At 64.5% G+C, this 52,255-nt stretch carries 49 protein-coding genes; 26 read left to right on the top strand and 23 right to left on the bottom strand.

Annotated elements, in window-relative coordinates; translation table 11 throughout:
* Positions 1–868: MFS transporter (locus JV551A3_RS12540; RefSeq protein WP_133978739.1), on the top strand; the 868-nt coding region annotated here is incomplete at its 5' end.
* A 331-nt stretch (positions 869–1,199) separates the two neighbouring features.
* On the opposite strand, the gene JV551A3_RS12535 is transcribed toward JV551A3_RS12540, so the two are convergent.
* The 5 genes from JV551A3_RS12535 to JV551A3_RS12515 all read right to left on the bottom strand — a co-directional run bounded on the left by JV551A3_RS12535 (position 1,200) and on the right by JV551A3_RS12515 (position 7,556).
* On the bottom strand, positions 1,200–2,612 hold the full coding sequence (locus tag JV551A3_RS12535; RefSeq protein ID WP_133971524.1) for a DOPA decarboxylase: 1,413 nt from the start codon (positions 2,610–2,612) through the stop codon (positions 1,200–1,202).
* A 201-nt stretch (positions 2,613–2,813) separates the two neighbouring features.
* A complete protein-coding gene (locus JV551A3_RS12530; protein ID WP_133971522.1) occupies positions 2,814–3,758 on the bottom strand; it encodes a LysR family transcriptional regulator in 945 nt (314 codons plus the stop codon).
* A 138-nt stretch (positions 3,759–3,896) separates the two neighbouring features.
* Positions 3,897–4,607 carry a YebC/PmpR family DNA-binding transcriptional regulator gene (locus tag JV551A3_RS12525; protein ID WP_013972055.1) on the bottom strand — a complete coding sequence of 237 codons (711 nt, stop codon included), beginning with the start codon at positions 4,605–4,607 and terminating at the stop codon, positions 3,897–3,899.
* Positions 4,608–4,832: 225 nt separating this feature from the next.
* Positions 4,833–6,224, bottom strand: a complete 1,392-nt coding sequence (locus JV551A3_RS12520; RefSeq protein WP_112252239.1) for an FAD-dependent oxidoreductase — start codon at positions 6,222–6,224, stop codon at positions 4,833–4,835.
* A 15-nt stretch (positions 6,225–6,239) separates the two neighbouring features.
* Positions 6,240–7,556 (bottom strand): MFS transporter, encoded by a 1,317-nt coding sequence (locus tag JV551A3_RS12515; RefSeq protein WP_112252240.1) that lies wholly within the window; start codon positions 7,554–7,556, stop codon positions 6,240–6,242.
* A gap of 243 nt (positions 7,557–7,799) precedes the next feature.
* Here JV551A3_RS12515 and JV551A3_RS12510 point away from each other — a divergent pair, with 243 nt between their 5' ends.
* Together JV551A3_RS12510 and JV551A3_RS12505 are read left to right on the top strand one after the other, a co-directional pair.
* Complete coding sequence (locus tag JV551A3_RS12510) at positions 7,800–8,669, top strand: LysR substrate-binding domain-containing protein (protein ID WP_013972053.1); 870 nt, start codon at positions 7,800–7,802, stop codon at positions 8,667–8,669.
* 155 nt (positions 8,670–8,824) lie between these two features.
* Positions 8,825–9,196: a DUF2784 domain-containing protein gene (locus JV551A3_RS12505; RefSeq protein WP_133971520.1), complete on the top strand. Its 372-nt coding sequence runs from the start codon at positions 8,825–8,827 to the stop codon at positions 9,194–9,196.
* On the opposite strand, the gene tam is transcribed toward JV551A3_RS12505, so the two are convergent.
* The 3 genes from tam to JV551A3_RS12490 all read right to left on the bottom strand — a co-directional run bounded on the left by tam (position 9,186) and on the right by JV551A3_RS12490 (position 11,906).
* Entirely contained in the window at positions 9,186–9,962 is a 777-nt protein-coding gene (gene tam / locus JV551A3_RS12500; protein ID WP_133971518.1) for a trans-aconitate 2-methyltransferase, read from the bottom strand. The two genes, JV551A3_RS12505 and tam, sit on opposite strands and share 11 nt — an antisense overlap.
* 259 nt (positions 9,963–10,221) lie before the next feature.
* The gene (locus JV551A3_RS12495) at positions 10,222–11,631 is read right to left on the bottom strand and encodes an amino acid permease (RefSeq protein ID WP_133971517.1); all 1,410 of its coding nucleotides are present in this window, start codon (positions 11,629–11,631) and stop codon (positions 10,222–10,224) included.
* Positions 11,631–11,906, bottom strand: coding sequence for a hypothetical protein (locus tag JV551A3_RS12490; protein ID WP_133971515.1), 276 nt, complete (start codon positions 11,904–11,906; stop codon positions 11,631–11,633). Before JV551A3_RS12490 ends, JV551A3_RS12495 begins: the two co-directional genes overlap by 1 nt.
* A 48-nt stretch (positions 11,907–11,954) precedes the next feature.
* On the opposite strand from JV551A3_RS12490, the gene JV551A3_RS12485 reads away from it, so the two are divergent.
* Positions 11,955–13,379, top strand: coding sequence for an aminotransferase-like domain-containing protein (locus JV551A3_RS12485; RefSeq protein ID WP_133971513.1), 1,425 nt, complete (start codon positions 11,955–11,957; stop codon positions 13,377–13,379).
* Positions 13,380–13,722: 343 nt separating this feature from the next.
* Here the strand turns inward: JV551A3_RS12485 and JV551A3_RS12480 are convergent, their stop codons facing one another.
* The 3 genes from JV551A3_RS12480 to JV551A3_RS12470 are packed head-to-tail and all read right to left on the bottom strand — an operon-like array spanning position 13,723 to position 17,321.
* A complete protein-coding gene (locus tag JV551A3_RS12480; RefSeq protein WP_133971511.1) occupies positions 13,723–14,745 on the bottom strand; it encodes a histone deacetylase family protein in 1,023 nt (340 codons plus the stop codon).
* Complete coding sequence (locus JV551A3_RS12475; protein ID WP_133971509.1) at positions 14,745–15,986, bottom strand: Zn-dependent hydrolase; 1,242 nt, start codon at positions 15,984–15,986, stop codon at positions 14,745–14,747. Before JV551A3_RS12475 ends, JV551A3_RS12480 begins: the two co-directional genes overlap by 1 nt.
* Before the next feature lie 30 nt (positions 15,987–16,016).
* Positions 16,017–17,321 (bottom strand): MFS transporter, encoded by a 1,305-nt coding sequence (locus tag JV551A3_RS12470; RefSeq protein ID WP_133971507.1) that lies wholly within the window; start codon positions 17,319–17,321, stop codon positions 16,017–16,019.
* Between the two features lie 292 nt (positions 17,322–17,613).
* Between JV551A3_RS12470 and JV551A3_RS12465 the strand changes: the two genes are divergently transcribed.
* Positions 17,614–18,519, top strand: coding sequence for a LysR family transcriptional regulator (locus tag JV551A3_RS12465; RefSeq protein ID WP_133971505.1), 906 nt, complete (start codon positions 17,614–17,616; stop codon positions 18,517–18,519).
* 90 nt (positions 18,520–18,609) lie between these two features.
* Positions 18,610–19,002 carry a hypothetical protein gene (locus JV551A3_RS12460; RefSeq protein ID WP_133971503.1) on the top strand — a complete coding sequence of 131 codons (393 nt, stop codon included), beginning with the start codon at positions 18,610–18,612 and terminating at the stop codon, positions 19,000–19,002.
* 409 nt (positions 19,003–19,411) lie between these two features.
* On the opposite strand, the gene JV551A3_RS12455 is transcribed toward JV551A3_RS12460, so the two are convergent.
* Positions 19,412–20,518, bottom strand: a complete 1,107-nt coding sequence (locus JV551A3_RS12455; RefSeq protein WP_133971501.1) for an alkene reductase — start codon at positions 20,516–20,518, stop codon at positions 19,412–19,414.
* 30 nt (positions 20,519–20,548) lie between these two features.
* Positions 20,549–21,742, bottom strand: a complete 1,194-nt coding sequence (locus JV551A3_RS12450; RefSeq protein WP_046614019.1) for an MFS transporter — start codon at positions 21,740–21,742, stop codon at positions 20,549–20,551.
* Between the two features lie 379 nt (positions 21,743–22,121).
* On the opposite strand from JV551A3_RS12450, the gene JV551A3_RS12440 reads away from it, so the two are divergent.
* The 5 genes from JV551A3_RS12440 to JV551A3_RS12420 all read left to right on the top strand — a co-directional run bounded on the left by JV551A3_RS12440 (position 22,122) and on the right by JV551A3_RS12420 (position 26,816).
* Entirely contained in the window at positions 22,122–23,045 is a 924-nt protein-coding gene (locus JV551A3_RS12440) for a LysR family transcriptional regulator (RefSeq protein WP_133971497.1), read from the top strand.
* A gap of 86 nt (positions 23,046–23,131) precedes the next feature.
* On the top strand, positions 23,132–23,929 hold the full coding sequence (locus JV551A3_RS12435; RefSeq protein ID WP_133971495.1) for an SDR family NAD(P)-dependent oxidoreductase: 798 nt from the start codon (positions 23,132–23,134) through the stop codon (positions 23,927–23,929).
* A gap of 217 nt (positions 23,930–24,146) precedes the next feature.
* The gene (locus JV551A3_RS12430) at positions 24,147–25,133 is read left to right on the top strand and encodes a zinc-binding dehydrogenase (RefSeq protein ID WP_133971493.1); all 987 of its coding nucleotides are present in this window, start codon (positions 24,147–24,149) and stop codon (positions 25,131–25,133) included.
* A gap of 106 nt (positions 25,134–25,239) precedes the next feature.
* Positions 25,240–25,782, top strand: coding sequence for a WYL domain-containing protein (locus tag JV551A3_RS12425; RefSeq protein WP_133971490.1), 543 nt, complete (start codon positions 25,240–25,242; stop codon positions 25,780–25,782).
* 98 nt (positions 25,783–25,880) lie between these two features.
* Positions 25,881–26,816 (top strand): cyclase family protein, encoded by a 936-nt coding sequence (locus tag JV551A3_RS12420; RefSeq protein ID WP_133978738.1) that lies wholly within the window; start codon positions 25,881–25,883, stop codon positions 26,814–26,816.
* Positions 26,817–26,954: 138 nt separating this feature from the next.
* On the opposite strand, the gene JV551A3_RS12415 is transcribed toward JV551A3_RS12420, so the two are convergent.
* From JV551A3_RS12415 to JV551A3_RS12405, 3 genes are read right to left on the bottom strand one after another with little or no spacing between them, the layout of a single operon-like run.
* Positions 26,955–27,731 carry an SDR family oxidoreductase gene (locus JV551A3_RS12415; protein WP_133978737.1) on the bottom strand — a complete coding sequence of 259 codons (777 nt, stop codon included), beginning with the start codon at positions 27,729–27,731 and terminating at the stop codon, positions 26,955–26,957.
* 33 nt (positions 27,732–27,764) lie between these two features.
* Positions 27,765–28,079 (bottom strand): NIPSNAP family protein, encoded by a 315-nt coding sequence (locus JV551A3_RS12410; RefSeq protein ID WP_013972037.1) that lies wholly within the window; start codon positions 28,077–28,079, stop codon positions 27,765–27,767.
* Positions 28,080–28,099: 20 nt separating this feature from the next.
* Positions 28,100–29,263, bottom strand: a complete 1,164-nt coding sequence (locus tag JV551A3_RS12405) for an iron-containing alcohol dehydrogenase (protein ID WP_133971484.1) — start codon at positions 29,261–29,263, stop codon at positions 28,100–28,102.
* Positions 29,264–29,529: 266 nt separating this feature from the next.
* On the opposite strand from JV551A3_RS12405, the gene JV551A3_RS12400 reads away from it, so the two are divergent.
* Positions 29,530–30,834 carry an MFS transporter gene (locus JV551A3_RS12400; protein ID WP_013972035.1) on the top strand — a complete coding sequence of 435 codons (1,305 nt, stop codon included), beginning with the start codon at positions 29,530–29,532 and terminating at the stop codon, positions 30,832–30,834.
* A gap of 234 nt (positions 30,835–31,068) precedes the next feature.
* On the opposite strand, the gene JV551A3_RS12390 is transcribed toward JV551A3_RS12400, so the two are convergent.
* Positions 31,069–31,989 carry a LysR family transcriptional regulator gene (locus JV551A3_RS12390; RefSeq protein ID WP_133971480.1) on the bottom strand — a complete coding sequence of 307 codons (921 nt, stop codon included), beginning with the start codon at positions 31,987–31,989 and terminating at the stop codon, positions 31,069–31,071.
* Between the two features lie 307 nt (positions 31,990–32,296).
* Here JV551A3_RS12390 and JV551A3_RS12385 point away from each other — a divergent pair, with 307 nt between their 5' ends.
* The gene (locus JV551A3_RS12385) at positions 32,297–32,776 is read left to right on the top strand and encodes an REP-associated tyrosine transposase (RefSeq protein WP_133971478.1); all 480 of its coding nucleotides are present in this window, start codon (positions 32,297–32,299) and stop codon (positions 32,774–32,776) included.
* A gap of 99 nt (positions 32,777–32,875) precedes the next feature.
* Here the strand turns inward: JV551A3_RS12385 and JV551A3_RS12380 are convergent, their stop codons facing one another.
* Both JV551A3_RS12380 and JV551A3_RS12375 read right to left on the bottom strand, forming a co-directional pair.
* Positions 32,876–33,598, bottom strand: coding sequence for a hypothetical protein (locus JV551A3_RS12380; protein ID WP_133971476.1), 723 nt, complete (start codon positions 33,596–33,598; stop codon positions 32,876–32,878).
* Positions 33,599–33,677: 79 nt separating this feature from the next.
* Positions 33,678–33,980, bottom strand: coding sequence for a DUF3077 domain-containing protein (locus tag JV551A3_RS12375; protein WP_133971474.1), 303 nt, complete (start codon positions 33,978–33,980; stop codon positions 33,678–33,680).
* Positions 33,981–34,183: 203 nt separating this feature from the next.
* Between JV551A3_RS12375 and JV551A3_RS12370 the strand changes: the two genes are divergently transcribed.
* Complete coding sequence (locus JV551A3_RS12370; RefSeq protein WP_133971472.1) at positions 34,184–34,807, top strand: glutathione S-transferase family protein; 624 nt, start codon at positions 34,184–34,186, stop codon at positions 34,805–34,807.
* Positions 34,808–34,940: 133 nt separating this feature from the next.
* On the opposite strand, the gene JV551A3_RS12365 is transcribed toward JV551A3_RS12370, so the two are convergent.
* Complete coding sequence (locus tag JV551A3_RS12365; protein ID WP_133971470.1) at positions 34,941–36,116, bottom strand: MFS transporter; 1,176 nt, start codon at positions 36,114–36,116, stop codon at positions 34,941–34,943.
* A gap of 94 nt (positions 36,117–36,210) precedes the next feature.
* Here JV551A3_RS12365 and JV551A3_RS12360 point away from each other — a divergent pair, with 94 nt between their 5' ends.
* Together JV551A3_RS12360 and JV551A3_RS12355 are read left to right on the top strand one after the other, a co-directional pair.
* Entirely contained in the window at positions 36,211–37,119 is a 909-nt protein-coding gene (locus tag JV551A3_RS12360) for a LysR family transcriptional regulator (protein ID WP_133971468.1), read from the top strand.
* A gap of 143 nt (positions 37,120–37,262) precedes the next feature.
* Positions 37,263–38,309, top strand: a complete 1,047-nt coding sequence (locus JV551A3_RS12355) for a 5'-nucleotidase (RefSeq protein WP_235874568.1) — start codon at positions 37,263–37,265, stop codon at positions 38,307–38,309.
* 128 nt (positions 38,310–38,437) lie between these two features.
* On the opposite strand, the gene JV551A3_RS12350 is transcribed toward JV551A3_RS12355, so the two are convergent.
* A complete protein-coding gene (locus JV551A3_RS12350) occupies positions 38,438–39,079 on the bottom strand; it encodes an HD domain-containing protein (protein WP_133971466.1) in 642 nt (213 codons plus the stop codon).
* 130 nt (positions 39,080–39,209) lie between these two features.
* Between JV551A3_RS12350 and JV551A3_RS12345 the strand changes: the two genes are divergently transcribed.
* The 9 genes from JV551A3_RS12345 (at position 39,210) to JV551A3_RS12305 (ending at position 50,103) form a co-directional block, all read left to right on the top strand.
* Positions 39,210–40,181 carry a GlxA family transcriptional regulator gene (locus JV551A3_RS12345; protein ID WP_133971463.1) on the top strand — a complete coding sequence of 324 codons (972 nt, stop codon included), beginning with the start codon at positions 39,210–39,212 and terminating at the stop codon, positions 40,179–40,181.
* Between the two features lie 229 nt (positions 40,182–40,410).
* Entirely contained in the window at positions 40,411–42,168 is a 1,758-nt protein-coding gene (locus JV551A3_RS12340; protein ID WP_133978735.1) for an OPT family oligopeptide transporter, read from the top strand.
* 138 nt (positions 42,169–42,306) lie between these two features.
* Entirely contained in the window at positions 42,307–44,565 is a 2,259-nt protein-coding gene (locus tag JV551A3_RS12335) for a sigma-54-dependent transcriptional regulator (RefSeq protein ID WP_133971459.1), read from the top strand.
* 30 nt (positions 44,566–44,595) lie between these two features.
* Positions 44,596–45,792, top strand: a complete 1,197-nt coding sequence (locus JV551A3_RS12330) for an S-methyl thiohydantoin desulfurase domain-containing protein (protein WP_133971457.1) — start codon at positions 44,596–44,598, stop codon at positions 45,790–45,792.
* Positions 45,789–46,505, top strand: coding sequence for an aspartate/glutamate racemase family protein (locus tag JV551A3_RS12325; protein WP_133971455.1), 717 nt, complete (start codon positions 45,789–45,791; stop codon positions 46,503–46,505). The genes JV551A3_RS12330 and JV551A3_RS12325 overlap by 4 nt, the downstream gene beginning before the upstream one ends.
* 180 nt (positions 46,506–46,685) lie before the next feature.
* Complete coding sequence (locus JV551A3_RS12320; protein ID WP_133971453.1) at positions 46,686–47,375, top strand: hypothetical protein; 690 nt, start codon at positions 46,686–46,688, stop codon at positions 47,373–47,375.
* A 63-nt stretch (positions 47,376–47,438) separates the two neighbouring features.
* Positions 47,439–47,876, top strand: coding sequence for a hypothetical protein (locus JV551A3_RS12315; protein WP_133971451.1), 438 nt, complete (start codon positions 47,439–47,441; stop codon positions 47,874–47,876).
* A 117-nt stretch (positions 47,877–47,993) separates the two neighbouring features.
* Complete coding sequence (locus JV551A3_RS12310) at positions 47,994–49,271, top strand: bifunctional O-acetylhomoserine aminocarboxypropyltransferase/cysteine synthase (RefSeq protein ID WP_133971449.1); 1,278 nt, start codon at positions 47,994–47,996, stop codon at positions 49,269–49,271.
* Between the two features lie 64 nt (positions 49,272–49,335).
* Positions 49,336–50,103: a hypothetical protein gene (locus JV551A3_RS12305; protein WP_133971447.1), complete on the top strand. Its 768-nt coding sequence runs from the start codon at positions 49,336–49,338 to the stop codon at positions 50,101–50,103.
* A gap of 491 nt (positions 50,104–50,594) precedes the next feature.
* On the opposite strand, the gene JV551A3_RS12295 is transcribed toward JV551A3_RS12305, so the two are convergent.
* Both JV551A3_RS12295 and JV551A3_RS12290 read right to left on the bottom strand, forming a co-directional pair.
* Positions 50,595–50,774 carry a hypothetical protein gene (locus JV551A3_RS12295; protein WP_170978830.1) on the bottom strand — a complete coding sequence of 60 codons (180 nt, stop codon included), beginning with the start codon at positions 50,772–50,774 and terminating at the stop codon, positions 50,595–50,597.
* Positions 50,775–50,870: 96 nt separating this feature from the next.
* Positions 50,871–51,146 (bottom strand): hypothetical protein, encoded by a 276-nt coding sequence (locus tag JV551A3_RS12290; protein WP_133978733.1) that lies wholly within the window; start codon positions 51,144–51,146, stop codon positions 50,871–50,873.
* A 245-nt stretch (positions 51,147–51,391) separates the two neighbouring features.
* Here JV551A3_RS12290 and JV551A3_RS12285 point away from each other — a divergent pair.
* Positions 51,392–52,255, top strand: an 864-nt coding sequence (locus JV551A3_RS12285; protein WP_328592097.1) for a T6SS effector BTH_I2691 family protein, incomplete at its 3' end; no start/stop codon positions are given.

The raw sequence follows: 52,255 nt of genomic DNA, 5'->3' as shown, positions 1-52,255 counted from the left end.
CCTGCCTCTGGCCTACTTCATGCCCAGCGAAGCCTTCAACGACTGGGGCTGGCGCATTCCGTTCCTGATGAGTGCCATCGTGCTGATCGCCGGTTTCATCATCCGGAAGGAAGTGCACGAAACCCCGGCATTCGTGAAGGAAGAGAAGCAGGACAAAGTCGCCAGGTCGCCGATCAGCGAGGCCTTCCGCCACAGCTGGAAGCACATGGTGCTGGTGATGTTCATGGCCTTGATGAACGTGATTCCGGTGGTGGCCACCATCTTCGGCGCGGCCTATGCAGTGCAACCGGCCTATGGCATCGGCTTCGACAAGAGCGTGTACCTGTGGATTCCGGTAGTCGGCAACATCGTCGCGGTGCTGGTGATCCCGTTTGTCGGCAACCTGTCCGACAAGATCGGCCGTCGCCCGACCATGATCGCCGGCTGCCTGGGCTCGGGCCTGCTGGCCTTCGTCTATCTGTACGCGATCAGCATCCAGAACGTACCGCTGGCGTTCGCCTCGTCGATCGTGATGTGGGGCATGGTGTACCAGGGTTACAACGCGGTGTTCCCAAGCTTCTACCCAGAGCTGTTCCAAACCCGTTATCGCGTTTCCGCCATGGCCATCGCACAGAACATCGGCACCATGCTGACCGCCATGCTGCCGGCACTGTTCGCCCTGGTTGCCCCGCCAGGCTCGGACAACATCCCGCTGGTGGTCGGTGGCCTGGCGTTCTTCATCACCTGCGTGTGCGCCCTGGCAGCGTACATTGCCCCGGAAACCCATCGCCTGGCGATGGAAGACCTGGGTAACCCGAATGCCAAGCCGATGGACAAGACCGCGTATGAGGCTAGCCGTAAAGGGAGCTTTCAGGCGGTGAGCCACTGATCGATTCAGGGGGCTGCTCTGCAGCCCTATCGCCGGCAAGCCGGGGCACACCTCGACCACACCGGCCTCAAGCCATGTGCAAATACCTGTAGGAGCGGCCTTGTGTCGCGATGGGGCGCGCAGCGGCCCCAGGTTTCAGCTTCGCAGCAAAGACTGTCGGGGCCGCTGCGCGGCCCATCGCGACACAAGGCCGCTCCTACAAGGACCAGTGCTGGCTTGAAGAAATATACAAGTCAGTTGCTCCCCCAGGAGCCGCACAGGCTTCAGGCGTTGTGCGTTCCTGTGGGAGCTGGCTTGCCGGCGATAGGGCCGCAAAGCGGCGCCGGCAGTTTCAGCCCTTGACCACTTCCTGCAGGCGCGCCCAGAGCTGTTCGACATGCCCTCGCTCGGTCGGCAATGCGCCAATCGACACCCGCACCATCCACCGCCCATCCAGCGTCGCCGGCGTCACATAGGCATCCCCCGACGCATTCAGCCGCTCGGCCCAGCCCTTGGTATGCGCATCCAGCGCCTCCCCTTCCAGCCCCGCCGGCCGATGGCGAATGCACAGCGTCTGCAACTGCACCGGCGCCAGCACTTCCCACTGCGCCGCCGCCCCGATTTGCCCGGCAAGCCACTGGGCATTTTCCAGGTCACGCCGCAGCCGTGCCTGCAATGCCTCGACGCCCTCGCTGCGCAGCATGAACCACAGCTTCAACGCGCGGAACCGGCGGCCTAGCGGGATACCCCAGTCACGCAGGTTCTTCACCTCGCCATCCACCGCCGACTGCAGGTAGCTGGGGTTGGTGCTCATCACCCGGATCAGGTGCTGCGGGTCGCGCACGTAGTAGATCGAACAATCGAAGGCCACGCCCAGCCACTTGTGCGCGTTGACCACCAGCGAATCGGCCAGCTCGATGCCGTCCCACATCCAGCGGCATTCCGGCAGGATCATCGCCGAGCCGGCCATGGCCGAGTCCACATGCAGCCACAGGCCATGGGCCTGGGCGATCTCGCCGATCGGCCGCAGCGGGTCGAGGGCCGTGGTCGCGGTGGTGCCGGTGGTCGCGACCACGGCGCAGGGCTGGTTGCCGGCGGCCAGGTCCTGCTCGATCGCCGCCTGCAGTGCTTCCGGGCGCAGGGCGTAGCGTTCGTCGGTCGGGATCAGGCGGATATTGTCGCGGCCAAAACCGGCCAGCAATGCGGCTTTGTCCACCGAGCTGTGGGCGTGCGCGCTGACATAGACGATCAGCGGCCTGGCCTGGGCTTGCAGGCCGCCGCGTACCAGTGCGTAGTCGCTGGCGCGTTCCCGCGCGCAGATCAGCGCCACCAGGGTGCTGGTGGATGCGGTGTCCTGGATCACCCCGCTCCATTGGCCAGACAGGCCGAGCAGCTGACGCAGCCAGTCGAGGGTGGTTTCTTCCAGCTCGCTCAGGGCCGGGCTGGACTGCCACGAAAGGCCCAGCACGCCCAGGCCGGTGCTGAGGAAATCACCGAGGACCGACGAGAGGGTGCCGTTGGAAGGGAAGTAACCGTAGAAGTCCGGGTGCTGCCAATGGGACAGGCCGGGCATGACCAGCTGGTTGACGTCGTCGAGGATCGCTGCGAAAGGCTCGCCTTGCCGGGGGGCTTGAGCGGGCAGCGCAGCCTTGAGATAGCCGGGTTCGACTTGCGCCATGACCGGGCGCTCGCCCACGGTCTGGCGGTAGTCGGCGATCAGGTCGATCAGTTGGTGGCCGTACTGGCGGAATTGTTCGGGGGTCACGCGCGGGCTCCTGTGGGTTGTTAGCCGCCTGTGCCGGCCTCTTCGCGGGTGAACCCGCTCCCACAGGACCGCCACAGTTTCTGAAAGCTGTGGGGTACCTGTGGGAGCGGGTTCACCCGCGAAGAGGCCAGTACAGGCAACACAATGCCCCCAGTCTAGGCACCTATCCGCAGGCGAATAACCCCGCTTCGCGCATAGCTGCTATGGCAAACCCGCATGCCCGCCCTGCACGCCGAACTGCGACTGGCGCCACAACTCGAACACCCGGTTGCGCAGCCAGCGGTGTTCGGCCGAAGCCTGCAGGCGCTGGTGCCACACCACCCAGTAGCGCTGGCTGTGGTCGATGAAGCCCAGCGGCCGCCAGGCCAGGTCCTGCAGACGGCATAGCTGCCGGGCGATGTGCTCGGGCACGGTGGCCAGCGCCTGGCTGTTGGCGATCACCTGCACGGTGGCCGAGAAGAACGGCACTTCCAGGCTGACCCGCCGTTGCAGGCCTTGGGCGCGCAAGTGGCGGTCGATGAAGCTGTCCTTGTCGCCACCACCGGAAATTCGCACATGCTTGTGCGCCAGGTAGTCAGCCTGGCTGAGTGCGCCGTGGGCAGCCAGCGGGTGGTCGTGACGCATCAGGCACACTGCGCGGTCCTCGCCCAACAGCCGACCGTGCAGGTTGGGTGGCGACTCGTCGAACAAGGTGGTGGCCAGGTCGATCTCGCCACTGGCCAGCAAGGCGTACTGGCCGGCCTGCCAGGTGCGGTACTCCAGCGATACGCCCGGTGCTTCGCGCTCCAGCGCCGCCACCAGCAGCGGTAGCATGTGCTCGGCCACATAGTCTGAAGCAGCCAGGCAGAAACGCCGCTCGCAACGCGCCGGGTCGAATACCGCGGGCTGGCGCAGGGCTTGCAGCTCTTCGAGAACCTGGCGCAGGGGTTCGACCAGGGCTTCGGCGTGCTCGCTGAGCACATAACCACGGCCCTGGCGAACCAGCAACGGGTCGTCGAAGGCTTCGCGCAGGTGGGCCAGCTGGCGGCTGAGGGCGGACTGGCTGACGCCCAGGCGCTCGGCGGCATGGCTGAGGTTCTTCAGCTGCAGCAGGTGGTCGAGGGTGCGCAGGTGGGCGAGGCTGAGGGAGGCGAAAGCGGGGTTCATCAGGGTTCGGCTCCAGACTGCTGGCGAGGGCTTTGCCCTCGTTTCGCGACACAAGGCCGCTCCTACATGGGTCATGCGTTCCCCTGTAGGAGCGGCCTTGTGTCGCGATGGGCCGCAAAGCCGCCCCAAATGCACAGATCAGTCAGTCAGACCAACATAAACGTTCTGCACATCATCGTTCTCGTCGATGGCCTCGAGGAACGCTTCAACCTCAGCCAGCGCTTCGGCACTCAGGCTGGCCGCGCTCACCGGGTTCTTCGGGGTGTAGCCGATCTTCGCCGAAGTCACGGTGAAGCCATGCTCCGGCAGGGCCTTCTGCACCGCGTCCAGGTCGGTGGTGTCGGTGATGAACAGGGTCGAACCCTCTTCGTCGCCTTCCTCGAAGTCCTGGGCACCGGCTTCGATGGCTGCCATTTCCGGGTCAGCGTCACCGTTGGGGGTGGCTTCGATCAGGCCGACATGGTTGAAGTCCCAGGCCACCGAACCGCTGGCACCCAGCTGGCCCTTGCGGAACAGCACGCGAATTTGCGCGACGGTGCGGTTGACGTTGTCGGTCAGGCACTCGACGATCAGCGGTACCTGGTGTGGGGCGAAGCCTTCGTAGCTTACCGCCGAGTACTGCACGGCATCGCCGTCCAGGCCCGCGCCCTTGCGGATTGCGCGCTCCAGGGTCTCGCGGGTCATCGAAGCCTTCTTGGCCTGCTCGATGGCCAGGCGCAGGCGTGGGTTCATGTCCGGGTCGGCGCCGGACTTGGCGGCGATCTGGATCTCTTTGGACAGCTTGCCCATGATCTTGCCTTTGGCGTTGGCCGCGGCTTCTTTATGTTTGGCTTTCCACTGTGCGCCCATGTCGACTCTCTTGTTTCAGCGGCCGGTTCAGGAAGCGACCGGCCAAAAGTGGGTGCAGTTTATACGCCCTCCGGCCTGTGTTCGACAAGAAATCGCTGGGGCCGCTTCGCGCCCCAATCGCGACACAAGGCCGCTCCCACAGAAAAACGCGCCAATCTGGCGTTGCGCGTCCCCCTGTGGGAGCGGCCTTGTGTCGCGATTGGGGTGCGAAGCGCCCCCAAAATATCAACCTTTATCGGCTTTGCCCGCCGCCGCCGCAAACCGCGCCAACCGCACATCCAGCCTCCGTGGCCGCAGCCCACGGTCCTCGGCCCGCTCCTTGCGGCGGATGGCATTGCGCACCATAAGCGAGCCCAGGTAGCGGATCGGCTCGGGCGGGAACAGCCCCAGCGGCCCCTTGACCAGCGGCGAACGGGTCCATGGGTTGTCCAGCCCCAGTGCCAGCGACGACAGAATCTGCCCGCCCATGTGGCACGGCCCGACGCCGCTACCGGAATAACCAAAGCCATAGAACACGTTGCCCTGCCCGTCCAGCCGGCCAAAGAACGGCAAACCGGTCACCGAGCGGTCGGACGGCCCGTTCCAGCTGGCCGCCAGCGGCACCTCGGCCAGCGCCGGGAAAAACCCACCCAGGCTTTCACGCAGCAATGGCCGATACGGAGATGGCTGATCGAACACCGGCAACATGCGCCCGCCATAGGCGAAGGTATTACCGCCCTTGCCAAGCATCAGCCGACCATCGGAGGTGTTGTGGTAGTAATGCACGAAAATCCGCGAATCGAGCACGCTGATGCCGCTGTCCAGGCCGATCTGGTGCAGCAGTTCGGGGCAAGGTTCGGTAATCACCATGTCGCTGGAAACAATCGCCACGCTGCGCTCGAACTGCGGGAAAGCCCGCGCCATCCAGGCATTCAGGCCCAATACCACGCGGTCGGCACGTACCGTGCCTTGGGCCGTGCGCACCTGCACCGGGGTGCCGTGCTCCAGGCCGGTCATGGCGGTGCCTTCATGGATGCGCACGCCACGCTGCAAGGCCACCCGGCGCAGGCCGCGCACCAGCTTGCCCGGTTGCACTGTGGCCGCGGCCGGCGAGAACCAGCCTTCCAGGTGCCGCGCCGAGCCAGCCAGGCGCTGCACCTGTTCCAGCGGCAGGCGGCTGAACGAATTGATCCCCTTGCGCTCCAGTGCGGCCACCACTGCATCGGTGGCTCCGACCTGGGCGGCATTGGTGGCGGTGTACAGCGTGCCGTCCAGGCGGTAGTCGCAGTCGATGCCATTGGCCGCGCAGAACGTGCCGATTTCACCGATGCTGCGCTCCGACTCACGCACCAGGCGTACCGCTTCGGCCACCCCGAACAGCCGCTCGAGGGTGAAGTACTTGGCCGACCAGGACAGCGCACAGCCACCATTGCGGCCACTGGCACCGGCGCCGCAGATATCGGCCTCGATCAGCACGATATCCAGGGCCGGCACCGCTTCCTTGAGCATCAGTGCGGTCCACAGGCCGGTATAGCCGCCACCGACGATGCACACATCGCAACGGGCATCGCCTTGCAGCGGCGGGCACACCGCCTCTTGCGCCGAATCCAGGGCCTGTTGCAGCCAGAAGGGTCTCATTCGCTCGCTTTCCTTTCAGGTACGCAGTGGCTTGATTGCCATGCTGGTATTCGGTGCCACGTCATTGCTTTGCGCAGCGCTGGCCGGGCGGCTGTTCCAGTGCGGCAGCAGTACCAGCGCCGAGAACAGCGCGCAGCCGGCAAACACGATGAACACCGTGACGCCATCGAAGTACCCCGGCAGCAGCCCGCCCAACACCGCCCCCACCGAGCCGCAGCCGTTGACGAAGCCAGCCGCGGTGGCGCCGGCCTTGGCGGTGCCGAAGTCGATGGCCGCGGCGCCACTGATCATCGAGTCCGGCCCGTACAGGGTCAGGCCCATGACGAACAGCAGGGCCACCACCAGGATCACGCTGCCGGTGTGCATGGCCGCCATGAAGGCCGCCAGGGCCATGGTCAGCAGCACCAGGCTGATGACGCAGGCCGGCATGCGTCGGGCGCCGAACAGCTTGTCGGAGGCCAGGCCGATGATGATCGGGCCGAGCAACCCGGCCAGTTCGAAGGCTGTCGGGATGATCGCTGCACCCACCTTGCCCACCGAAGGCATCTGCTCGAAGACGATCACCGGCCCCCACAGCAGGATGGCGTAGCGCGCCGGTTTCAACAGGAAGTACGCCAGGCCCAGGGTCAGCACCGTGCGGTTGCGCATGATCTCCTTCAGCGGCGCCCACACGCTGCACAGGTTGCCGGCCGGGGCCATGCTCTGCGGCTCGGGCTCCACGGCTGGCAGGCCGACGTCTTCAGGCTTGTTGCGCTGCAGGAAGAAGAACAGCACGGCCACCAGCGCCACCACCGCGGCACTGGAGAAGAATGCCGCGTGCCAGGTACCGACCAGGGTATAGGCCCACCAGCCGGCGAACGGCGAAGCCACCAGGCCGCCGAAGGCATAGCAGGAGCTCCAAAGGCCCAGCACCCGCCCTCGCTGCGACGCCGGGAAAAAGCTACCAATGTTCTTGCACAACCCGGCCCAGCCGGTGGATTGCGCCAGCCCCTGCACCAGCATGCAGGTGGCAAAGATCGGGAAGGTGGCGTAACTGCCCATCACCACCGCCGCCGCCGCAGAAATCAGCAGACCGCCGAGTACCACCACGCGTGGTCCAAAGCGGTCGGCAAGCATGCCCCAGGTGAACTGGCCTACGGCGTAGGCTGCCAGGTAGATGGCATCGAGGTTGGCCATGGCGGCCTTGTCGAGCATGAAGTTGGGGTCTTCACCGATGCCCAGCTTGGCCACCGAGAAGGCCTTGCGGGTGAAGTAGAAGGCGGCGTAGGCCAGCCAGGTAATGGCGAAAATCTGGATACGCCAGCGTTTGAACGCGGCTAGGGATTGGTTCATTTAAGTCTGACCTCTTGCTCAAGTGTGCCGGCAGAATGTGAAGAAACGCCTGTCTTGTTCTTGTGTTACGCACAGCGATGACGAGGCTGTCATCGGGTCAGATGGCGCCGTGTGGGTGCCATGGCCCTGGCGGCACTTGTGGTGCCAGCGTCGGGCTGACATGCATGGAAACAGTTGCGCTAAGATAAATAAAATCGATTTATCGTATTTCACACATAAGCCCAGCTTGTTACTGAGGTCGTCATGTCGGTTTCCCACGCACAACTCAAGGCGTTCCATGCCGTAGCGGTTCACGGCAGTTTTACCCGCGCCGCGGAAAAACTGTTTCTTACCCAGCCCGCGGTGTCGGACCAGGTGCGCAAACTGGAGGAGCGCTTCGGCGTCTTGCTGTTCCACCGCAACAAACGCTCGGTGCAGCTCACCGACCTCGGCGAGCGTCTGCTGGGCATCAGCCAGCGCCTGTTCGCCTGCGAGGCCGAGGCCCATGAACTGCTGCAGGATTCGCGTGCGCTGCACACCGGCAGCCTGGTGCTGGCGGTGGACGCGCCGGTGCACGTACTGCCGCAGATCGCCCGCTTCTGCCAGCGCTACCCGGGCATCCAGGTAAAGATCGAGACTGGCAACACCGACGAGTCGCTGGCCCGGCTGTTCAGCTACCAGGCCGACCTGGCCCTGCTGGGGCGGGATGTGGACGATGAGCGGCTGCATTGCCTGCCGCTGCGGCGCGACCCGATGGTGGCGTTTGTTTCCCACCAGCACCCGTGGGCCAGCCGCGGCGCGATCAGCCTGGCGGACCTGGACGATACGCCGTTGGTGCTGCGCGAGCCCGGGTCGGTGACGCGGCAGACGCTGGAAGAAGAAATGCAACGGGCCGGGCTGCGGATTCGCCCGGCGATCCAGGTGGAAGGCCGCGAAGCGGCGCGCGAAGCGGTGGTGGTGGGGATTGGCGTGGGGGTGGTGTCGGCGGCGGAGTTTGGTGCGGATGCGCGGGTGTGCGCGTTGCCGATCGTCGACTGCCAGCGGCACCTGACCGAGACACTGGTGTGCCTGAGTGAACAGCGAACGCGGCGGGTGGTGGCGACCTTCCTGCAGATGGTGGAGGAAGGGTTGTAGGCCTGTGCCGGCCTCTTCGCGGGCACGCCCGCTCCCACAGGATCACCACAGGTTTGAGTGCTGCGCAGTACCTGTGGGAGCGGGCAAGCCCGCGAAGAGGCCGGCACAAGCAACCAGCTATGCTGGGATAACCTCAATCCTCAAGCCAACCTCCCATGCTCTACCGCCTGGCCGCCGACACCCTGGTGCTGCTGCACCTGGCCTTCATCCTGCTGGTGCTGTTCGGCGGCCTGCTGGTGCTGCGCTGGCGCCCTGCCCTGCTGCTGCACCTGCCAGCCCTGGCCTGGGGCCTGGCGGTGGAGTGCCTGCACCTGGGTTGCCCGCTGACCACCTGGGAAAACCGCATGCGCAGCGCGGCCGGTGACGCGGGCTACCAGGGTGGCTTCGTCGAGCACTACATCTGGCCGTTGATCTACCCCGCCGGGCTGACCCCGCACCTCCAGCTGCTGCTAGGCACTTTCGTGCTGCTGCTCAACCTCGGCATCTACAGTTACGTGGCCTGGCGTTGGCGCCGACCTAGCGGGTAGCGACCACGAACAAGCGCGGGAACGGCAACAGCACCTTGCCGTCGCTGGCCGGCGGATAGTCGCGCTGCATGGCTTGCAGGTACATCTGCAGGAAGTCGGCCTGCTCCCGTTCATCGAGCCTGGCCAGATACGGCCTCAGCGCCGAACCCTTGAACCATTCCACCACCGCCTCAGCACCGCCCATCAGCGGGTGGTGATAGGTGGTGCGCCAAACATCCACGCGCGCGCACAGCGGGCTGAGCAGGTCGTAGTAGAACGCTGCGTTGTGCCGCGGCGGCAGCTGGAAATCGGCAAACTTCGTTGCCCAAGGGCCTTGGCTGGCGATCTCGCGCAATTGACGGTGGGCCGGCTCGTCGAGGTTGTCGGGAGTCTGCACGGCCAGGCTGGCACCCTCGCTCAGCTGGCGCACCAGGTGCGGGTACAGCGAGGCGTGGTCGGGTACCCATTGCAGCGAGGCGTTGGCCAGGATCAGGTCCTGCGGTTCGGGGGCGGACCAGCCGGCAATGTCACCGATGACCATGCGCACGCGGGGGATGCAAAGCCGTTTGCGCTCGCGGGCCTTGTCGATCATGTCCGGGTCGCTGTCCAGGGCCGTCACCTGGGCATCCGGGTAACGTTGCAGCAGCACCTCGGTGGAATTGCCAGGGCCACAGCCCAGGTCGGTGGCGTGGCGGACCGGGCGTGGCGGCACAGCGGCGAGCAGGTCGCGCACGGCGCGGGTGCGCTCGTCTTCGAACAGGGAATATTGGGTGGCGGACCAGGCCATGTGAAGCTCCTCTGGGCGGGCAATGTGTTCAGCATATTGCCATCTGCACTGTTCTGATAGGTCTGACGCGGTCCTTGTGGGAGCGGCCTTGTGTCGCGAAAGGGCCGCAAGGCGGCCCCATGGTTCTCCAGTGTTGCAGACATCCTGGGGCTGCTTTGCAGCCCTTTCGCGACACAAGGCCGCTCCCACAAAACCTGGCCAACAACGCGAAACGGCCGGGTCCCCGAGGGAGCCGGCCGTTTCAAGAAGCGAGTGACGCTTAGTGCTGCTTGCCAGAACGGATCTGGTGCACCACACCCATCGCCACCACGATTGCCGCGGCGATACCGGTGGAGATCACCAGGATCTGGTAGTCAGGCATGAAGGCCATGGTCACCAGGGCGACCACGATGAACGCGATCACCAGGTAGGTCAGCCATGGGAACAGCCACATCTTCAGGCGTACTTCCTTGCCTTCGGCAATCAGCTTGCGGCGCATGCGCAGCTGCGAGAAGGCAATCACCAGGTACACCAGCAGAGCGATCATGCCGGTGGTGTTCATCAGGGTTTCCAGCACGTCTTTCGGGCGCAGGGTCTCGCTGAAGTTGATCAGCGCACACACCACGGCCACCGCGCACGAACCCATGATCGCGTATACCGGTACACCGGTGCCGGCGCGGGTGATCTTGAAGAACGACGGCGCGTCGCCACGCTGGGCCAGGGAGAACAGCATGCGCGAAGCAGTGTAGTGGCCCGAGATCAGGCAGCTGCTCACCGAGGTCAGCACCACGAAGTTCATCAGCAGCTCGGCATACGGCACGCCCAGCAGCTCCAGGGTGCGGCGGTAGGCGCCATAACCGGAAACGCCCAGGTGCGGGTCATTCCACGGCACCAGGCAGACGATCAGGAAGATCGAACCCACGTAGAACAGGCACACACGCCAGACCACCGAGTTGGTCGCCTTGACGATCTGCGCGGCCGGGTCCTTGGCTTCGGAAGCTGCGATGGTGACGATCTCCGCGCCGAGGAAGGCAAACATGACCCCGAGCAAGGCACCGATCACGGTGGTGATGCCGTTGGGCATGAACCCTTCTGCGGTGAGGTGACTGATGCCACGCACTTCACCGAACTGCCAGATATTCAGCACGGCAGCGGTACACACGATCAGGAAGCAGACGATCGCGATCACCTTGATCAAGGCAAACCAGAACTCGAATTCACCGTAGTGCTTGACGTTGAAGAAGTTGACGGTGATCAGCAGAAGGGTCGTGGCCAGTACGAACACGTTGACGCTGACGTCGGGGAAGAAACCATGCAGGATCTTGCCCGCCACATAAGCTTCCCAGGCCATGAGGATCACCCAGTACCACCAGTACAGCCAGCCGATGGTGAAACCGGCCCAACGGCCGATGGCGCGATCGGCATAGGTGGAGAACGAACCGGTGTCTGGCGAGGAAGTCGCCATTTCACCCAGCATGCGCATGATCAGTACCACCAGGATGCCGCCTGCCAGGTAGGCCAGCACAGCAGCTGGGCCGGCGCTGTGAATCACGCTGCCGGAACCGACGAACAAGGCGCCGCCGATAACCCCGGCGATCGACATCATCGTCAGGTGGCGCGACTTGAGCGAGGCACTGAGTTTGCTCTCGTGCCCGCTTTTCGCGGTGGTGGTTGTGGATGTTGCGTCCATCAGTTGTGTACCCCGTGCTTCTTTTTATCCAAGGAAAACTGTGAAACCCCGATGGCTGGCGGTTTCACGTACATCAGTGCTAATGCGCGCAGGATGGTGTGAGCGAACACACGCAGGCCTTCCATGGCGGCCTGCTGACGCGCCCCAGGGCAGGCGCCTGGAGCGAACTGAACATGCTTTAGGTGGCGATATCTGACACCTAATGTAAAAATGTCCGACGCAGAGAGCCATGCACAGTGGCATGAATCTCGCACTGCACTGTACAGGTCGCCCATGCAATACACCTTGCAAACGCCGGGCGATACGCACCCTGAAGGCCCCGAATGTTCGAATTACATCCAGACTCCTCGACCCCGCTGGTGAACCAGATCATCGACGGGCTGCGCGAGCTGATCGACAACCAGACCCTCAAGCCAGGCGCCAAGGTCCCCTCGATCCGCGCCTTTGCCGCGAGCTATTCGGTGAGCACCTTCACCGTGGTCGAGGCCTACGACCGTCTGGTCGCCCAGGGCCTGCTGGTGAGCCGGGGCAATGCGGGGTTCTTCGTCAACCGCGCGGCCGGCGAACTGCTCGACCCGCACAACGCCGAGGCCGATACCAGTCGACCAACGTTCAACTCCGAGTGGTACCTGCAGCAGATCTTCGAAATCCGCCAGTTGCCGTTCAAGCCGGGGTGCGGCTGGCTGCCCAACGACTGGATGTACGAAGACGGCCTGCGCCGTGGCTTGCGCCAGGTGGCCGGCAGCCCGCTGGAGCTGTCGGGCTATGGCGACCCCATGGGCCTGATGGAGCTGCGTGCCCTGACCGCACAGAACCTGCAGCAGGAACTGTCGATCGTTGCCAACCCGGCGCAGCTGATGCTCACCCATGGCGCCAGCCAGGCCCTGGACCTGGCCGCGCGCACCCTGGTGCGCCCGGGCGATGTGGTGCTGGTGGACGACCCCGGCTACCCCAACCTGATGAGCATCCTGCGCACTCAGGGCGCGACCCTGGTCGGCGTGCCGCGCACGCCGGCCGGCTACGACCTGAACCAGCTGGAGCAGTTACTCACCCATCACCGCCCCACTGCGTTCTTCACCCAGCCGCACCTGCACAGCCCGACCTGCTCGCGCACCCCGCTGCCGCAGTTGCACCGCCTGTTGCAACTGGCCAGCCAGCACGGCTTCCGCCTGGTGGAGAACAACCTGTACGCCGACATGGTCGCCGAACCACAGCCGTGCCTGGCCAGCCTCGACCACCTGCAGCAGGTGGTGTATGTGGGCAGCTACTCCAAGAGCATTTCGCCCAATGTGCGGGTCGGCTACATGCTGGCCAACCCCGAGCTGATGCAGAAGTTGCTGCACCTGAAGATGCGCTCGGGCCTGACCACCTCGCAGGTGATGGAGCGCGTGGTGTATGCCGCGATCATCGACGGGCGCTGGCGCAAGCACCTCAAGCGCCTGCGCCAGCGTTTGGCCGAGGCGCACCAGGAAGTTGGCCGGCACCTGCATCGGTTGGGCTTCGAGCTGTTCACCGAGTCGGATGAAGGAATGTATATCTGGACCCGGCACCCGGCGATTCCAGACAGCGCCGCGTTGCTGGATGATGCGCTGGAGAAAGGCATCATGCTCGGGCCCGGGCAGTTGTTCATGGTCGATGCCAAGGCGACCGGGTGGATGCGGTTCAATGTGGCATTCAGTACCGAGCCGGCGATGTGGGAGTTGCTGGAGAAGGTGCTGGTGAAGCATGTGCGGCGGGGTGGGGTGTAACGGGCTGCGGGGTGTTCGCCATGACAGTTTCAGCGCCTGTGAGATCGAGCGCCGCCCGCGCGGCGCTTCGCAGCACAAGGCTGCTCCTACATCTGTTTCGGGCCAGTCACTCCTGTGAGGTCACCTCTGCCCGCCTTGTTTGTTCCATTCGATATCGAAGGTTGCTTTGCTGCTTTTCATCCATCTCCAGTCATGCACCAAGGCTGCAACCCACCAGGCACAGGAATAATTGGCCCGAAACAGATGTAGGAGCAGCCTTGTGCTGCGAAGCGCCGCGCGGGCGGCGCTCGATCTCATAGGCGCTGAAACTGTCATGGCAAGCACCTGTCAGCCCCGACACTACTTATCGCCATTCCGCCTTGCCAGCAAAAAACGCCTGCGCATTCGCCTCCAGGCTCTCCAGGTGATATCCCCCTTCCTGCACGATCAAGCACGGCAGGCGCAACGCCCGAATCCGCTCGCCCAATACTGCAAACCCTTCAGTCGTCACCGCTACCTTGCTCTGCGGGTCGAGCTCATAGATATCGAACCCCAGCGACAACACCAGCACCTCGGCGCCAAAGTCCTTAACCGCCGCCAGCGCGATCTCCAGCTGGCTCATGAAGTCCGCTTCGCTAGCCCCATGCGCCATCGGCAAGTTCAGGTTGTACCCCTCCCCCACACCGCTGCCACGCTCGTCCGCGAACCCGGCCACACCCGGGTAGAAGTTGGTGGGGTCGCCGTGCACCGACACATACAGCACATCCCGACGGTCGTAGAAGATCTCCTGAATCCCTTGCCCATGGTGCATGTCGGTATCGAGGATGGCCACGCGGCTGTAGCGGCTGCGCAAGGCCTGCGCGGCGACAGCGGCGTTGTTGATGTAGCAGAAACCGCCCGCCGCATCGAACCGCGCATGGTGCCCCGGTGGCCGGCACAAGGCATAGGCCGCCGGCTCGCCGTCGAGAATGGCCTTGGCACCGGCCACCGCGCTTTGCGCAGACCAATAGGCCGAGCGCCAGGTGTTTTCGCCCACAGGGCAGCTGCCATCAGCCAGGTAACGCCCGGCCTGGGCGAGGATGCCGCGCAGGGCGTTGGGTTCACGCACGAAGATGTTGGACATGACTTCGTCGCCCCAGTCCTCGGGCACTTCCTTCCAGCGCACATGGGCCTCTTCGAGGAAGGCCAGGTAGGCCTCGCCATGCACAGCTTTGAGCGGTTCGAGGCCGGCGTCCTCAGGCTGGCGGATGTCAAAGCCCAAATCCTTGGCGGCCTGCAGCAGGCGCTGGGCGCGTTCGGGGACTTCCTGCGGGGTGCGCATGGCGCCGCGCGAGTAGTAGCTGCGCGGGTGGTGCAGCAGCTGTTCGGGGTGGAAGTAGCAACGCATCAGGCTTCTCCTTGTTCGACTTGTTCGGCGCGGGCCAGCACGGCGTTGAGCAGTACGTCGACGCCTTGGCGGGCATCCTCGGGCAACACGTCTTCGGCTTCGTTGTGGCTCAGGCCGCCGACGCAGGGGATGAACACCATCGCTGTCGGGCAGTAGCGGGCCAGCAGGATGGCGTCGTGGCCGGCGCCGCTGACGATGGACTGCTGGGCATAACCGAGACCGTCCACCGCCTGCTGCACGGCGGCTACACAATCGGCATCGAATGGCGTGGCCGGGCTGACCCAGTGGCGCTCGATACGCACCTGCAGCCCGCGCTGATCGGCGATGGCTTGCAGCTTCAACGTCAGGTCACGCTCCATCGCCTCGATGGCTTCATCCCGGTGATGACGCAAGTCGACGGTGAACTGCAGCAGCCCCGGAATGGTGTTGCGCGAAGACTTGGCGATGGACAGTTCACCCACCGTGGTCAGGCCTTCAGGGGCAAAATCGGCAGCCAGTTGCTCGACCGCCTGGATCATCCGTGCCGCACCGTAAAGGGCATCCTTGCGCAGCGGCATCGGCGTGGTACCGGCATGCGCGGCCATGCCTTCGACCCTGACATCCAGCCATCGGATGGCCTGCCCGCCGCTGACCACGCCGATGGCCTTGGCGTTGTCTTCAAGGATCGGACCTTGCTCGATATGCGCCTCGAAATAGGCATCGACCGGGCCGCCCAGCGGGCGTTGGCCGGCGTAACCGGTGCGTCGCAGTTCGTCAGCGACGCTGATGCCATCGGCGTCGCGAATGGCCAGCGCTTCGTCCAGTGCCAGGGTACCGGTGAACACCGCCGATCCGAACATGGCCGGGGTGAAGCGGGCGCCCTCCTCGTTCGTCCAGACAGCTATTTCCAGCGGTTTGCGGGTGTGAATGTTCAGGTCGTTGAGGCGGCGCACCACCTCCAGCCCGGCCAACACGCCATAGACGCCATCGAAACGGCCGCCCTCAGGTTGGGTGTCCAGGTGGCTGCCCATCATCACCGGCGCTGCATCGGGGTCGCTGCCAGCGCGGCGGGCGAACAGGTTGCCGATGGCATCCACAGTCAGCATCAGCCCGGCTTCGCGGCACCAATGGCTGAACAGTTCCCGGCCTGCCTTGTCCTCGTCGCTCAGCGCCAGGCGGCAGCTACCGCCACGGGCGGTGGCGCCGATTTCGGCCATGGCCATCAGGCTCGCCCACAGGCGTTCGCCATTGCATTTCAACATGTGCGGGTACTCCAGAAAAAAGCGGTTCGATCAGGCCAGTTCCAGGCGCTGGCTGCGGGCGTACTGGCGTGCCAGGGCGAGCACGCACACCAGCGAAATGGTTGCGATCAGGGTGTAGAACACCGCCATCGGCCACCATTGGCCGGTGAAGGTGTGGGCCAACCAGGTACCGATCAGCGGGGTCAGGCCGCCCGCGATGGCGCCACAGATCTGGTAGGCCAGGGAGATGGCGGTGTAGCGCACGCGGGTGTCGAACATGCCGCTGACATAGCCAGCGATCACTGCGTAGAAAGACGCCATGCACGCGGCGGCCAGGGCGATGCCGAGCACGATCAACGGGCCCTGGCCCGAGCTGACCAGCACGAACATCGGGTAGGGCGAGGCCATCGCCAGCAGCGCGACCAGGGCCAGGAAGCGGGTGGCGCCGAGCTTTTCCGACAGCCACGCGGCCAACGGCTGCACGCAGAACTGGATGATTGCCACGAAGAACAGGCATTCGAGGATCAGCGAGCGCTCCAGATGCAACTGCTGAGTGGTGTAGCTGATCATGAACGTGTTGGTGAAGTAGACCCCGGCGATCCCCAGGGTATTGGCCCCGATGCACAGCAGCAGCGGGCGCCAGGCGGTGCGCAGCACTTCCAGTACCGGTGCCTGCTCCTTGCGCTGGGCTTTGGCCGCCTGCTCGCGGCTGGCAATGAACTCGGGCGACTCATTGACCCCCAGGCGAATCGCCAGGCCCACCAGCAGCAACAGCGCGCTGGCCAGAAACGGCACGCGCCAGCCCCAGCTCATCAGGTCTTCCTCCGGCAGGCGGGTGACCACGCCGAAGGCCAGCAACGATAGGATCAGGCCCGCCGGGCTGCCCAGCTGGGCGAACGAGGCGAAGAAGTTGCGCCGGCCCTTGGGTGCGTGTTCGCCGGCCATCAGTACCGCCCCGCCCCACTCGCCGCCAACGGCGATGCCCTGGATCACCCGCAGGATGATCAGCAGCACCGGTGCGGTGGCGCCGATCTGCGCGTAAGTTGGCAGCAGGCCGATGCACACGGTGACGATGCCCATCATCAGCAAGGTGATGACCAGCGACTTCTTGCGGCCGATACGGTCGCCCACGTGGCCGAAGACGATGCCACCCAGCGGCCGGGCGAAGAAGCCGACGGCGAAGGTGCCGAACGCGGCCATGGTGCTGAACAGGCTGTTGTCGGAGGGGAAGAACAGCGCGCCGAACACCAGGGCGGCGGCGGTGGCGTAGATGTAGAAGTCGTACCATTCGATCATGGTGCCGATGAACGCGGCGGCGGCGGCACGGCGTGGCTGGGCGGAAGCGGTGGGCTTCATGGGGGCTCCTTTGCTTGTTGTTCTGGCAGGAGTTGTCGGGGGCACGGTGGCGCTCTTGTGGCGCTTGGCCTGTTGGTCTGGTGTCAGCTTCTTCGCGGGTAAACCCGCTCCCACAGGTACTGCAGCGCTTGCAGGCCTTGTGCAATCCCTGTGGGAGCGGGTTTACCCGCGAAGAAGCCAGCACCGATGCAACAGGCCTCGATACCTGCGATTTATCGGCCCAGGGCTATGATTAGTCAATTTTCTATTTATTATTCGCAATATTAGCCTTGCTTATTATCGAGCCCCTGCCATGCCCGACCGTCTGCTCAACGACCGCCTCGACTGGAACCTGCTGCGTACCTTCCGGGTCATCGGCCAGGAGTTGTCCATCAGCCGTGCTGCCGCGCGCCTGCATCTCACCCAGCCCGCAGTGAGCCAGGCGCTCAAGCGCCTTGAAGAACAGCTTGGCCGCCAGCTCATCGCCCGCCGCGGGCCGCGCTTCGTGCTGACGGAAATGGGCGAGCAGCTGTTCCAGCTGGCCGGCGAGGTCTATGGACAGATGTCGCAGATCGGCGGCTTGCTGGAGCAGCCGGCGGACGAACTGGTGGGCAAGGTACGCCTGCTGATGATCAGCCGTATCGTCAACGAACGCTTCGACGACTTCCTCGCCGACTTCCACCGCCAGCACCCGCGGGTGGAGCTGGAGATCGACGTAATGCGCAGCTCCGACATCGTCGCCGCCCTGCAGGAAAAAACCGCAACGGCGGGCCTCAGCCTGAACCGGCGTGCGCAGCCACGCCTGGAGCAACGGTTGTTCCTGCGCCAGCGCTATGCGTTCTTCTGTGGCAAGCACCATGCCCTGTTCGGCCAGGTCGAAGGCGACCTGCAGCGGGAGAACTTCGTCAGCTTCACCAGTGACCAGATTGGCGGCATGCTGTCGCCACTGACCATTTTCCGCGACCAGCAAGGGTTTGCCGGGCGGATCGTGGCATCGTCACCCAGCCTTGAAGAAGTGCGCCGGCTAGTGATTGCCGGGTTTGGCATAGGCTGCCTGCCCGAGCATGTGGTGGCAGCGGATGTAGACGCCGGGTTGCTGTGGAAGCTGCCACCACAGGAAGGCATTGCCGATGTGGATATTCACCTGTTGTGGAACAGGGAGCAGCGCTTCAGCCGCGCCGAAGAGGTGTTTATCGAGGCATTGCAGCAGAGCCTATAGTGAACGCAGGGCGGGGTCGGCGAGCACTGGACACGATAGTGGCCAATTAGTAGCATCCAGACCAACTGAACATTATGGACAATCTCAGTCATGGATCGAGCTACCGGGGTCATTCGACGCCCCATTCATCACCCCATCCGCACTTTGATCACCTGGGAAGAAGCATGGAAGGGGCCCGACGAGGGCTTGATCCGCTGCTGGGAGATTGGCCGTGAGCGGGCCCTGGCCCAGCCAGAACTTGCCCGGCACTGCATCGATGGCGTACTTCCGGTGCTAGGTTGGAAAGGTGGCCATGATCGCGCATTGAAGAAACCGATGAAGTACGGTTCGTTCAAGTATCTGGCGCAGTGGCAGGGCCTTCGCGGCGAGGATTTGTTCATCGATACGCGAACAGAGCTCACCCTGACCTGTAAACACACCGGCATGCTGACAACGTTCACACCGGACCAGGAGAAATACGCCAACGCTGTGATGATGGAATAGAACAGTGAGTGGCGGCTTTACACAAACTTCAGTGCAGCCGGCTTTTTCACCAAGTAGTTTTACGCCCTACCTCGAAATTGCACGGTCACTGTGGGAGCGGGTTCAGCCGCGAAGCCGTCGACACGGTGGATGGCACCGGCGTTGCCGGTGTTCGCGGCTAAAGTTCCCACCTCGACCACACCGGCCTCAAGCCATGTGCAAATACCTGTAGGAGCGGCCTTGTGTCGCGATGGGGCGCGAAGCGGCCCCAGATTTTCAGCTTCGCAGCAAAGATTGCCGGGGCCGCTGCGCAGCCCATCGCGACACAAGGCCGCTCCTACAAGGGCCAGTGCTGGCTTGAAGAGATATCCAAGACAGTTGCTCCCACAAGTACAGCGTGAGCCCGCTCCTACAGAAGTAGAACCTGAAGTCAGGCTGTTGCCAGCGCCGGGTAGTCGGTCAGGCCATGGGCATCACCACCGAACAGCGTGGCTCGTTCGTGCTCCGCCAGTGGCGCATTCAGCTTCAGCCGCGCCGGCAGGTCCGGGTTGGCCACGAATGGTCGGCCGAAGCCGATCAGGTCAGCCCAGCCCTCCTCCAGCGCACGCCGTGCACGTTCGCCGGTGTATTTGCCGGCATACACCATCACCCCGGGGAACACCGAACGCAGCTGTTGCTTGAAGTCCACCGGCATGTCCGGCGCGTCGTCCCAGTCGGCTTCGGCAATATGCAGGTAGCCGATGCCGATTTCGCCCAGGCGCTTGGCCGCGGCGGTATAGATGGTAACCGGGTCGGCATCGACACAGCCATTGAGCGTGGTCAGCGGCGCCAGGCGTACGCCTACGCGCTGGGCGTCGCCGGTGCCTTCGACCAGCGCACGGGTTACCTGGTCGAGGAAACGCAGGCGGTTTTCCAGCGAACCGCCGTAGCGGTCGGTGCGGTCGTTGGCGCCGGAATCGAGGAACTGGTTGACCAGGTAACCGTTGGCCGCGTGCAATTCGACACCGTCAAAACCCGCCGCCATGGCATTGCGCGCAGCCTGGCGGTACTGCTCGATGATCTCGGCAATTTCCGCTTCGCTCAACGCACGTGGCTTGGAGGCCTGGACAAAGCCTGGCGTGCCGTCGGCATTGTCGATGAATACATTCACGCCTTCGGCCTGCATCGCCGAGGACGACACCGGGGCCTGGCCGCCGAGCAGGCTGCTGTGGCTGAGGCGGCCGACGTGCCAGAGCTGGGCGAAGATGCGCCCGCCTGCTGCATGTACCGCCTCGGTGACCAGGCGCCAGCCGTCGATCTGCGCCTGGGTGTGGATACCTGGGGTGCGGGCGTAACCCTTGCCCAATGGCGAGATCCAGGTGCCTTCACTGACAATCAGCCCGGCGCTGGCGCGTTGCGCGTAGTACTCGGCCATCAGTGCGGTCGGTACATCGCCAGGCTGGGCGGCACGGGAGCGGGTCATTGGCGGCATCAGCACGCGGTTGGGCAGGTTCAGGGCGCCGAATTGCAGGGGTTGGAACAGCGGATCTTGAGTCATTACGAGCATCTCCGTAGGTGGAATCAGCGGTCAGGCGCGGCTGACGACAGGTTGTGGCTGGGCAGGTACGCGGCGGTCGAGGCGGCCGCTGTACAGGGTCAGGGCCAGGGCACCGAGGGTGACCAGCGCGGCGATCCACGGGGTGTGGCCGAGGCCGAGCTGTTGCACCACCTGGGCACCGCCCCAGGAACCACCGGCAACACCCAGGTTGAAGGCGGCTATGTTGAAACCGGCAGCTACGTCGACTGCGTCGGGGGCGACCTTTTCCGCCTGCTGCACCACGTACACCTGCAGGCCCGGCACATTGCCAAAGGCCACCGCGCCCCAGGCCAGTACGGTGACTACCACCAGCACCGGATGCGGCGCGGTGAAGGTCAGCGCCAGCAGCACCACGGCCAGCAGCAGGAAGATGATCGACAGTGCCTTGACCGGGCCTTTGCGGTCGGCCAGGCGGCCGCCCCAGATGTTGCCCAGGGCAACCGAAACACCGTAGGCGAGCAGCACCAGGGCGACGCTGTTGGCGCCAAAGCCGGCGATGTCCTGCAGGATCGGGGCAAGGAAGGTGAAGGCGATCAGCGAGCCGCCGTAACCCACGGCAGTCATGGCATACACCAGCAGCAGGCGCGGTTGCAGCATTACCCGCAGTTGGCGCAGCAGCGGTGCCGGCTGGCTGTGCTGGATGCGCTTGGGCACGAACAGCAGCGCGCCGAGCAGCGCCACCAGGCCGAAGGCAGCCACCACCAGGAAGGTCACGCGCCAGCCGAAATGCTGGCCGATGAAGGTACCCAGCGGGATACCGGTGACAAAGGCCACGGTCATGCCACTGAACATGGTGGCGATGGCGCTGGCGGCTTTTTCTTTCGGCACCAGGCTGGTGGCGATGATCGAGCCGACCGAGAAGAACACCCCATGGGCCAGGCCGGTGAGGATGCGCGCCATGATCAGCGATTCGTAACTGGGCGCCTGCCAGGCCACCAGGTTACCGGCGGTGAACAGTGCCATCAGGCCGACCAGCAACAGCTTGCGCGGCACGCGGCCGGTCATGGCGGTGAGCAGCGGCGCGCCGATGGCGACGCTGAGGGCGTAAAGGCTGACCAGCAGGCCGGCCGAAGGCAGGGTAACTGCCAGGTCATTGGCGATGGTCGGGATGAGGCCGACGATCACGAACTCCGTTGTGCCGATGGCGAAGGCCGCCAGGGTCAGGGCTAACAAGGCGAGAGGCATTTGAGAATCACCTGTGGAAGGTTGGGATGGGTGAATTCTCGGGGGACGTGGGGATGGGAAAAAGGTAGGGGCGGGACAATGAGTTTTGACTTGAAGGCAAAGGTTATCCAGAAGCTATTGCGGGCAGGTCAACTTCAATGCTCCAGCCAGCGCGGTTGGTTGTAGGAGCGGCCTTGTGTCGCGAAAGGGCTGCAAAGCAGCCCCAGGTGTTCAGCACAACTACAAATATTGCTGGGGCTGCTTTGCAGCCCTTTCGCGACACAAGGCCGCTCCCACAATTGACCCCGTTCATCAACCCGACGAAGTGAACGCATCCAAGGCTGGCCAGACTGAGACCTACCAAGTCATAATTGTTAACAGTTAAGTCCCTGGAGGTCTCATGCAAGATCTACGTCAGCTGCGCTACTTCGTGGCCGTCGCCGAATGCGAGAACGTCGGCCGAGCCGCCGAGCAGCTGCATATTTCCCAATCGCCCCTCAGCCGGCAGATCGCCCAGCTGGAGGACAACCTTGGCCTGGCGCTGTTCGAACGGCGCAATCAGCGCCTGTACCTGACCAGGGACGGGCGCACCTTCCTGGCCGAAGCGCGCGGCCTGCTCAAGCATGCCGAGCGCCTGGAATCGCTGGGCAAGCGCCTGGGCCGTGGCGAGGAAGGCGGGCTGTGCATCGGTTACGTCAACCACGCCATCCATGCCGGCGTGCTGCCGGGCGCGGTGCGGGCCATTCGTGCCGAGCGCCCGAACATTCACATTGCGCTGTACAACATGACCTCCAACGAACAGTTCGAGGGCCTGCGCCAGCGCAGCCTGGACATTGCTCTGGTTTGCGACCGGCCGCCAAAGGACGACCCCGACCTGCGCGGCCAGCCGGTGCTGGACGACCCGTTGCTGCTGGCCATCCCGGCCGCGCACCCACTGGCCAGCAAGGCCGAACTGGCCCCTGCCGACCTGCACGAGCAAGACTGGATCATCACCGGCGGCCAGCCAGACCAGGTCCACAAGCGCGACGATTTCATCGCCCGCTGTGGCGATGCCGGCTTCACCCCGCGCCTGTCGCTGGAGGCTACCGACCCGCTGAGCGTGCTTGGCCTGGTGTCCGCCGGGCTAGGCCTGGCAATGGTGCAGAGCAGCCTGTCGGCCAGCGCCGGGCCGACCGTGGTGCTGCGCCAGCTGGACTGGTTCCAGCCCAGCGAGCAGTTGTGGGCGGTCTGGCACCAGGTCGACCTGCGACCGATCGTGGGCATTTTCCGCGAGCAGGTGCTGGCATTGGCGGAACAAGGGGTTGATAAGTCCACCCAGGTCTGAACTCAGTCGAATTACGTCTTTTACAGTCTGACCGTGGTTCTCTAGCATGGCTCCCATCGATGCAACTCACCCACAGGAGCCATTCCATGAACATCGACCTCGGCGGACGCACCGCCATCATCAGCGGCTCGACCGGCGGTATTGGTCTGGCTATCGCCCGCGGCCTGGCCCGCGCCAACGCTGACGTAGTCATTGCCGGCCGCAGCCAGAAGTCGCTGGATGCCGCCCTGGCCGAACTGCGCGAGCAAGGTGGCAGTGGGCAGATCCACGGTGTGGTCGCCGACCTGGGGACTGCCGCGGGTGCCGAAACCCTGTTCGCCGCCCACCCACGGGCCGACATCCTGGTCAACAACCTGGGTATCTACGACGACGTCGACTTCTTCGATGTGGCCGACAGCGAGTGGACGCGCTTCTACGACACCAACGTGCTGAGCGGCGTGCGCCTGGCCCGCCACTATGCCCCGGGCATGGTCGAGAAAGGTTGGGGGCGGATCCTGTTCATCTCCTCGGAATCGGGCATCGCCATCCCTGCCGACATGATCAACTACGGCGTGACCAAGGCTGCCAACCTGGCGGTATCGCATGGTCTGGCCAAGCGCCTGGCCGGCACCGGGGTAACCGTGAACGCAGTGCTGCCTGGCCCGACCCTGACCGACGGCGTGGCCGCCCTGGTGGCTGATGCAGCCCAGGCGTCCGGGCGCAGCATTCGTGAAGAAGCCGACAACTTCGTGCGGACTGCGCGGCCAAGCTCGATCATCCAGCGCGCCGCCGATGTCGACGAAGTTGCCCACCTGGCGGTGTACCTCGCCTCCCCTTACTCCTCCGCCACTACCGGTGCAGCGCTGCGGGTCGATGGTGGTGTAGTCGACAGCCTGGCTATCTGAGTTAAACCTGGGGGCTGCTCTGCAGCCCATCGCGACACAAGGCCGCTCCTACAGGGGAAACCATTCTCCTGTGGGAGCGGCCTTGTGTCGCGATGGGCCGCAAAGCGGCCCCAGACTTTTGCTCTGAAATCAAAACACCTTGCCCTCACCGCACCTGTTTCCCTCCCTCGATCCCCGCTAGCCTGCCGCCCACACCCGTCTCGAAAGGACCCGCACCATGCCAACCGATCATCAAGCCTGGGCCTGGACCCCGAACGCCGGCCTCGACGGCCTGCAACTGCTGCGTAACCCCCTGCCACACCCTGGCCCCGGCGAGGTGCTGGTGGCCAACCGCGCCATTGCCCTCAACCCGGTGGACTGGAAGATCTGCGAGTGGGGCCACCCGGCCTGGCAGCAGGGCACGGTCCCGGGCGTAGATGGCGCCGGCGTGGTAGTCGCCCTTGGCGAAGGCGTCGACATGCCCTTGGGCAGCCGCGTTGCCTACCACCAATCGCTGGCGCGTGACGGCAGTTTTGCCGAGCACTGCCTGCTCGATGCAAGCCTGGTGATGCATGTCCCCAGCACGCTCAGCGACACCGCCGCGGCCGCCGTGCCCTGCCCCGCCCTGACCGCCTGGCAGGCCTTGGCCAAAATACCCGAGGGTGCCAGCCGCGACGTGCTGGTGATCGGCGCCGGTGGCGCGGTGGGCTTCTACCTCGCGCAACTGGCCGCGCAACGTGGCCTGCGCGTATGGGCCAGTGCCAGCCAACGCCACCATGCCACGCTCAAGGCCCTCGGTGTGAGCGGGGTGTTCGATTACCACGACGCTGACTGGCAGAACCAACTGCAGGCCGCTTTGGGCGAGCGCCCGCTGCATGCCCTGTTCGACACCGTCAGCGGCGCCCATGCAGGCAGCCTTGCCCACCTGCTCGGCTACAACGGCCACCTGGTGTGCATCCAGGACCGCCAGGAAACAGCGCCAACGCCCGCCTTCAGCACAGCGATCTCGCTGCATGAGGTGGCGCTCAACAGCATTCATGCCCACGGCCGGTTGGCAGATCGCCAAGCCCTGCGCGTGGCCGGTGAGCGACTGCTGCAGGCCGTCGCCGATGGTAGCCTGATCACGCCACAGCGCCGCGAGTTCGCCTTCTCGGCACTGCCACAGGCTCTACGGCAGCTGAAAGAGGGCCAAGGCTCAGGCAAATGGGTGACGCGCCTCGGCTGAACGCCGTGTGCCAAACTTGGATCCCATTCTGCTACAAGGTATGCTGGGCAATAGCTAAACGCCACCACCCAGGCGGGCTTCGTGCCTGCCTTCAAGGACGAGCCCTTTGCCCAGCAACCCTACCCGCCACACCATTGCTCGCCAGTGGCAGCTGCTCAAGCTGCTGCCCGGCCGCCACCCGGGGATGAGTTCCACCCAGTTGCAGGCCGCCCTGTCAGCCGTGGGCCATATCACCAGCAAACGCACCGTCGAGCGCGACCTGATCGAACTCGCAGCGCTGTTCCCGCTGCAGTGCAACAGCAAAGGCATGCCCTACGGCTGGTACTGGCAACCGGGCCTTGGCCCGGGCGAAGCGCAGCAGCTGCAGCCCGATGCGCTCACACCTCCGCAACACATCGAGTTGCACGCCTGGGTCGATGATGCGCTGGCCCGGCGCCTGAATGCGTCGCCACTGTCTGCAGATATGCAACTGACGCTGCTAGCGGACGGCGGCGCCACCTTGGTAGCGAGCGTCGACGACAACCGTGCGCTGATGGGCTGGCTGCTGTCCCAGGCCGGCTCGATCCGTGTGCAGGCGCCGCAGGCACTGCGCCAGGCCATGCTCGAGCAGTTGCGCCAGAGCCTGGCGCTGCACGAGGGTGGTTGTTGACCGGCAAGCAAAAGTCATTGTCCCCCGGGCCGCTTTTTCCCATAGGTGGCCTTGCGCAGAATCTGCTCCTGACAACGCCTCACTATCAGGAGTACCCGATGAAACGCTTCAAGCCCCTGTTGCTCGCCGTCGCCCTGGCGACCACTGCCCAGGCCACTCTGGCCGCCGACTGGCAGACCTCGCCCTACGGCAAGCAGGATGAAATCGGCGCCGCCAACCTGCTCACCCCCGAAGTGGTCAAGCAGGCGGTCGGCCTGGTCAAGACCGGCAAGACCTACCCGCTGGCCGTACCGGTGAGCAAAGACCTGCCAGCCTTCCGCCACCGCAGCTTCCACCTGTACAACATCCAGCCTGGCGAGCAGGCCGGCCAGACGCTGGGCCGTAACAAGTTCAGCTTCAACGATGAACTGGTCAACGGCTGGACCGGCGTCGGCACCCAGCTCAACGGCATCGGCCACATCGGTATCGACAACGTCTACTACAACGGCAACAAGGCCGCCGACTTCGTCACCGTCGAAGGCGTGACCAAGCTGGGCGTGGAAAAGGTACCGCCCATGGTCACCCGCGGCGTGGTGCTGGACATGACCGCTCATTACGGCAAGACCATCGTACCCGGTGGCACCTCGTTCACCGTCGACGACATCAAGGCTGTGCTGAAGAAAGAAGGCATTACCCTGCGCAAGGGTGACGTGGTGCTGTTCAACACCGGTTGGCTGGAACTGATCGGCAAGGACAACCAGCAATTCCTCGCCACCGAACCGGGCATCGACCTGCCGGCGGCCGAGTGGCTGGCGGACCAGGGCATTGTCGCCTTTGGTGGCGATACCTGGGCGTCGGAGGTGTACCCGAACCCGACCGGTGAAGAATTCCCGGTCAATCAGTTCATGCTGGCCAAGCGCGGCATCTACAACCTGGAGCTGATCGACACCCGCGCGCTGGTGAAGGACAAGGCGTTCGAGTTCCTGTTCGTGCTGGGCCAGCCGCTGTACAAGAGCTCGACCCAGGTGAACATCAACCCGGTGGCGATCTACTGACTATCCAAGCCATTGAGCACTGACCTGTAGGAGCAGCCTTGTGCTGCGAAGAGGCCGGCATGACTTACAGAAATCTGTTAGACATACCGGCCTCTTCGCAGCACAAGGCTGCTCCTACAAGGGTTAGCGTTCGAGCCGTTAGAAGGTGCCGGGGAACGCCCCGCCATCGATAAGCAGGTTCTGCCCGGTGATGTACCCGGCATGCGCACTGCACAAAAACGCGCAGTAAGCACCGAACTCATCGGCACTGCCAAAGCGCGCCGCCGGGATGGCCTTGCGCCGCGCCTGGGCGGTGGCTTCAACATCGCCACCTGCCGCCTTCAAGGTCTTCTGCAAACGCGCCGTGTCGAATGCCCCAGGCAGCAGGTTGTTCAGCGTCACGTTGCTGCCCGCCAAGCGCTGCTGACGGGCCAGGCCGGCGATGAAGCCGGTCAGGCCACTGCGTGCACCATTGGACAAGCCAAGAATATCGATCGGCGCCTTTACCGCGCCGGAGGTGATGTTCACCACCCGGCCGAACCCGCGCTTGGCCATGCCATCGACCACCGCCTTGATCAGCTCGATGGGGGTAAGCATGTTGGCGTCCAGTGCCTTCAGCCAGTCTTCGCGGCCCCAGTCGCGGAAGTCGCCCGGCGGCGGGCCGCCGGCATTGTTGACCAGGATATCCACCTGCGGGCAGGCTGCCAGCAGCGCCTGGCGCACTTCGGCGTCAGCGACATCACCGGCCACGGTGCGCACCTCGATGCCCGGGCAGGCCGCGCGCAACTCGGCGGCGGTCTGCTCCAGGGTGGCCTGGGTGCGGGCGTTGATGACCAGGTTGACGCCCTCTTTGCCCAGCGCCTCGGCGCAGCCTTTGCCCAGGCCCTGGCTGGCCGCGCAGACGATGGCCCAGCGGCCGGTGATACCTAGATCCATTGGGTTGCTCCTTGATGCAATGCAGTTACAGGGTCACTGGATCGGCGAAAACGCGGCAGGCATCAACAGCTTCGATTCCATCCGCACCAGCATCGGGAAGGCTACGGGGATGAAGCGCTCCAGCCAGTCCGCATCACGGTACAGGGCAGCGCGGCGCTCGATGCGGTCGTCAAGGCTCTCGTAGGCCCAGATGTGCACCACCTGGTTCAGTTCGCCAATCTCGGTGTACCACCAGCCCACCAGCTTGGCGTAGCGCGAGATCACCGGCAAGCCTTCCTTTTCGAAGTGCTCCAGGTATTGCTTCATCTTGCCGATGTGCAGGGTGTAGGTACGCATTTCATAGAACATGGTCGTGGCTCCGTTAAGGTTCAGAGGTTGCCGTGGTAGGCGTCGGTGATCAGGCGCTCGACATCACGCGCGGTGGTCAGGCGTGGGTTGACCAGCACATTGCCGCTGCGCATCGAGTCGCTGACCATCTGCGGCAGGAATTCCAGGTCCACGCCCAGTTCACGAATGGTGGCGGGGATGCCGATGGCCTGGTTCAGGGCCACCACCGCATCTACCGTGCGCGCCGCAGCCTGCGCCACGCCGAGCCCGGTCACATCGGCGCCAAGGGCAATGGCAATGTCGCGGAAGCGCTCCGGGCAGGCCGGCAGGTTGAACTTGATCACGTAAGGCAGCAGGGCAGCGTTGGCGATGCCATGGGGGATGTTGAACACCCCGCCGAAAGTGTGGGAAATGGCATGCACGTTGCCCAGCTTGGATTGCGAGAACGCCACCCCGGCCAGGAACGAGCCCAGCAGCATCTGCTCGCGGGCCGCCATATCGGTGCCGACGAAGTAGGTTTTTTCCAGGCTGCCGGCAATCATGCGAATGGCTTGCAGGGCCATGGCCTGGCTGATCGGGTTGGCCTGGCGCGACACATACGACTCGATGGCGTGGGTCAGGGCATCCATGCCGGTGGCGGCGGTGATGGCCGCAGGTAGCTTCAGCGTCAGTGCCGGGTCGAGGATGGCCAGGCGCGGGAACAGCCGCGGGCTGACGATCACCGTCTTGAACAGCGTGCGCTTGTTGGTGAACACGGTCGACGCCGTGCATTCGCTGCCAGTACCCGAGGTGGTCGGGATGGCGAAGATCGGCAGCGGTGGCAGGGTCAGTTTGTCGTAGCCCTCGTAGTCGAGGATGTTGCCAGGGTTGGTGGCCATCGCCGCCACGCCCTTGGCGGTGTCGATGCTGCTGCCGCCGCCCACGCCGATCACGGCGGTGCAGTTGCGCTCCTTCAGTAGCGCCACGGCAGCATCGAGCACGTCGGTGCTGGGGTTGGCTTCAACGGCGCTGAACAGCTGGTAGTCGATGCCCGCCTGCTCCAGCGAGGCGAAGAAACCGGCCAGGATGCCTGCGTCGATCAGGCCCTGGTCGGTGACCACAAGCAGGGTGCCGTCCACATACGGCTTGAGCAGCGCACCGGCCTGGTCGGCCAGGCCCGCGCCACATTTGGCAATGGTGGGGAAATGGAACTGGAATTGGCTCATGAGGGGTCCTCAGGCAACTGCGTTGTTCTTGTTGTGCCCACCGTGACGCTGGCGGGCCGTGCCGGGGCAATCTAGAGCGCGGGCCAGGGCCGCAGATAATGAAAAGAGCTGATCCGCCAATAACCGCTGCTTATCCCCTGCCTGGGTAATAAGCTGGCGTTATTGGCGGATCAGCTCTTTTCATTACCCGCACTGCTGGCAGCGCTCCAACAATCGGCCTGCGTAGTTGCTACGCCTCCCGATAATCACAACAACGAGCTCCTGCGATGAAGACCATCCCCTCCCCGGCCGACCTGGCGCTGCCCGCTGCGGCCCCGATGACCACGGTGCGCTGGCGCATCTTTCTGATCCTGTTGCTGCTGACCGCAATCAACTACATCGACCGCGCCTCGCTGTCGGTGGCGCTGCCGCTGATTGCCCCCGAGTTCAACCTGACGCCGGCCATGGAAGGGCTGATGCTCAGTGCGTTCTTCTGGTCGTATGCCTTGATGCAGATCCCTGGCGGCATGCTGCTGGACCGCTTCCACACCCGCGGCATCATTGGCGCGGCAACCGTGGCCTGGGGCCTGTTCCAGGCGCTGGGTGCGGCCTCGCACAACTGGCTGGTTCTGCTGCTGACGCGCATCGGCCTGGGCGTGGCCGAATCGCCGATCATGCCCGCCGGGGCCAAGCTCAATGGTGCCTGGCTGACGCCCAACGAACGTGGCCGTGGCGCGGTGCTGGTGGATGGCGGTGCGCCGCTGGGCAGCGCCCTGGGGGCGATCCTGATTTCCGGGTTGATTGCCTGGCTGGGCTCGTGGCGGTTGGCCTTCGTGGTGGCCGGGGTCGGCACCGTGCTGGCCGGCATCCTGGCGTGGAAGTACATCCGCAACCACCCCAGCGAGCACCCCGGGGTGAACGAGGCCGAACTGCGCCACATCACCGAAGGCAACGCCAGCGCCCATGCCGCGGCAGCCAAGGCCAGCCTGCCGCTGCGCGAGCTGCTCAAGGACCGTTCGATCTTTGCCATGTTCGCCGGCTACAGCTGCATCCTGGCGGTGTTCTACGGCCTGCTGACCTGGATGCCGAGCTACCTGCACAAGGCCCATGGCCTGAACATCTCGGCCATGGGCGGGGCGACCTTCCTGATCTTCATGTGCGGGTTTGTCGGCGAGTTGATCGGCGGCTGGATCGGTGACCGCTGGCGGGCCAGCGGTGCCTCGCCGAACCTGGTGATGCGCACCATGTTCAGCGGTTCGGCGCTGGTGGCGGCGCTGTGCATCCTGGCGGCAGCCTATGTGGGCGAAACCGTCGCGGTGATCAGCCTGCTGTGCGTGGCAATGTTCTTTATCCGCTGGTGCGGGATGTACTGGTGCCTGCCGGCGATCATTGGTGGGCCGTCGCGCACCGGCGTGCTGGGTGGCACCATGAACTTCTGCGGCAACATGGCCGGAGTGCTGGTGCCGATCGTGATCGGGCTGATCGTGCAGTTCACCGGGGATTACTTCTTCGCGCTGATTTTCTTCGTGGTGGCGGCGGTGTTGATTGCTGTGTTTTCCAGCTTGATCGATTACCGCGAGCGGCAGTTCTGAGATCGAGATTGCGAGGTTCCTGGGGGCTTTGGCCGCGAACACCGGCGTAGCCGGTGCCATCCACCGCGTCGCCTGCTTCGCGGGTGAACCCGCTCCCACAGGTACAGCGCAGGCTTCGGGCTCACGCTGTACCTGTGGGAGCGGCTTTAGCCGCGAACACCGGCGCAGCCGGTGCCATCCACCGCGTCGTATTCTTCGCGGGTGAACTCGCCCCCACAGGGGCCGCAACAGGGCTCAACCGGCCGTAAGCTCCTCCATCAGCAACCGCGCCGCCGGTGACAGCGGCGCTGCCACCCGGTGCACGATCCCGAACGGCTCGCTCAGCGCCCGCAACTGCACTGCCAGCGACACCAGCAACCCGCGCTGCTCGGCAAAGGCCGCCACCGCGCTGGGGATCACCGCCACCAGTGTCGGGTCATCTTCCAGCAACATGAAGGTGGCAAAGGTAGAGAAGGTTTCCAGCGGATAGCGTGGCACCTCCACCCCCGCCTCGCTCAACTCACGCTCCAGCGCCTGGCGCATGGGCATGTTGGCCGGGTAGACAACCCAGCGGTACTGGCTCAGGTCGCCAACTTCCAACGCCGCCGCCCCGGCCAGCGGGTGCTGCGGGTGCGCGACCACCGCCAACGGCTCGTGGGCCAGTTCGACAAAGGCATAGTCCGCCGCGTTACGGCCCAGCCCTGGCCGGCAGATGGCCAGGTCCAGGCGCCCTTCATCGAGCTGGGCCAGCAGGTTGGCACTGGTGTTCTCGGCAATCTCCACCGCCAGTTGCGGCTGCTTGCTGCGCAAACGCCCGAGGGCGCCGACCAGGGTCGGCATGGCACCCATGATGCTGCCTACCGCCAGCCGTCCTCCCTGGCCCTGGACGATGCCAAGCACCTCTTCCCGCAAATGCCCCAGGTCGCTGTGGATCAACCGCGCATATCGCACCACGCAACGACCTGCATCATTGGCCACCAGGCCGCTGGGCAGGCGCTGGAACAACGGCACACCCAACACCTCCTCCACCTCGCGCAAGGCCTTGGTGGCCCCGGGCTGGGAAATCGCCATGGCCTCCGCCGCCTTGTGCAGTGAGCCGCAGCGGTCCAGTTCGATGAGCAGGCGTAACTGACGCAGGCGCAGGCGGGAAAAAATGGAGTCCAGGGAAGGAATCATCGGGCAGGCTCGGCATGGTCTTGTAATGCCGAGCACTATAGAGGGTAGTCAACGGGTGATTGTTGAGTTCGCGGCAAATGACCTTTGCTCCAGAAACATATCCGCGTTGCCTGTAGGAGCAGCCTTGTGCTGCGAAGAGGCCGGTGCTGACGAAACAGATGTATCGCTCGTACCGGCCTCTTCGCAGCACAAGGCTGCTCCTACAAAGGCGTCCGGCTGAAAATCGAGGTAACGATCTGACAACATCGGTAGCGTCTGGAAGCTCTATTGTAGGTATCCCACTCGGAACGGATGCGAGGAACACCACATGGATCGTGCTGAGGCCAACCTGCTACGTCGGGGGCGTTTTTCAGAGCCTGGCAGGTTATACCTGCTGACCACTGTCACCCACACACGCAAGCCGCTGTTTGAGGACCTTCATACAGCTCGCCTGGTTATCAGGGAGCTGAGGCAGTCGGAGCAACTTGGCGCTTGCCGCTCACTTGCCTGGGTGCTGATGCCTGACCACTTGCATTGGCTGGTAGAGCTGCGTGCTGTCACATTGAGCAGCCTGATGCGGCAGTTCAAATCACGCTCTGGTACGGCATTGTGCAAGGCACGCATGAGCCCAGGCCAAGTCTGGCAACGCGGGTTTCATGACCGAGCGCTGCGCCAGGAAGATGATGTGCGCAAGGTAGCCCGGTACATCGTTGCCAACCCTCTGCGGGCTGGCCTGGTAGCAGAGATTGGCGATTATCCACACTGGGACGCAGTATGGCTCACTGGCAGCCTGCACGACTCCTTGTAGGTGCAGCCTTGTGCTGCGAAGAGGCCGGTACAGGCGATACACATGTTCAGTCAGTACCAGCCTCTTCGCAGCACAAGGCTGCTCCTACAGGTGAGGCGTTCAGCGTGGGTTGCGACGCGACAGGCAGGCATACCCCAGGCCCAGCACACTGGCCGCCAATACACCCAGCAGTACCATCAGCTCGCGGCTGTAGCGGGCCACCCAGGCCGGGAAACCGATGACCTCGCGGTACACCTGTATGTCGGCATTGCCATCGGCGTGACTGATGCTGACCCCGCCCTGGCGGATCTGCGAATAGTCCGCATCGAAATACACCCATACCTTGCATGCGCCACCCGGCTCGATGACCGGGATATCCGCTTGCATGGTGGAGGTTTCCAGGATGGTGTCATTGCCAGCTGCATCACGCACCTGCACCAGGCCCTTCGCCGGCAGGCGGATTTTTACCTGGCGCACCTGCGCATCACCGCTGTTGCGCAGCTCGATGAGCAGACCGGTGCGGTGGTCGACCAGCCCGGCCTCGAAGGGCTTGGCGAACAGTTGGGCATACGGTGCCTGGGCCGTTTCGATCAACCGCTCGACCTGATCGTGGCTCAGCCTGCCCTCGCTGATCGAGTTGATACGCCCCTGCAACTGCTCGTACTTGAGCTGTTCGCTGGCCTTGCTGATGCGCTCGCTGAACTGGCTGGGATAGGTGAGGTAGGCATAGGTCAGCGATGCCTCCAGGCGCGGGTTGCCCCTGAGCACCCCATAGGCGGCCAGCAGGACCACCAGGCCAAGCAGCACGGCTACGAGGAGTTTCCCCACCTTGTCCCAGCTCAATGCGAACTTCCTTCTGTCGTGATACAGACGATTCAAGCTGGCCAAGGGTGCCAAGTTCATGGTCCCCAGGCAAGCCTGACTAAGGCTCCTGCTCGCCTGCCCGCGCCTGGCGCAACTGCTGCAACTGGCCATCGATCAATGCCTTGGCCATGCCTGCCAGGTAGTACGTGGCTTGCATCATCGCCTTTCGGTCACTGGGCCGGTCGATGGCCTTGCGGGTGAGCTCGGTAATGCAGCCCATGATGCTCGAGGCCTCCATCAGCGCCGTGCGCATCGTCAGCTGAGCGTTCATCTGTACCAGTTCGGTACCGCCGTTGCCAAAACGGCTTGCTGCGCTCACGACATTGAGTTTGCTGTTTTCTTTCGGAGTGTCTTTGTCCATGTCCATGTCCATTCCTCGGGGTTACGAGCGTGCCGAGACTAGGGCCCTGCCTGCTCTGCCACAATAACCTTGGGGGTGGAAAGGCTTACTTTCGGAAATGGACTACAAGAACCCTACAAAGAGGATGCTCCGTCACCACTCAGGCTCTTGACCGGCAACCGGCAGTGACGGACGATCAATCTCCCCCCACAAGGATGAACACCATGCTACGGATACTGGGCAGAGCCTCCTCCATCAATGTTCGAAAAGTCCTGTGGGCGTGCGCCGAGTTCGAGGTCGCGTTCGAGCGCGAAGACTGGGGGGCAGGCTTCAAACCCACGGACAGCGCCGAATTCCTTGCGTTGAACCCCAACGCCATGATCCCGGTGATCCAGGATGGCGACTTCACCCTGTGGGAATCCAACAGCATCATCCGCTACCTGGCCACGCGCTATGGCGCCACCGCGTTCTACCCGGGCGAGGCGCAGGCGCGGGCCAGGATCGACCAGTGGATCGACTGGCAGGCCTCGGACCTCAACCGGTCCTGGAGCTACGCGTTCATGTCGCTGGTCAGGCACTCGCCCGCCCACCAGGACCCACAGGCCCTGGCCGCCGGCTGCGCGGACTGGGCGCGCTACATGCACATTCTTGACCGCCAGCTGGCAAAAACCGGGGCCTACGTGGCCGGCAGCCAGTTCACCCTGGCCGACATTCCCATTGGCCTGTCGGTCAACCGCTGGTTCGAAACGCCGTTCGATCACCCGCACCTGCCGGCCGTGCGCGATTATTACGAGCGACTCAGCGAACGCCCGGCCTATCACCTGCATGGCCGTAACGGTACGCCGTGATGGGCAAAACTGTGGGGCTGCCTTGCAGCCCATCGCGACACAAGGCCGCTCCCACAGGATGGCGCTCGCTTGACTTGTGGGAGCGGCCTTGCGTCGCGAAAGGGGCGCAAAGCGCCCCCAGGATCTCACGCCATTACACCGCTGCCCGATCCCCCATCACTACCGCCCGCACCCGCCAAGCGAACAGCAGCACCATCACCAGGCCCAAAGCCGCCATCGCCGCCCCCGCCAGGGAAACCGCCGAATACCCCAGCCCGGCATTGATCACCGCCCCACCCAGCGCCGCCCCAATCGCGTTACCCAGGTTGAACGCCCCGATGTTCACTGCCGACGCCAGGTTGGGCGCATCCTTGGCCGCCTCCATCACCCGCATCTGCAGCGGCGGCACCAGGGCAAAACTGGCAACGCCCCACACCAGGATCGCCAGCGCAGTCGGCAGCGACCAGTCCATCACCAGCGGCAACACCAGCAATACCGCAATCAGCACGGCCAGCGACAGCACCAGGGTACGGTCGATCGAGCGGTCCGCGGCCTTGCCACCCCACACGTTGCCCAAGGTCAGGCCGACACCGAACAACACCAGCATGGCCGTGACGAAGGTGGTGGACGCTGCCGCCTCGCTCTGCAGGATCGGCGCGATGTAGGTGAATACCGTGAACATCGCACTGGAGCCCACCACGGTCAGCAGCAACGCCGCCAGCACCGGCCCGCGGCCCAGCACGCGGATTTCGGCCATGGCCCCGCCACCCTTGGGCGACGGCACATTGGGCAGTGCGTACCAGAGGGTGGTCATTGCCACCAGGCCAAGCCCGGCGATGCCCCAGAATGCCGTGCGCCAGCCCAGCATTTCACCGAACCATGTCGCCAGCGGCACACCGCCGATGGTGGCCAGGGTCAACCCCATGAACATGGCGGCCACGGCCCCGGCGCGCTTCTCGGGCGGCACCACGCTGGCCGCGACGATCGAACCGATGCCGAAGAACGCACCGTGGTTCAGCGAGGTGACCACGCGGGCGACCAGCAGGCTGGCGTAGTCGCTGGCCAGGGCCGACATCAGGTTGCCGAGGGTGAAGATGGCCATCAGCCCGATCAGCAGGTAACGCCGGGGGATCTTCACCGTGGCCAGGGTCATCAGCGGTGCACCGATCAGCACACCGATCGCATAGGCGCTGACCAACAGCCCGGCTGCGGGGATAGAGACGCCAAGGTCGGTGGCGATGCTGGGCAACATGCCCATGGGGGCGAACTCGGTGACCCCGATGCCGAAGGCACCGATGGCGAGTGCGACAAGAGGTGGATTGATACGCATGGCAAGCTCCTTATCTGTGCTGCAAATGCTACGATCCGGAGCTGAACCGCACTAGACTGCATTTTTGCGAACCACCTTTGCTGAAGAGGCATAAATGGACTTCAGTGGAAGATCCGGAGAGATGGAAATATTCGCCAAGGTGGCCCAGGAGGGCAGCCTGTCCGCTGCCGCCCGGGCGCTGGGCCTGACGCCTTCGGCGGTAAGCCGCATCCTCGCGCGCACCGAACAGCGCCTGGGCACCCGCCTGCTGCTGCGCACCACCCGGGCGATTACCCTCACGCCCGAGGGCGAAGCGTACCTGCGCGGTGCGCGGCGGGTGCTGGCCGACCTGCTCGAAGTGGAAGAGGCCATCACCGACCAGGGCGTGCCACGCGGGCGCTTGCGGGTCAGCGCAGCGCTGGGCCATGGCCGCCTGACCGTGGTGCCGTTGCTGGCAGCATTCAGTGCGCGCTACCCGCAGGTGCTGGTCGACCTTACCCTCAGCGACGAAGTGGCCGACATTCTCGGCGGCCAGGCCGATGTGGCACTGCGCTTCGGCCACCTGCCGGACAGTTCGTTGAGCGCCCGTGCCATTGGCGAAACCGGCCAGGTGATCGTAGCCTCGCCCGAGTACCTGGCGCGCTGTGGTACGCCGCTTGTGCCAGAGGACCTGGCCCGGCACAACTGCCTGCGTTTCAACTTCCGCCGCGCCGCGCCCGACTGGCCGTTCTGCCGCGACGGGCAGGCGTTTTCATTGAAGGTGTCGGGCAATATCGAATGCAGCAGCGGTGAGGCCCTGGCGCAGTTGGCCAGGCTCGGCGCCGGCGTAGCGCGCATCGGTACCTTTACCGTGGCCGATGACCTGGCCAACGGGCAGTTGGTGCCGTTGCTGGAGGCGTACAACCCCGGTGATCGCGAGCCGATCCATGCGGTGTTCGTCGGCGGCCCGGCGATGCCCGCGCGGGTGCGGGTGTTCGTGGATTTTCTGGTGGAACAGCTGTCAGCCCTGCCCAACGCCTTGTAGGAGCAGCCTTGTGCTGCGAAGAGGCCCCTAGTGACAATGCGTATGTGTTTGTATGTACCGACCTCTTCGCAGCACAAGGCTGCTCCTACAGAATCCTGCTGGACAGGAACCCTTGCCCTCGGCTCACGCTCAGGAGTTGCTTCATGCCCTACCCCATCGAACAGAAACTGGTCATCGGCGTTGCTTCGAGTGCGCTGTTCGACCTCACCGTCTCGGACGACATCTACCAGGCCCAGGGCGTCGAGGCTTACCGTCAGCACCAGCAGCAGAACCTGGACGAACCTTTCCCCAAGGGCGTGGCGTTCCCGTTCATTCGCCGCTTCCTGAGCATCAACCAGGCCTTCCCCGAGCAGTTGCCGGTGGAGGTGGTGCTGCTGTCGCGCAACTCGCCGGAAACCGGCCTGCGGGTGTTTCGCTCGATCAGCCACTACCAGCTGGACATCACCCGCGCGGCGTTCATGTCGGGCCGCTCGCCCTACGAGTACATCCCGGCGTTCAATGCCTCGCTGTTCCTCAGCGCCAACGAGGAGGATGTGCAGAAAGCCATCGACGCCGACTACCCTGCCGGGCGGGTGCTGCCGACACGCATCTACGATGACGAGATCGATACCGAACTGCGGGTGGCCTTCGACTTTGACGGGGTGATTGCCGATGACGAGGCCGAGCGCGTGTACAAGCGCGACGACAACCTGGACGAGTTCCAGGAGCATGAGCGTGCGCGCAAAGGCATACCGCATTCGCCGGGCCCGTTGGCGGACCTGTACCGCAAGCTTTCACTGATTCGCATGCTCGAGGACCGCAAGCTGGCCGAGGACCCGGCATACAAGCGAATCTTGCGGATTGCCATCGTGACAGCGCGCAATGCCCCTTCGCATGAGCGGGTGGTGACGACGTTGAAGGACTGGGGCGTTTCGCCGGACGAGTGCTTCTTTCTGGGCGGGATGGAAAAACCCAGGGTGCTGTCGATACTGAAGCCACATGTGTTCTTTGATGACCAGCGCAGCCACCTGCAGTCGCCGGCGGGGGACTTGCCGATGGTGCATGTGCCGTTCGGGGTGGCGAATCGCGAGCGCTCGGCGGGCTCTGTGCCCGAGGTGCCGCACAGTTGCAGCAATGCTCTCAAGGTTGTCGCTGCACCTGTGGGAGCGGCCTTGTGTCGCGAAAGGGCCGCAAAGCGGCCCCAGGATTGATGCGCAACAGTTGAAATTGCTGGGGCTGCTCTGCAGCCCTTTCGCGACACAAGGCCGCTCCTACAGGGGTTCGCGCCAACTTTTAGAATTTGAGCAAGATAGCTGCTCCCAGCCTGCGCCCGCCTTACTCAGCTCGCCCAGCAGGACTGCCGAATAACACTGCAGAAATTCCCAGGCCGGAATGCAGGCTCCTTGTCCGCGATCACATCCGCCTTCACGTTGCCAAACGTGGTCTGCGGCTTATGCCGGATCCCGTCGTAAAACGACTGGATGATCGCCTCCTTGAACCGCTCCCCACGCGGGTGCGCCTGGACCACGGCATCCCGTGCGGCAATCCCCAGCCCTTCGTGGTGCAGCCCCAGCACATCGGTTTCCACCCCCGCCGTGACCAGGGAGATTAGCGGGTGCATGTGCTCTGGAATGCCCGGCGTGGTATGCAGCGCGATCGCCGTCCACACACGCTCGACATCGAGCTCGTCCACGCCGTGGCGCTGGAGGAAATCGCGCGCCGCATTGGCGCCGTCCACCTCGAAGCGGCAGCAATCACTGCTGTGCTGATGGGTCAGGCCCATGTCATGGAACATGCAGCCTGCGTACAACAGCTCACTGTCGTAACGCAGCCCCAGCCGTTGCCCGGCAAGGGCCGCGAAGTAGAACACCCGGCTGGAGTGGTGGAACAGCAAAGGGGAAGCCGTGTCACGGACAAGCTCGGTGATTTCCCGAGCCATGGCGCTGTCGGGCACCTGGATACCGGCGATGGATGAGGACATGGTCGCTCCTGGGTGGGTTGATGACGAGCCCAGTCTGCGGTCATGAGCCAATGTCCTCAATTGACGTTTACCGCCAGATACTGCCATTGTCGGCGGATTACGGACTTGCGGCGCAACGCCCGGAGCCACCATGCCCTCTGCCCCCATCACCGTCGCCATCCTGGCCATGCCCGGCGTACAACTGCTGGATGCCTGCGGCCCGCTCGATGTGTTCGCCGAAGCCAACCGCCAGGCCGGCCGCGGCGCCTATCGCCTGCTGTTGCTGGCTTGCGAACCGGGGCCGCTGGTGAGCTCTTCCGGGACGCGCCTGGTCGCCGACGGCTGGATAGGCGAAGAGCTGGAAGCCATCGACACCCTGCTGGTCGCTGGCACACCGCAGGCTGCCGACCAATACCTGCGCCCCGGCATTCTCGACTGGCTGCGACAGCGCGCGGGCGCTTGCCGGCGTTATGGTTCGGTGTGCACGGGGGCGTTTGCCCTGGCGGCAGCAGGGTTGCTGGATGACCGGCGCGTAACCACCCATTGGGCCGTGGCGCAGCCGCTGGCCGAGCGTTACCCGCGGGTGCAGGTGGATGCCGATGCCATTCAGGTGCATGACGGCAACCTGCGTACCGCTGCGGGGGTAACGGCCGGGCTGGACCTGGCGCTGGCCTTGGTGGAAGAGGACCTGGGGCGGGATATAGCCAAGCAGGTTGCCGGCCACCTGGTGATGTACTTCAAGCGGCCTGGCGGGCAGCTGCAGTTCAGCCGGCAAGGTGGGACATCACCGGTCGGGCGTTCGGCTTTGCAGGGGTTGCAGCGTTACGTGGCCGCCAACCCTGCGCTGGACCACGGGGTTGCCAGCCTGGCGGCGCGGGTCGGGCTGAGTCCAAGGCACTTTGCGCGGGTGTTTCAGGGTGATGTGGGGATGACCCCGGCGGCGTGGGTGGAGCTGGCACGGGTGAATGCTGCGCGGGCGCGGCTGGAGGCTGGGCGGGAGGCACCGAAGCAGGTGGCGGCGCTGTGCGGGTTTGCCAATGCAGATACGTTGCGGCGGGCGTTCGTGAAGCATGTGGGGGTTACGCCGGCAGAGTATCGCAAGCGGTTTGGGCGGTCGGGGTGAGGTGAACCATGGTGTGTGCTCGCGCCGGGTGTGCTTTGCATCCCGGTCGGCAACTCAAGGAAGAGGGAGCCCCTATCGTCAGTCGCGTTTGCAGAGCGCACAACGATGGACTGCCCGGACGGCATGCCCGTTGGTGGGCAGCTTGCACAACCGCAAGCGACAGTGAACCTTCGTGACAGCCGGGGCTCAGTTGTGCAAAGCGCGTTTACCACTCCGACAAGGGATTGCCATGAGAGATGCCCCGTCCACCGCCCTTCCCCCGGTTCGCATCGAACGTGAACTGAGCCCGCGGGCGGTGCTCACCGGCGTAGCGCTGGGCATTCTGCTGACGCCCTCTAATGTGTACGCGGGCCTGCGGATCGGCTGGTCGTTCAACATGTCGATCATCGCCTTGCTGGTCGGCTTCGCCCTGTGGCAGGGCCTGGCTGGGCGCAGCAAGGGCCGGCCCGCCTGGACGTTGCACGAAAGCAACATCAACCAGACAGTGGCCTCGGCCGCCGCGTCGATCGTTTCCGGCGGGCTGGTCGCGCCGATCCCCGCCTATACCCTGCTCACCGGTCACCAACTGGACCCGCTGCCGATGATGGCCTGGGTGTTTTCCGTGAGCTTCCTGGGCATCTGGATCGCCTGGTATCTGCGCCCCGCCTTGCTCGATGACCATGGCCTGAAGTTCCCTGAAGGCATGGCGACCCTGGAGACATTGCAGCAGATCTACCACCACGGCCACGAAGCCATGATGCGGATCAAGGTACTGTGCAGCGCCGCGTTGCTGTCGGGGCTGGTGAAGTGGATTGACGGGTTCGTCTGGGCGATACCGCGCTGGGCACCCTCGCCTGGGCTCGAACGCCTGACCTTCACGCTCGATCCTTCGCTGATGCTGGTCGGCTTCGGCGGCATCATCGGCATCCGCGTGGGCTTGACGCTGCTGTTCGGCGCCGCGCTGGCCTGGGGCGGGCTGGCACCGTGGCTGATCGACCATGCCCTGGTGGTGCTGGCCCCGAACTCCAGCGGCCCACAGTTCGCCGCGCTGGTGGAATGGCTGTTGTGGCCGGGCGTGAGCCTGATGGTATGCGCGACCCTGACTTCATTGTTGGTTCGCCTGTTGCAAATGCCCCGGCAAAGGCCCGCCGAACTGCAGGCAAATCGGGCAGCGCACACCCTTGGGCGGTTCTCCCTGCCGCCTGCGTGCGGGCTGTTATTGGCCATTGCGCTGGTGGTGGCGCTACAAGCGTTGCTGTTCGGCATCGACTGGTGGATGGCGCTGCTGAGCATTCCCTTGGCGATATGCCTGGCGGTGGTCGCCGCGCGCGTGGTCGGCGCCACCGGTATTGCGCCGATCGGCGCCATCGGCAAGCTGTCGCAGCTCAGTTTTGGCCTGGTTGCCCCGGGCCAGGTAGCCATCAACCTGATGAGCGCCAACACTGCCGGTGGCGCGGCCGGGCAAGCCACCGACCTGATGAACGACTTCAAGGTTGGCCAGGCGATCGGCGCGACGCCACACAAGCAACTGATTGCACAGTGCCTGGGCATCCTCATCGGCAGCGTGGCGGGCGTGCTGGTGTACCTGGTGCTGATTCCCGACCCGCAGGCCCTGCTGCTCACCGAGCAATGGCCCGCACCGGCCGTGGCGACCTGGAAGGCCGTGGCGCAAACACTGATGCAAGGGCTGGGGGCGCTGTCGCCGGAGCTGCGCTGGGCGATCGTGGCCGGCAGCGCGGCAGGCGTACTGCTGGGCGCGCTGGACAGCCTGCTGCCGCAACGGGTGGCCCGCTGGCTGCCGAGTACCGGCGCGCTGGGGCTGGCGTTCATACTGCCGGCGTCGATCAGCATGATGATGGGGCTCGGCGCGGTGGTTACCTGGCTGGTCGGTTGCCGTTGGCCGAGCGTTACAGAACGGTTTGCGATCACGGCCGCAGCGGGGTTGATTGCCGGGGAAAGCATCACCGGGGTGGCGGCATCGTTCTGGGAGATGGTGCGGATGCTGTAGCGGTCGGCATGGCGCGGCCATGCTGCACCCGCGCGCCATTTACGACGTTCTGACCGGTGGCCACCCGTACACGCAGCAGTGGCCGCGTCGCTCTGCTATACCTCATTGCCTGGCTCACCCCAACGAGGATGGATTCTCATGGAGCCACTTTACTCCACGCGCCCGGGCGAAGAGGAAGGCGTGCCTGGCCGTTCGCCTGCCATGCAGGCGTTACAAGCCTTGCTGCGACGGGTGGCGCAGAGCGACCGCCCGGTGCTGATCTTCGGCCCGACCGGGGCCGGCAAGGAAGTCATCGCCCAGCAACTGCACCGCCTGAGCGCGCCGGGCAAACCATTCATCGACCTCAACTGTGGGGCGATCCCCGAGCAATTGCTCGAATCCGAATTGTTTGGCCATGCCCGCGGCGCGTTCACCGGCGCGGTTGGCGAGCGCATGGGCCACCTGCAGATGGCCGGTGCGGGCACACTGTTCCTCGACGAGATCGGCGAACTGCCACTGGCCCTGCAGCCGAAGCTGCTGCGGGTGCTGGAAACCGGGCAGTACCGGCCGCTCGGTAGCAGCGAGAGCCGGCACTTCCGCGGCCGGGTGGTGGCGGCTACCCACCGTGACCTCAAGCGCCTGGTGGCCGAGGAACGCTTTCGCGAAGACCTGTACTACCGCTTGTCGGTGTTCGAGCTCGAGCTGCCGGGGCTGAACGAGCGGCGTGAGGACATCCCGGACCTGATCGAGCACTTTTGCCGTCAGCAACGGCGACCGCTGCACTTCGATGCCGCAGCGCTGGAGCTATTGTGCCAGCGAGACTGGCCCGGCAATGTGCGCGAACTTCGCAATTCGATCGACCGCATCGGCACCCTGGCCCCGTCACCATTGGTCGATCGAGAAACCCTCGAGCAGTTGCTGGCACCGCCCTCGCCAGCCTCTGCGCTTGCCGTGGAGCTGGCCGAAGCGCTGCTCGGGCTTGAGGGGCCGGACAAACTGGCGGCGGTGGAAACACTGCTGATCGAGCATGCGCTGAACCGCTGCAATGGCAACAAGAGTGCTGCAGCGCAGCTGTTGGGGGTGAATCGCAAGGTGATCGAGCGGCGGGTCCGGTTGCGCCAGGACTTGCGCCTGACCGTGGAGCGCTACCTGGCCGAAGGCCGCAAGCTGATCGATGGGGCTGACTTTCGCGGCGCACTGGGCCCTTTGCAGAAAGGCCTGGAAGTGGCCGAGCGGGTCTACGAGGGCAAAGACCTGTGGCGTTTGCAATTTGAATTGCACCGGCTACTGGGGGTGAGCTTTCGCAGTATCGAAGGCTGGTTGAGCATCACCAGCCTGGCCAGCTATCGGGACGCCCAGGCCTTGGCCGCGCGCCAAGGCCAGGCGCAGGAGATGGCGTCGGTGTCGTTCGGGCTGTGGACCACCCTTTTGATGGGCCTGGAGCTGGCGGAGGCCCGCGCCACGGCACAACAGATGCTGCAGCAGGCACAGGTCGCCGGTGGCGAGGCACTGCGCATCGAGGCCCACCTGGCCATGGCCAACACCCTGTTCTGGCTCGGCGATTTCGAGGAAAGCCTGGCCTGCCTGGCGCGCGGCAGGCTGCTGGAGGACGACCAGGCCTGCTGGCCATCGAACCAGGGGCTGGACCTGGTTGGCCTGGCCCGCACTTTCGAAGGCCTGGCCGCTTTCGAGCTGGGCCTGTTCAGCCAGGCGCGCCAGGCGCTGGCCCGCTTGCAGTCCCGCGCCGAGCAGGCAGTCGACAACCCCTTCAACCGCGCGGTCGCCCTGCAGGGCGCGGCCTGGCTCGCCGCAGTGCTGGGCGAGCGCGATGCACTCGGGCACCTTGCCCGCGAGCTGGAGCTGCTCAGTGCGCGCCACGAGTTCTCCTTCTACCGGGGCGTGGGCATGATCCTGCGCGGCTATCACCAGGGCATATCGGGTGAACACGAAGCCGGAGAACAGGCCATTGCCGAAGGCTACCAGCAGCATGTGCTGCGTAACGGCGGCCTGTTGTTCCATGGCTTCCAGGCCTGGAAGCGCGGCGAAGTGCTGTTGCTGGGTGGGCGTGCAGAGGCCTGCCTGGAACTGGTGGATGTCGCCCTGGACCTGGCCCAGGACCATCAGGAGCGCGCCTACCTGTGCGAACTGATGCTGTTACGCGGCCGGGCGCTGCTGGCGCTTGGCGACGACCGCGAAGCCGAGGCGACCCTGCGCGTCGCCTTGTCCACCGCGCTGACTCTCGGCGTGGTGCCGGCGCGGCTGCACGCCGCCGTGGAGTTGGCCCGGTTGCTCGAACGCAGCGAGCGTGGAACCCAGGTGCAGTCGATCCTGGTGCGTGCGTTACGCGGTCTCGACCCGCAACTGGACTACCCGCCCGCCAGCACCGTGCGTAGCTGGCTGGCACGTTTGTCGAGCTGACCCCCTCAACCCGAAAGCAGGAGCACGATCATGGCGTTTGAGCTGGAGCACAAGGATCTGCAAGCGTTGATCAACGGTGGTTGTTTCTTTGGCAGTGGTGGTGGCGGCACCTTGGCGTCGGCCCGGCACTTGCTGGCCGCGTTCAAGGTCGGGGATTTCTACCCGCACGACCGCGTCAGGGTGGTCACGGTGGATGAGGCCCGTGCCGGCGACGCCGCCGTAGTGGCATACATGGGGGCACCGGAAACGATCGGGGGTTGCGAGTACCCCCTCGGGCCGATTCAGGCCCTGGAATGCCTGCGCCAACGCCTGAATGCGCAGGGCCGCGAGCTTGCTTATGTCGTGCCACCGGAAAGCGGCGCGCTGGGCTTTCTGGTTGCGTGCCTGGCTGCTGCCAAGCTGTGCCTGGCGGTGGTCGATGCGGACGGCGCCGGGCGCGCGGTGCCCTCGTTGCCGATGCTCACCTTCGCGGCTGCCGGTATACCGCCGCGGCCGGCGTTCGTGGTCAGCCAGGGCGGACTGGTGGTGGAGCTGAATGTGACGCCGCCGGCCAAGGCCCAGGGGTATGCAGAAAACGCCAATGTGATCGCCGAGCAAATGTTGCGCCCTGTGGTCGGCTCGCCAGCGTTCGGTGAGTTCGGTGGCCTGGCGCTGTGGTGCATGAGCCCCGACCAGCTGCATTCCGCGCTGCCGCTGCGCGGCACCCTCAGCCGCGCCCTGGCGCTGGGCAGAGCCCTGGCTGCGGGGCAGCTGCCCACTTGCCAGGCCGTGCTCGACTGGCTTGGCCAGTTCGGCCTGATGGCCCGCTGCCTGGCCCGCAATGCGCGCCTGAGCCACGCCGGCGTGAATACCCAGGGCGGCTTTGACATCGGCCGCATCGACCTCGACAGCCCGGAAGGCAGCTTGCGCCTGTGCTACGAGAACGAGTCGCTGTTGCTGTGGGACAAGCACCAGCCGCAACCGCTGGCCATGGCCCCGGACAGCATTGCCTGGTTCTTCGAAGGCCCGGGGCCGGCACTGGCCTCCAACGGCGACCTGGTGCGCGCCGATGGCTCGCTGGACCCGAGCTATGCCGGGCGCGGTGCCAGCCTGATCGGCTGGCAGGCGGCGGCGCCATTACGCCAACCCGGTGGGTTGATCGCGTGGAGCTTCGAGCAGTTACTGGCAGACCTGGGTTACATGGGCGCCTACCGAAGCATCGAGCAACTGCAGGAGTTACGACCATGAGCCTGCGTATTGCGGTGCTCGCGCCGGTCAACAGCAGCGACTACAACGAGGGCCTGCTGGCCTCGATAGCCCCAGTGGTGCCCCCGGATGTCGAGGTCCAGGTGTTCAACATCGACCAGGGCAACCCCTGTATCCAGAACCGGCTGAATCTCACCGAGAACGCCCTGGCGGTGGTGCGCCTGGCGCAGCAGCTTGAGCAGCAGGGGTTCGACGGCATCTGGCTGAGCGATTTCGACATGTGCGGCGTGGAGCCTGCCCGCGAAGTGATCGATATCCCGATCATTGGCGGCTTCCCCACCTCCGCGTTCAGTGCCCTGGGGTTGTGCCAGCGGTTTTCCATCATCACCATCCTGCAGAGCACCCTGGCCCTGCAACGCGGCCATGTGGCCAATTATGGCCAGAGCATCAATTTTGCCTCGATCCGTGCCATCGACTGCCCGGTAGCCCAGTTGAGTGATGTGGAGGTGGTACTGGTCAAGGCATTGCAAGCCGGGCTGGCTGCAATCAAAGAGGACGGCGCGCAGGCACTATTGCTCGGCTGTACTGGCTTCATGGGTGTCGCCGAGCGCTTGTCCAAGCTGATCGAGCAGGACCTTGGCTGCTACGTACCGGTGCTTGACCCCAACCAGTGTGGCTTCGGCTTTCTGCTGTCGCTGGTGCGGATGAAGGTGAGGCCGAGCCGTTTGTGCTATGCCAGGGCCACCCTTGGCTGAGGCGGCCGGATGCGTCCGCCATGGGTCCCCCAAGGTGGACGAAAACGTCCACCTGCGCCCTTGCTTTCTGGGCTAACTGCTTGAAAGGAAAGCAATCACCAGCCTGGCATGATCGATGCTCCTGTCACTGGGCCAAGCGCGTGACCTCACACGCTCGGCCCACATGACAAGGAGAGCATCATGAGCACCGACTACTACGTAGACTTCGACAACCAGACCAACGATACCTGGACCCTCGCGGTCTACCAGACCTTGCCTAGCTCGGTAGGGCTCGACAGCGTGTCCTGGAAGCAGACCACCGTTCCTACTCAAGGCTACAGCGGGGTGGAGTGGACCATCGACTACAACGTGGTGATTGCCAATTATCGGCAAGTCGGTGGCGTTGGGGTGTACAAGGCCAGCCAGACGTTGTCGACGCGGCTCGGATCAGTCTGGGATTGTGTGTTCAAGGACAACGTCCAGCAACTGGTGCCGGGTAGCGGCTCGGCACCCGGGGACAGCATCCAGATCAACAACAGGTCGAATTTGCTTGCCAACCTGGGTATCGGCATGAGCGGCCAGGGTTCGGTGTTCAAGCCGGATGTGGTCGGTGGCGGCCAGGCCCAGTTCAAGGTGACGCCCACTTATTACCTGGGGCTGTTCCAGCAGGTACAGCTGGGTGAAGTCATCAGCAGCAACGTGGTGGTTGGCCCAATGGAGATCAAGTTCCCCAGCGGCATGAACTGCGCAACAGCTACCGCGAGCATGGATGGCGCCAACATCAAGCTGACGCTCACCTACACCCAAGTGACCAAAGTGTCCTACGAGGCTACCCAACGGTTGATCGCTGCCCGCCAGGAACGCCTTGGCAGGGTTCTCGAACACGCCTGAGCCTGCGGCCGGCGCGCAGCAACGCGCCGGCCTGCTGTCGCCGGATCCGGCAAGGAGCTGAACATGAACAAACCCATAGACATCGCCATCATCGACGCCGGCCCGCTGGCGTTTCTCGCCGAGCCCAATGTGACTGGCGCCCAGTTGTTGAACTTCGTCCATACCGTGGATCGACAAATCGAAAGCGTCACCAAGGGCCTGGTCGAACAGTTGAAGAAGGGCAACATCAACGCCCGCGTGGAGCAGCAGGGCCGTGACTACCTGATCATCCAGGAGGGCCTGCGCCCGGCGTCGCAGCTGCAGCACCGCAGCGAGGAGACCGATCCCGCACCACAACCCTCACGCATCCGCATCTTCGTCCGGAGCAGCGACGCACCGCCCACCATCAATGCGATGCGGCTGTTCTTCCGTGACTGGCGCGCAGTAGCGGGCTTGATCGCGGTAGGCGGCGCCTGGTATGCAGGCCAGTGGGTGATGCACGTGCGCCGACAGGACCAGTAAAAGCACCTTGAACGCGAGGGGCTGCTGCCGGGCAGCCCCATCGCGCGTTCACGCTTGACCCACACCCTCCCCCCGCCACATGCTCGGTCGCTCCACCCACGCTCAAGGAACGATTGCATGAAGCTGGAAACCCTCGCCATCCACGCAGGCTTCAGCCACGACCCGACCACCCGGGCAGTGGCCGTACCGATCTACCAGACCACCTCTTTCGCCTTCGACGACACCCAGCACGGCGCCGACCTGTTTGACCTGAAGGTGGCCGGCAACATCTATTCGCGCATCATGAACCCCACCAACGACGTGCTCGAGCAGCGCATGGCCGCCCTGGAAGGCGGGATCGGCGCGCTGGCGGTGGCCTCGGGCATGGCGGCCATCACCTATGCCATCCAGACCGTCGCCGAGGCCGGCGACAACATTGTCTCGGTGGCCAAGCTGTACGGCGGCACCTACAACCTGCTGGCCCACACCCTGCCGCGCATGGGCATCCACACCCGCTTCGCCGCCCATGACGACATCGCCGCCCTGGAAGCATTGATCGATTCACGCACCAAGGCGGTGTTCTGCGAGTCCATCGGCAACCCTGCCGGCAATATCGTCGACATCGCCGCGCTGGCCGAGGCCGCCCACCGCCATGGGGTGCCGCTGATCGTCGACAACACTGTGGCCACCCCGGTGCTGTGCCGGCCGTTCGAGCACGGCGCCGATATCGTCGTGCATTCGCTGACCAAGTACATCGGCGGCCACGGCACCAGCATCGGCGGCATCGTCATCGACTCCGGCAAGTTCCCGTGGGCCGACAACAAGGAACGCTTCGCCCTGCTCAATACCCCCGACCCGTCCTACCATGGCGTCACCTACACCGAAGCCTTCGGCCCCGCCGCCTTCATCGGCCGCTGCCGCGTGGTGCCGTTGCGCAACACCGGTGCCGCGCTGTCGCCGTTCAACGCCTTTCTGATCCTGCAAGGTCTGGAAACCTTGGCCCTGCGCATGGAGCGCCATACCGAGAACGCGCTGAAGGTAGCCCGTTACCTGCAAGCCCACGAGCAGGTGGCGTGGGTGAAATATGCAGGGCTGCCTGACCACCCCGAGCATGCACTGGCCCAGCGCTACACTGGCGGCAAACCGGCGTCGATCCTGTCGTTCGGCATCAAGGGTGGCCAGGCGGCCGGTGCGCGCTTCATCGATGCGTTGCAGCTGGTGGTGCGCCTGGTGAACATTGGCGACGCCAAGTCGCTGGCCTGCCACCCCGCCTCCACCACCCACCGCCAGCTCAACGACGAGGAACTGGAAAAGGCCGGCGTGCCACGGGACATGGTGCGCCTGTCGATCGGCATCGAGCACAGCGACGACATCATTGCCGACCTGGCCCAGGCGCTGGAGGCCAGCCGCGGTTGATTCATCTGCGCCCTACCCAATGCCTACGGCGGGCGCACCTTTCGCACATCTGGATAGCCCTGCGATGACTCTGTTCCACCTCAAGCTGATCGTCACCCCTCTCCTGATGTGGGCCATCTCCCTCGCCTCGCGTCGCTGGGGCGGCCTGCTCGGCGGGTTGCTGTCCGGCCTGCCGATTACCTCGGCACTGGTAATGACCTTCCTGTGCCTGGAACAGGGCACGGCCTTTGCCTTGGGTGCGGTGCCCGGTGCGCTGGGCGGCCTGGCGGCGGTGCAGGCTACGTACACCTTCTACCTGTTCGCCACACGCAAGCTCGGCATCGCCCCGGCCGTATTGCTGGCGATGCTGTTCTATGGCGTAGCGGCCTATGCGTTTACCCACGGGGGCAATCTGTACCTGTCGATTGCCGTGGCGCTGCTGCTGATTGGCGTGCTGATACGCGCCAGCGGCCGCGAGCCCAGGCCGGACACCCTGGCCCGGCCCCGCCGGCAGCGGTTTTGGGAGATCCCTCTGCGCATGGTGTCTGCCACTTCGTTGCTGATGGTCATCACAAGCCTGGCCAACTGGCTGGGCCCGGCGGCCAGCGGGATGCTGGCGCCGATCCCGGTGATTGCCTGGCCGCTGGTGGTGTTCGCTCATGTGCAGAGTGGCCGTGCAGGGATGGCGACGATGGTGCGGGGCAATGCGATCGGAGCGGTGGGGGTGATTGCGTTTTATCTGGTGTTGGCAGGGCTGCTCGATGCCTGGGGTGTCGCAATTGCCATCAGCCTGGGCATGCTTTGTGCCGTGATCCTGACCGTGGGGCTGGCGGCTGCGTTGCGACGGGGATGATATGCCGGGGCGCCAGGGCTATGTCCATTGGGGCTGCTACGCAGCCCATCGCAGGCAAGCCAGCTCCCACAGGGATCGCGCTAGCTTTTAGAAATTGAGCAAGGCAATTGCTCCTACAGGATCACCACAGCCTTCAAGGCAGCCACAGTACCTGTGGGAGCGGGCATGCCCGCGAACACCGGCACAGCCGGTGCCATACACCGAGTTGGATTCTTCGCGGGCACGCCCGCTCCCACAGGATTACCACAATCTTCAAGGCAGCCGCAGTACCTGTGGGAGCGGGTTCACCCGCGAACACCGGCACAGCCGGTGCCATGCACCGAGTTGGATTCTTCGCGGGTAAACCCGCTCCCACAGGATTACCACAATCTTCAAGGCAGCCGCAGTATCTGTGGGAGCGGGCATGCCCGCGAACACCGGCGAAGCCGGTGCCATACAGTTGGATTCTTCGCGGGTAAACCCGCTCCCACAGGGTTCTGCCCTATCAATGGTCATTCCCTGCGCTGATCCAGGTCTACCGCAGGCTGCTCCACGCTCTGCCTGCCGTCATCAGCCAAGCTGTCTTCCTCCTGCCAATCACCACCCTCTTCTTCGTTCATGAGCGGGTCGTCGTCAGGGTCGGGTATGGTCGGGCGGTCAGGGTCAACGGCCGGGTCGGGTGAAGTGGGCATGTCCGGGTTCGTGCCGCCTTGTGCATTCGGATCGGGGCTCATCGCTGCATACCTCGCAAGAAAGGTGTGAACCGTATTCGTNCCAGGCAAATCCCGTCAGCGAGGCTGCGGATGCTCGGCAGAAACCGAATTGTTGGCCTCCACGTCTTTCATCTCCTCCTCTATCGGGCCGTCGTCATCCGCAGCAGCCTGCTCATCTTTGGTCCGCGCACTGCCATTGTCCCGATCCACCTGCCCGTCCTGGTCCGACCCCGGGTTGCCAGGCGGTGGGTCCCAATCGACGGGACGCTTTTCGGACCACGCCTCGCCAACGCCTTGCCTTGGCTCGGACTCGGTTTGCTCGAAGCCAGCGCCATTCTGATCGTTTGCCATGGAAGTTCTCCTGGGTTTGCGCGTTGATCGCACATACAGATCGGACGGGAAACGGCCAGCAGCAGTGCCTTAGGTTCGACAGGTGGCGCAAAAGGCCGGCGTACCCTTCATGGCCACATACTGACCACACCCGTTATTCAGAGACGTTTCCTACAAGCTTTTAGGAAGCCCAATGCCTCTCTGGAAAGCGATTCCCCGTTAGTGTTCAGGGGCCGTCAAGGACCTGTCCAACACGAGGATCGCTCATGACCATCAGCCAACGTATTGCCCTCGCGATCGCCGAAGCCGCGCTGCCGCACGACCAGTGCATGTCCTGCGAGCGCCAGGGCCTGCCGATCCTGCCGCTGCGTCGCGCCCTGGTGCCAGATACCCGCCCCGAGTGTGTCTCCACCGTCGCGGATAACCGGCATATCTCGACGAAGATGGGGTTGCGCACCTTGCGCATGGGCTACCTGTATGTGCTGCTCGACCAGCAGGTCTGGCATGCCTATGCCGTCAGCGAACAGGGTCACCTGCGCCGCTTCAACCCTTACGAGCCGCCAGACGGCCCGCCATCGCCACTGCCCGAAAAATGCGTGAACGCAGACCACGACATTCCTTCGGCCTTTCTCAACATCGATACCAGCAGGTACACCAGCGCCTGGCTGGCCTTCTCCAGTGATCCCTGGCCGGGCAGCGTGCTGAACGCCTACAAGAGCGGCGCGTCGCCTGCGCATCGCTTCGAGGGCCTGGACCTGATTCAGGCGCGCAACAATCCCGAACTGCTGGGCATCGCCATGACGCCCGAGAAGCCTGGGGTCGACCAGCAGGTATTCGAGTATGCCCAGCATGGCTGCGCACCCTTCGACAGTGCGCATGGCTTCCACAGCCGCTGGCTGCGCCGGTTCGCCCTGCGTGGCTATCTGGTCAATGCGATCAACCGGCACCAGCTGGAAAACGGCGTGCTGGCGGTGGTGCTCGACGACACCATCGGGCTGATCCAGGAATACAACCATCAGCGGCTGAACTGGGTGGTGAAACGCCAGGTGTGGCGTGAAGACCCCATGCGCGCCTATCAGCTGCAGACCTCGCAGATCCTNCAGATCATTCGTGCCACGCACCGGGAGTGG

Source organism: Pseudomonas inefficax (assembly GCF_900277125.1).
GTDB lineage: Bacteria > Pseudomonadota > Gammaproteobacteria > Pseudomonadales > Pseudomonadaceae > Aquipseudomonas > Aquipseudomonas inefficax.
Note: the sequence above shows the minus strand (reverse complement) of the source record. Positions and strands in the feature narration are given on the sequence as shown.

Bases quoted from the DNA above. Each gene is read 5' to 3' on its own strand.
- JV551A3_RS12530 (WP_133971522.1), bottom strand. From the start codon at position 3,758: ATGAACCCCGCTTTCGCCTCCCTCAGCCTCGCCCACCTGCGCACCCTC.
- JV551A3_RS12525 (WP_013972055.1), bottom strand. From the start codon at position 4,607: ATGGGCGCACAGTGGAAAGCCAAACATAAAGAAGCCGCGGCCAACGCC.
- JV551A3_RS12520 (WP_112252239.1), bottom strand. From the start codon at position 6,224: ATGAGACCCTTCTGGCTGCAACAGGCCCTGGATTCGGCGCAAGAGGCG.
- JV551A3_RS12515 (WP_112252240.1), bottom strand. From the start codon at position 7,556: ATGAACCAATCCCTAGCCGCGTTCAAACGCTGGCGTATCCAGATTTTC.
- JV551A3_RS12510 (WP_013972053.1), top strand. From the start codon at position 7,800: ATGTCGGTTTCCCACGCACAACTCAAGGCGTTCCATGCCGTAGCGGTT.
- JV551A3_RS12505 (WP_133971520.1), top strand. From the start codon at position 8,825: ATGCTCTACCGCCTGGCCGCCGACACCCTGGTGCTGCTGCACCTGGCC.
- tam (WP_133971518.1), bottom strand. From the start codon at position 9,962: ATGGCCTGGTCCGCCACCCAATATTCCCTGTTCGAAGACGAGCGCACC.
- JV551A3_RS12495 (WP_133971517.1), bottom strand. From the start codon at position 11,631: ATGGACGCAACATCCACAACCACCACCGCGAAAAGCGGGCACGAGAGC.
- JV551A3_RS12490 (WP_133971515.1), bottom strand. From the start codon at position 11,906: ATGGGCGACCTGTACAGTGCAGTGCGAGATTCATGCCACTGTGCATGG.
- JV551A3_RS12485 (WP_133971513.1), top strand. From the start codon at position 11,955: ATGTTCGAATTACATCCAGACTCCTCGACCCCGCTGGTGAACCAGATC.
- JV551A3_RS12480 (WP_133971511.1), bottom strand. From the start codon at position 14,745: ATGCGTTGCTACTTCCACCCCGAACAGCTGCTGCACCACCCGCGCAGC.
- JV551A3_RS12475 (WP_133971509.1), bottom strand. From the start codon at position 15,986: ATGTTGAAATGCAATGGCGAACGCCTGTGGGCGAGCCTGATGGCCATG.
- JV551A3_RS12470 (WP_133971507.1), bottom strand. From the start codon at position 17,321: ATGAAGCCCACCGCTTCCGCCCAGCCACGCCGTGCCGCCGCCGCCGCG.
- JV551A3_RS12465 (WP_133971505.1), top strand. From the start codon at position 17,614: ATGCCCGACCGTCTGCTCAACGACCGCCTCGACTGGAACCTGCTGCGT.
- JV551A3_RS12460 (WP_133971503.1), top strand. From the start codon at position 18,610: ATGGATCGAGCTACCGGGGTCATTCGACGCCCCATTCATCACCCCATC.
- JV551A3_RS12455 (WP_133971501.1), bottom strand. From the start codon at position 20,518: ATGACTCAAGATCCGCTGTTCCAACCCCTGCAATTCGGCGCCCTGAAC.
- JV551A3_RS12450 (WP_046614019.1), bottom strand. From the start codon at position 21,742: ATGCCTCTCGCCTTGTTAGCCCTGACCCTGGCGGCCTTCGCCATCGGC.
- JV551A3_RS12440 (WP_133971497.1), top strand. From the start codon at position 22,122: ATGCAAGATCTACGTCAGCTGCGCTACTTCGTGGCCGTCGCCGAATGC.
- JV551A3_RS12435 (WP_133971495.1), top strand. From the start codon at position 23,132: ATGAACATCGACCTCGGCGGACGCACCGCCATCATCAGCGGCTCGACC.
- JV551A3_RS12430 (WP_133971493.1), top strand. From the start codon at position 24,147: ATGCCAACCGATCATCAAGCCTGGGCCTGGACCCCGAACGCCGGCCTC.
- JV551A3_RS12420 (WP_133978738.1), top strand. From the start codon at position 25,881: ATGAAACGCTTCAAGCCCCTGTTGCTCGCCGTCGCCCTGGCGACCACT.
- JV551A3_RS12415 (WP_133978737.1), bottom strand. From the start codon at position 27,731: ATGGATCTAGGTATCACCGGCCGCTGGGCCATCGTCTGCGCGGCCAGC.
- JV551A3_RS12410 (WP_013972037.1), bottom strand. From the start codon at position 28,079: ATGTTCTATGAAATGCGTACCTACACCCTGCACATCGGCAAGATGAAG.
- JV551A3_RS12405 (WP_133971484.1), bottom strand. From the start codon at position 29,263: ATGAGCCAATTCCAGTTCCATTTCCCCACCATTGCCAAATGTGGCGCG.
- JV551A3_RS12400 (WP_013972035.1), top strand. From the start codon at position 29,530: ATGAAGACCATCCCCTCCCCGGCCGACCTGGCGCTGCCCGCTGCGGCC.
- JV551A3_RS12390 (WP_133971480.1), bottom strand. From the start codon at position 31,989: ATGATTCCTTCCCTGGACTCCATTTTTTCCCGCCTGCGCCTGCGTCAG.
- JV551A3_RS12385 (WP_133971478.1), top strand. From the start codon at position 32,297: ATGGATCGTGCTGAGGCCAACCTGCTACGTCGGGGGCGTTTTTCAGAG.
- JV551A3_RS12375 (WP_133971474.1), bottom strand. From the start codon at position 33,980: ATGGACAAAGACACTCCGAAAGAAAACAGCAAACTCAATGTCGTGAGC.
- JV551A3_RS12370 (WP_133971472.1), top strand. From the start codon at position 34,184: ATGCTACGGATACTGGGCAGAGCCTCCTCCATCAATGTTCGAAAAGTC.
- JV551A3_RS12365 (WP_133971470.1), bottom strand. From the start codon at position 36,116: ATGCGTATCAATCCACCTCTTGTCGCACTCGCCATCGGTGCCTTCGGC.
- JV551A3_RS12360 (WP_133971468.1), top strand. From the start codon at position 36,211: ATGGACTTCAGTGGAAGATCCGGAGAGATGGAAATATTCGCCAAGGTG.
- JV551A3_RS12355 (WP_235874568.1), top strand. From the start codon at position 37,263: ATGCCCTACCCCATCGAACAGAAACTGGTCATCGGCGTTGCTTCGAGT.
- JV551A3_RS12350 (WP_133971466.1), bottom strand. From the start codon at position 39,079: ATGTCCTCATCCATCGCCGGTATCCAGGTGCCCGACAGCGCCATGGCT.
- JV551A3_RS12345 (WP_133971463.1), top strand. From the start codon at position 39,210: ATGCCCTCTGCCCCCATCACCGTCGCCATCCTGGCCATGCCCGGCGTA.
- JV551A3_RS12340 (WP_133978735.1), top strand. From the start codon at position 40,411: ATGAGAGATGCCCCGTCCACCGCCCTTCCCCCGGTTCGCATCGAACGT.
- JV551A3_RS12335 (WP_133971459.1), top strand. From the start codon at position 42,307: ATGGAGCCACTTTACTCCACGCGCCCGGGCGAAGAGGAAGGCGTGCCT.
- JV551A3_RS12330 (WP_133971457.1), top strand. From the start codon at position 44,596: ATGGCGTTTGAGCTGGAGCACAAGGATCTGCAAGCGTTGATCAACGGT.
- JV551A3_RS12325 (WP_133971455.1), top strand. From the start codon at position 45,789: ATGAGCCTGCGTATTGCGGTGCTCGCGCCGGTCAACAGCAGCGACTAC.
- JV551A3_RS12320 (WP_133971453.1), top strand. From the start codon at position 46,686: ATGAGCACCGACTACTACGTAGACTTCGACAACCAGACCAACGATACC.
- JV551A3_RS12315 (WP_133971451.1), top strand. From the start codon at position 47,439: ATGAACAAACCCATAGACATCGCCATCATCGACGCCGGCCCGCTGGCG.
- JV551A3_RS12310 (WP_133971449.1), top strand. From the start codon at position 47,994: ATGAAGCTGGAAACCCTCGCCATCCACGCAGGCTTCAGCCACGACCCG.
- JV551A3_RS12305 (WP_133971447.1), top strand. From the start codon at position 49,336: ATGACTCTGTTCCACCTCAAGCTGATCGTCACCCCTCTCCTGATGTGG.
- JV551A3_RS12295 (WP_170978830.1), bottom strand. From the start codon at position 50,774: ATGCCCACTTCACCCGACCCGGCCGTTGACCCTGACCGCCCGACCATA.
- JV551A3_RS12290 (WP_133978733.1), bottom strand. From the start codon at position 51,146: ATGGCAAACGATCAGAATGGCGCTGGCTTCGAGCAAACCGAGTCCGAG.